General features: G+C 68.0%; 53 protein-coding genes, 1 tRNA gene, 1 pseudogene and 1 riboswitch. Of the genes and pseudogenes, 27 read left to right on the top strand and 28 right to left on the bottom strand.

The genetic code is table 11. From position 1 onward, the window contains the following. Positions 1–8 precede the first annotated feature (8 nt). The 3 genes and pseudogenes from HLH48_RS12440 to HLH48_RS12430 form a co-directional block, all read left to right on the top strand. Positions 9–488: pseudogene (locus HLH48_RS12440) on the top strand (N-acetyltransferase family protein); the annotation flags it as partial. A gap of 141 nt (positions 489–629) precedes the next feature. Further along, positions 630–1,244 (top strand): DNA oxidative demethylase AlkB, encoded by a 615-nt coding sequence (alkB, locus tag HLH48_RS12435; RefSeq protein ID WP_343065415.1) that lies wholly within the window; start codon positions 630–632, stop codon positions 1,242–1,244. A 15-nt stretch (positions 1,245–1,259) separates the two neighbouring features. Beyond that, the gene (locus tag HLH48_RS12430) at positions 1,260–2,612 is read left to right on the top strand and encodes an Hsp70 family protein (protein ID WP_373320218.1); all 1,353 of its coding nucleotides are present in this window, start codon (positions 1,260–1,262) and stop codon (positions 2,610–2,612) included. 172 nt (positions 2,613–2,784) lie between these two features. Here the strand turns inward: HLH48_RS12430 and HLH48_RS12425 are convergent, their stop codons facing one another. The 18 genes from HLH48_RS12425 to secA all read right to left on the bottom strand — a co-directional run bounded on the left by HLH48_RS12425 (position 2,785) and on the right by secA (position 22,332). After that, positions 2,785–3,525: a response regulator transcription factor gene (locus tag HLH48_RS12425; protein WP_182997835.1), complete on the bottom strand. Its 741-nt coding sequence runs from the start codon at positions 3,523–3,525 to the stop codon at positions 2,785–2,787. 134 nt (positions 3,526–3,659) lie between these two features. Then, on the bottom strand, positions 3,660–4,472 hold the full coding sequence (gene thiD / locus HLH48_RS12420) for a bifunctional hydroxymethylpyrimidine kinase/phosphomethylpyrimidine kinase (protein WP_182997889.1): 813 nt from the start codon (positions 4,470–4,472) through the stop codon (positions 3,660–3,662). Positions 4,473–4,492: 20 nt separating this feature from the next. Further along, entirely contained in the window at positions 4,493–5,851 is a 1,359-nt protein-coding gene (gene glmM, locus HLH48_RS12415) for a phosphoglucosamine mutase (RefSeq protein ID WP_182997834.1), read from the bottom strand. A gap of 7 nt (positions 5,852–5,858) precedes the next feature. Further along, on the bottom strand, positions 5,859–6,932 hold the full coding sequence (gene folP / locus HLH48_RS12410) for a dihydropteroate synthase (protein ID WP_182997888.1): 1,074 nt from the start codon (positions 6,930–6,932) through the stop codon (positions 5,859–5,861). 95 nt (positions 6,933–7,027) lie between these two features. Then, positions 7,028–8,947, bottom strand: coding sequence for an ATP-dependent zinc metalloprotease FtsH (ftsH, locus tag HLH48_RS12405; RefSeq protein WP_246387286.1), 1,920 nt, complete (start codon positions 8,945–8,947; stop codon positions 7,028–7,030). Between the two features lie 157 nt (positions 8,948–9,104). After that, positions 9,105–10,430, bottom strand: a complete 1,326-nt coding sequence (gene tilS / locus HLH48_RS12400; RefSeq protein WP_182997832.1) for a tRNA lysidine(34) synthetase TilS — start codon at positions 10,428–10,430, stop codon at positions 9,105–9,107. A gap of 136 nt (positions 10,431–10,566) precedes the next feature. Continuing rightward, positions 10,567–11,496 carry a tetratricopeptide repeat protein gene (locus tag HLH48_RS12395; protein WP_246387284.1) on the bottom strand — a complete coding sequence of 310 codons (930 nt, stop codon included), beginning with the start codon at positions 11,494–11,496 and terminating at the stop codon, positions 10,567–10,569. Between the two features lie 213 nt (positions 11,497–11,709). Then, complete coding sequence (gene pal, locus HLH48_RS12390) at positions 11,710–12,186, bottom strand: peptidoglycan-associated lipoprotein Pal (RefSeq protein ID WP_182997831.1); 477 nt, start codon at positions 12,184–12,186, stop codon at positions 11,710–11,712. A gap of 244 nt (positions 12,187–12,430) precedes the next feature. Then, positions 12,431–13,804 carry a Tol-Pal system beta propeller repeat protein TolB gene (tolB, locus tag HLH48_RS12385; protein WP_182997830.1) on the bottom strand — a complete coding sequence of 458 codons (1,374 nt, stop codon included), beginning with the start codon at positions 13,802–13,804 and terminating at the stop codon, positions 12,431–12,433. 44 nt (positions 13,805–13,848) lie between these two features. Continuing rightward, entirely contained in the window at positions 13,849–14,841 is a 993-nt protein-coding gene (locus tag HLH48_RS12380; protein WP_182997829.1) for an energy transducer TonB, read from the bottom strand. A gap of 26 nt (positions 14,842–14,867) precedes the next feature. Next, on the bottom strand, positions 14,868–15,311 hold the full coding sequence (gene tolR, locus HLH48_RS12375) for a protein TolR (protein ID WP_182997828.1): 444 nt from the start codon (positions 15,309–15,311) through the stop codon (positions 14,868–14,870). Positions 15,312–15,314: 3 nt separating this feature from the next. Then, the gene (gene tolQ, locus HLH48_RS12370; RefSeq protein WP_182997826.1) at positions 15,315–16,031 is read right to left on the bottom strand and encodes a protein TolQ; all 717 of its coding nucleotides are present in this window, start codon (positions 16,029–16,031) and stop codon (positions 15,315–15,317) included. 192 nt (positions 16,032–16,223) lie between these two features. Then, the gene (ybgC, locus tag HLH48_RS12365) at positions 16,224–16,628 is read right to left on the bottom strand and encodes a tol-pal system-associated acyl-CoA thioesterase (RefSeq protein WP_220795104.1); all 405 of its coding nucleotides are present in this window, start codon (positions 16,626–16,628) and stop codon (positions 16,224–16,226) included. After that, positions 16,625–17,671, bottom strand: coding sequence for a Holliday junction branch migration DNA helicase RuvB (ruvB, locus tag HLH48_RS12360; RefSeq protein WP_182997824.1), 1,047 nt, complete (start codon positions 17,669–17,671; stop codon positions 16,625–16,627). The genes ybgC and ruvB overlap by 4 nt, the downstream gene beginning before the upstream one ends. Continuing rightward, positions 17,668–18,279: a Holliday junction branch migration protein RuvA gene (gene ruvA, locus HLH48_RS12355; protein WP_182997822.1), complete on the bottom strand. Its 612-nt coding sequence runs from the start codon at positions 18,277–18,279 to the stop codon at positions 17,668–17,670. Before ruvA ends, ruvB begins: the two co-directional genes overlap by 4 nt. After that, positions 18,276–18,782: a crossover junction endodeoxyribonuclease RuvC gene (ruvC, locus tag HLH48_RS12350; protein WP_182997821.1), complete on the bottom strand. Its 507-nt coding sequence runs from the start codon at positions 18,780–18,782 to the stop codon at positions 18,276–18,278. Before ruvC ends, ruvA begins: the two co-directional genes overlap by 4 nt. 11 nt (positions 18,783–18,793) lie before the next feature. Next, the gene (locus HLH48_RS12345; RefSeq protein ID WP_182997819.1) at positions 18,794–19,543 is read right to left on the bottom strand and encodes a YebC/PmpR family DNA-binding transcriptional regulator; all 750 of its coding nucleotides are present in this window, start codon (positions 19,541–19,543) and stop codon (positions 18,794–18,796) included. A 56-nt stretch (positions 19,544–19,599) separates the two neighbouring features. Then, a complete protein-coding gene (gene secA, locus HLH48_RS12340) occupies positions 19,600–22,332 on the bottom strand; it encodes a preprotein translocase subunit SecA (protein ID WP_182997817.1) in 2,733 nt (910 codons plus the stop codon). Between the two features lie 220 nt (positions 22,333–22,552). On the opposite strand from secA, the gene HLH48_RS12335 reads away from it, so the two are divergent. The 13 genes from HLH48_RS12335 to HLH48_RS12275 all read left to right on the top strand — a co-directional run bounded on the left by HLH48_RS12335 (position 22,553) and on the right by HLH48_RS12275 (position 36,547). Then, positions 22,553–23,488, top strand: coding sequence for a peptidylprolyl isomerase (locus HLH48_RS12335; RefSeq protein WP_182997812.1), 936 nt, complete (start codon positions 22,553–22,555; stop codon positions 23,486–23,488). 97 nt (positions 23,489–23,585) lie between these two features. Next, positions 23,586–24,818: a bifunctional glutamate N-acetyltransferase/amino-acid acetyltransferase ArgJ gene (gene argJ / locus HLH48_RS12330; protein ID WP_182997811.1), complete on the top strand. Its 1,233-nt coding sequence runs from the start codon at positions 23,586–23,588 to the stop codon at positions 24,816–24,818. Between the two features lie 36 nt (positions 24,819–24,854). Continuing rightward, positions 24,855–25,469 carry an RDD family protein gene (locus HLH48_RS12325; RefSeq protein WP_182997810.1) on the top strand — a complete coding sequence of 205 codons (615 nt, stop codon included), beginning with the start codon at positions 24,855–24,857 and terminating at the stop codon, positions 25,467–25,469. After that, positions 25,466–26,302: a hydroxyethylthiazole kinase gene (gene thiM / locus HLH48_RS12320; RefSeq protein ID WP_182997809.1), complete on the top strand. Its 837-nt coding sequence runs from the start codon at positions 25,466–25,468 to the stop codon at positions 26,300–26,302. The genes HLH48_RS12325 and thiM overlap by 4 nt, the downstream gene beginning before the upstream one ends. A gap of 48 nt (positions 26,303–26,350) precedes the next feature. Next, on the top strand, positions 26,351–28,816 hold the full coding sequence (locus HLH48_RS12315) for a mechanosensitive ion channel family protein (protein ID WP_373320288.1): 2,466 nt from the start codon (positions 26,351–26,353) through the stop codon (positions 28,814–28,816). After that, positions 28,809–29,546: a 2OG-Fe dioxygenase family protein gene (locus HLH48_RS12310; RefSeq protein ID WP_182997808.1), complete on the top strand. Its 738-nt coding sequence runs from the start codon at positions 28,809–28,811 to the stop codon at positions 29,544–29,546. The genes HLH48_RS12315 and HLH48_RS12310 overlap by 8 nt, the downstream gene beginning before the upstream one ends. An 18-nt stretch (positions 29,547–29,564) precedes the next feature. Beyond that, a complete protein-coding gene (locus HLH48_RS12305; protein ID WP_182997807.1) occupies positions 29,565–30,941 on the top strand; it encodes an MBOAT family O-acyltransferase in 1,377 nt (458 codons plus the stop codon). Beyond that, a complete protein-coding gene (locus HLH48_RS12300) occupies positions 30,916–31,980 on the top strand; it encodes a hypothetical protein (protein ID WP_182997806.1) in 1,065 nt (354 codons plus the stop codon). Before HLH48_RS12305 ends, HLH48_RS12300 begins: the two co-directional genes overlap by 26 nt. A gap of 115 nt (positions 31,981–32,095) precedes the next feature. Further along, the gene (locus tag HLH48_RS12295; RefSeq protein WP_264813211.1) at positions 32,096–33,229 is read left to right on the top strand and encodes an MlaE family ABC transporter permease; all 1,134 of its coding nucleotides are present in this window, start codon (positions 32,096–32,098) and stop codon (positions 33,227–33,229) included. A 55-nt stretch (positions 33,230–33,284) separates the two neighbouring features. Continuing rightward, a complete protein-coding gene (locus HLH48_RS12290; RefSeq protein WP_373320289.1) occupies positions 33,285–34,040 on the top strand; it encodes an ABC transporter ATP-binding protein in 756 nt (251 codons plus the stop codon). A gap of 3 nt (positions 34,041–34,043) precedes the next feature. Further along, positions 34,044–35,018, top strand: a complete 975-nt coding sequence (locus HLH48_RS12285) for an MlaD family protein (protein ID WP_182997803.1) — start codon at positions 34,044–34,046, stop codon at positions 35,016–35,018. A gap of 182 nt (positions 35,019–35,200) precedes the next feature. After that, complete coding sequence (locus HLH48_RS12280) at positions 35,201–35,776, top strand: PqiC family protein (RefSeq protein ID WP_182997802.1); 576 nt, start codon at positions 35,201–35,203, stop codon at positions 35,774–35,776. Between the two features lie 138 nt (positions 35,777–35,914). Continuing rightward, positions 35,915–36,547, top strand: a complete 633-nt coding sequence (locus tag HLH48_RS12275) for a glutathione S-transferase family protein (protein WP_182997801.1) — start codon at positions 35,915–35,917, stop codon at positions 36,545–36,547. Between the two features lie 59 nt (positions 36,548–36,606). On the opposite strand, the gene HLH48_RS12270 is transcribed toward HLH48_RS12275, so the two are convergent. From HLH48_RS12270 to HLH48_RS12260, 3 genes are read right to left on the bottom strand one after another with little or no spacing between them, the layout of a single operon-like run. After that, positions 36,607–37,716 (bottom strand): purine nucleoside permease, encoded by a 1,110-nt coding sequence (locus HLH48_RS12270; protein ID WP_182997800.1) that lies wholly within the window; start codon positions 37,714–37,716, stop codon positions 36,607–36,609. Beyond that, the gene (locus tag HLH48_RS12265; protein ID WP_182997799.1) at positions 37,713–39,296 is read right to left on the bottom strand and encodes an adenosine deaminase; all 1,584 of its coding nucleotides are present in this window, start codon (positions 39,294–39,296) and stop codon (positions 37,713–37,715) included. The genes HLH48_RS12270 and HLH48_RS12265 overlap by 4 nt, the downstream gene beginning before the upstream one ends. A gap of 48 nt (positions 39,297–39,344) precedes the next feature. Then, positions 39,345–39,563, bottom strand: a complete 219-nt coding sequence (locus HLH48_RS12260; RefSeq protein ID WP_182997798.1) for a DUF1653 domain-containing protein — start codon at positions 39,561–39,563, stop codon at positions 39,345–39,347. A gap of 90 nt (positions 39,564–39,653) precedes the next feature. Between HLH48_RS12260 and HLH48_RS12255 the strand changes: the two genes are divergently transcribed. Then, positions 39,654–40,235: a hypothetical protein gene (locus HLH48_RS12255; protein ID WP_182997797.1), complete on the top strand. Its 582-nt coding sequence runs from the start codon at positions 39,654–39,656 to the stop codon at positions 40,233–40,235. Positions 40,236–40,333: 98 nt separating this feature from the next. Next, entirely contained in the window at positions 40,334–40,747 is a 414-nt protein-coding gene (locus HLH48_RS12250; RefSeq protein WP_264813215.1) for a winged helix-turn-helix transcriptional regulator, read from the top strand. 278 nt (positions 40,748–41,025) lie between these two features. On the opposite strand, the gene HLH48_RS12245 is transcribed toward HLH48_RS12250, so the two are convergent. Next, positions 41,026–41,099: transfer RNA gene (locus tag HLH48_RS12245), tRNA-Gly, on the bottom strand. A gap of 116 nt (positions 41,100–41,215) precedes the next feature. Further along, positions 41,216–41,296, top strand: a riboswitch (SAM riboswitch). A 123-nt stretch (positions 41,297–41,419) separates the two neighbouring features. Here HLH48_RS12245 and metZ point away from each other — a divergent pair. The 3 genes from metZ (at position 41,420) to folE (ending at position 43,759) form a co-directional block, all read left to right on the top strand. Beyond that, entirely contained in the window at positions 41,420–42,619 is a 1,200-nt protein-coding gene (metZ, locus tag HLH48_RS12240; protein ID WP_182997796.1) for an O-succinylhomoserine sulfhydrylase, read from the top strand. A gap of 80 nt (positions 42,620–42,699) precedes the next feature. Then, positions 42,700–43,110 carry a Co2+/Mg2+ efflux protein ApaG gene (gene apaG, locus HLH48_RS12235; RefSeq protein WP_373320290.1) on the top strand — a complete coding sequence of 137 codons (411 nt, stop codon included), beginning with the start codon at positions 42,700–42,702 and terminating at the stop codon, positions 43,108–43,110. A 40-nt stretch (positions 43,111–43,150) separates the two neighbouring features. After that, positions 43,151–43,759: a GTP cyclohydrolase I FolE gene (gene folE / locus HLH48_RS12230; RefSeq protein WP_220795103.1), complete on the top strand. Its 609-nt coding sequence runs from the start codon at positions 43,151–43,153 to the stop codon at positions 43,757–43,759. A 57-nt stretch (positions 43,760–43,816) separates the two neighbouring features. Here the strand turns inward: folE and HLH48_RS12225 are convergent, their stop codons facing one another. Beyond that, positions 43,817–44,434, bottom strand: coding sequence for a recombinase family protein (locus HLH48_RS12225; protein ID WP_182997883.1), 618 nt, complete (start codon positions 44,432–44,434; stop codon positions 43,817–43,819). A 195-nt stretch (positions 44,435–44,629) separates the two neighbouring features. Here HLH48_RS12225 and HLH48_RS12220 point away from each other — a divergent pair, with 195 nt between their 5' ends. The 6 genes from HLH48_RS12220 (at position 44,630) to HLH48_RS12195 (ending at position 52,017) form a co-directional block, all read left to right on the top strand. Then, positions 44,630–45,910, top strand: a complete 1,281-nt coding sequence (locus tag HLH48_RS12220) for an autotransporter strand-loop-strand O-heptosyltransferase (protein ID WP_182997793.1) — start codon at positions 44,630–44,632, stop codon at positions 45,908–45,910. An 18-nt stretch (positions 45,911–45,928) separates the two neighbouring features. Then, positions 45,929–48,268 carry a Hint domain-containing protein gene (locus HLH48_RS12215; protein ID WP_182997792.1) on the top strand — a complete coding sequence of 780 codons (2,340 nt, stop codon included), beginning with the start codon at positions 45,929–45,931 and terminating at the stop codon, positions 48,266–48,268. 79 nt (positions 48,269–48,347) lie between these two features. After that, complete coding sequence (locus tag HLH48_RS12210; protein WP_246387283.1) at positions 48,348–48,917, top strand: helix-turn-helix transcriptional regulator; 570 nt, start codon at positions 48,348–48,350, stop codon at positions 48,915–48,917. A gap of 88 nt (positions 48,918–49,005) precedes the next feature. Beyond that, positions 49,006–49,167, top strand: coding sequence for a hypothetical protein (locus HLH48_RS12205; RefSeq protein WP_182997791.1), 162 nt, complete (start codon positions 49,006–49,008; stop codon positions 49,165–49,167). Between the two features lie 212 nt (positions 49,168–49,379). Further along, on the top strand, positions 49,380–51,503 hold the full coding sequence (locus HLH48_RS12200; protein ID WP_182997790.1) for a M3 family metallopeptidase: 2,124 nt from the start codon (positions 49,380–49,382) through the stop codon (positions 51,501–51,503). Positions 51,504–51,549: 46 nt separating this feature from the next. After that, the gene (locus HLH48_RS12195; RefSeq protein ID WP_220795102.1) at positions 51,550–52,017 is read left to right on the top strand and encodes a hypothetical protein; all 468 of its coding nucleotides are present in this window, start codon (positions 51,550–51,552) and stop codon (positions 52,015–52,017) included. A gap of 41 nt (positions 52,018–52,058) precedes the next feature. Here the strand turns inward: HLH48_RS12195 and HLH48_RS12190 are convergent, their stop codons facing one another. From HLH48_RS12190 to HLH48_RS12170, 5 genes are all read right to left on the bottom strand, one after another. Continuing rightward, positions 52,059–52,994 carry a metallophosphoesterase family protein gene (locus tag HLH48_RS12190; RefSeq protein WP_182997789.1) on the bottom strand — a complete coding sequence of 312 codons (936 nt, stop codon included), beginning with the start codon at positions 52,992–52,994 and terminating at the stop codon, positions 52,059–52,061. Between the two features lie 154 nt (positions 52,995–53,148). Further along, positions 53,149–53,763 (bottom strand): POTRA domain-containing protein, encoded by a 615-nt coding sequence (locus HLH48_RS12185; protein WP_182997788.1) that lies wholly within the window; start codon positions 53,761–53,763, stop codon positions 53,149–53,151. 115 nt (positions 53,764–53,878) lie between these two features. Then, the gene (locus HLH48_RS12180; RefSeq protein WP_182997787.1) at positions 53,879–54,454 is read right to left on the bottom strand and encodes a DJ-1/PfpI family protein; all 576 of its coding nucleotides are present in this window, start codon (positions 54,452–54,454) and stop codon (positions 53,879–53,881) included. A 34-nt stretch (positions 54,455–54,488) separates the two neighbouring features. Beyond that, a complete protein-coding gene (moaB, locus tag HLH48_RS12175; protein ID WP_182997786.1) occupies positions 54,489–55,037 on the bottom strand; it encodes a molybdenum cofactor biosynthesis protein B in 549 nt (182 codons plus the stop codon). A gap of 71 nt (positions 55,038–55,108) precedes the next feature. Continuing rightward, on the bottom strand, positions 55,109–56,706 hold a 1,598-nt coding region (locus HLH48_RS12170; protein ID WP_408871449.1), incomplete at its 5' end, for an ATP-binding protein.

The following is a 56,706-nucleotide window of genomic DNA, read 5'->3' as shown; positions in this document are numbered from 1 at the left end:
CAGCCATCATGCCTCCCGCCTCGCCAATCGCCACAATCCGCGCCGCACATACCACGGACCTGCCCGCCATCACGGCGATCTACGCCCATCATGTGCTGCATGGGTGCGCCTCGTTCGAAATCGACCCGCCCTCCACCGAGGACATGACGCGGCGCATGGACGCCCTGAGGGCCAGGGACTACCCCTATCTGGTGGCCGAGCAGGACGGCGCGCTGATCGGCTACGCCTATGCCGGCCCCTACCACCCACGGGTCGCCTATCGCGATACGGTGGAAGATTCGATCTATCTGGCCCCCGAAGCCGCCGGACGCGGGGTCGGCACGGCGCTGCTGGGCGCATTGATCGCGGAATGCACAGCACGGGGCTACCGGCAGATGATGGCGCTGGTCGGCGACAGCGCGAACACCCCATCCATCCGCCTCCACCAACGCCATGGCTTCCGCACGGTCGGCACATTGCAGTCGGTCGGCTACAAACACGGGCGCTGGCTGGATGTCGTACTCCTGCAACGCGCGCTGGGCAGCGGCGACCGCACCCCCCCCCGACAGGCCCTGAATCCGAAAGACCCGGACATGCCGCGTCCCCCACCCGCTACCGCCACACTTCCCGGCCTGGACCTGCAATCCTGCATGCGCGATCGCGTGCTGGGTCCGGGCGCCATGCTGCTGGCCGGGCGCGCCCGCGCCACGGCCACCGAACTGGTCGCCCTGATCGAGGCCATCGCCAGAAGCGCCCCCTTCCGCCGCATGTCCACGCCCGGCGGACGGATGATGTCCGTCGCCATGACAAATTGCGGCGCGCTGGGCTGGGTGTCCGACTCACGAGGATATCGCTACATGTCCCGCGATCCGCTGACCGACCTGCCATGGCCCGCCATCCCTGCCGCCTTCGCCAGCCTCGCGGGCCAGGCCGCCGCCGAGGCCGGCTATCCCGACTTCATGCCCGACGCCTGCCTGATCAACCGCTACGAGCCCGGCACGCGGCTCACCCTGCATCAGGACCGCAACGAACACGATTTCAGCCAGCCGATCGTCTCGGTTTCCCTCGGACTCCCGGCACGGTTCCTCTGGGGAGGCCTTGCCCGAACCGACCCGGTACAGCGGATTCCGCTGGATCATGGCGACATCGCGGTCTGGGGCGGAGCGACCCGTCTGGCCCACCACGGCATCCATCCCCTGGCCGAGGGCACAAACGCCCTGACCGGCCGAACCCGACTGAACCTGACCTTCCGACGGGCGGCATAAGACGACGGGACGCGGATGGACATCGCAATCCGCAGCCCTTATTTACCCGCGATGCTCTCTCCCGCCACCGCGCCCCGTCCCCGTGTCGGCATCGATTTCGGCACGACCAACAGCGTTGTCGTCATCGCGACCCCGAACGGCGAGACCCACACCGTCCGCTTCGCCTTTGCGGGCCATCCCGAATCCGAGACCTGCCGCACCCTGCTCTGCCTGTGGCAGGAGGAGCAGCGCGGACGCCTGGCCGTTCATCGCGCCATCGGTGCCGCCGCCATCGACGCCTATCTGGACGATCCGGCCGAAAGCCGCCTGATCATGTCCATGAAATCCTATCTGGCGCAGACATCGTTCCGCGAGACCCGCCTGCTCGGCCGCCGCCTGACGCTGGAAAACCTGATCGGCCTCTTCGTCGCCGAATTGATACGCTCGGCCGGAATCGACCCTACCGAGACGGATGCCACGGTCGGCCGCCCGGTGCGCTTCGCCGGCGAGGCACCGGACGATGCCTTCGGCGAACAGCGCCTGCGCGACGGCTTTGCCGAGGCCGGCTTCGGCAGCATCACCGTGGCGCTGGAGCCCGAGGCCGCCGGCTGGCGCTTCGCCCGGCGCCTGGACGCGCCGGCGACGATCCTGGTTGGCGATTTCGGCGGCGGCACCAGCGATTTCTCGGTGCTGCGCTTCGACCCCGCCATCGGCCGGGCCATTCCGTTGGGCCATGCGGGCGTGGGCATCGCGGGCGATCAGTTCGATTACCGGATCATCGACAATGTCGTCTCGCCAGAACTGGGGCGCGACAGCACCTATCGCATCATGGGCGGCGCACCGCTGCCGGTGCCGATCGAATGGTACGCCAGCCTGGCGCGCTGGCACCGCCTGTCGCTGATGCGCACACCGGCAACGCTGCGCGCGATCGACGACGTGGCGCGCACCGCCTCCGCACCCGATCGCCTGCATGCGCTGGCCACCCTGGTCGCCGACCAGCAGGGCCAGGCCCTGTATCGCGCCGTCGGCGCCGCCAAGACCGAACTCTCGCAAGCGGACAGCACGACCCTGCGCTTCCACCACAAGGATATCCATATCGAACGCACGATCACGCGGGCCGCGTTCGAAGACTGGATCGCTCCCGACCTGGCAAAGTTCGACGGCGCGGTCAACACGGCGCTGGAACGCGCGGGCCTGGCCGAAGCCGATATCGACCGGGTCTTCCTGACGGGGGGCACCTCGTTCGTCCCGGCAGTGCGCGCCCTGTTCGCGGCACGGTTCGGCACCGATCGGATCGATCGCGGCGGCGAGTTCGTCTCCGTGGCCGAGGGGCTGGCCCTCATGCAGGGGGAAAGGGCACGCCGGTCCGACGTGCCCGGCCCGCGCTGAAAACCCTTCCAGACCTTTCGGTCTTTTCATCCACTCTTGATTCAGATCAAGGCCGATGCCCCCTGGCCGTGCCATAACAAAAGGGCGATGGGGGCATCGCATTATTGAATCATCACGCTACCTCGCAGGGTCTTCGGGCCCTGCTTTTTTTGCGCGGCTAGGATCCGGCCGGTCAGATGACCGCAAGGGTCGGCAGGTCATCCGATGATCGCGTCGGGACGGAAAACGGCACCCCCTCCTCCGCGTCCTCCCTCATCATATAACCCTGGCCCCATACGGTGGTAATGACGTCCTTCGCGCCGGCCTGCTGCAATTTCTTGCGCAGTTTGCAGATGAAGACGTCGATGATCTTCATTTCCGGCTCATCCATCCCGCCATAGAGATGGTCGAGGAACGCAAACTTGCTCAGAACCGTTCCCCTGCGGAGCATGAGCAGTTCCAGGATCATGTATTCCTTGCCGGTCAGATGGACCAGCCGATCCTTCACCGTCACCTCACGGCTGTCCAGCGACAGCCTGACCAGCCCGGCCTGTAGAACCGGCTGGCTGTATCCTTTCGAGCGCCGGACGATGGCCTGGATCCGGGCGGCCAGTTCCGGCGTGTCGTAGGGCCGGGTGATGTAATCGTCCGCCCCGGCGGAAAAGGCCCTCACCTTGGCATGCGCCCCTCCCATGCTGGACATGGCGACGATGGGCGTATGCAGCCGCGCGGCTCGTACCGTGCGCAGGACTTCATAGCCGTCAATATCCGGTAAAGACATTTCGAGTAATGCCAGATCGTAATCGTAGCGGCGAAGCATCTCGACCGCTTCATGCCCCGTCAGGGCATGATCGAACAGATAGCCAATGGAGCGCAATGTGTTGGAAGTACCGCGAGCCGCACTCCCATCCCCTTCGACGAGCAAGACACGCATGTTAATCAACCATTGATTGTTTATGACTACGGATACTACCTATAGGTGTATAACGAGATATAAACAATCTTTTTACGGCAGAGCCGTCCGTCAAACCCAGATGATCACGAATATGTTATATGTGGCTTCTCTCGTCAGACGACGATGGCGCCCCAGGCCGAATCGACCGTCACCGCATGGTTCAGCGGGCCCGCGCCGGCTCCATAGCCGGGTGCCTCCGCGATCGCGGCCCGCAGGTAGCGCCGCGCCCGCTCCACGGCCACACGCAGGCCAAGACCCTGTGCCAGGCCGACGGCGATCGCGCTGGCCAGCGTGCAGCCGGTTCCATGCGTGTGCCGGGTCGGCAGCCTGGTATCCGAAAACAACGCGATACCCGTCGAATCGCACAACACGTCCGTCAGGGTGTCGCCCTCCAGATGCCCCCCCTTCACCAGCACTGCCCGCGCACCCGCGCGCCGCAATGCCTCCGCCGCCCGGCACATATCGTCCACCGTGCGGATCGGATGACCGGCCAGCACCTCCGCCTCCGGCAGATTGGGCGTCAGCAGGCTCGCCAGCGGCACCAGGTTCCGCATCAACGTCTCGACCGCATCATCCCGCAGCAGGCTCGACCCGCCCTTCGCCACCATCACCGGATCCAGCACGTACGGCACGTCCGGATAGGCGCGGATCTCATCCGCCACGGCAACGATGACCTCGCTCCGGTCCAGCATGCCGCTCTTGAACGCATCCACACCGATATCGTCCAGCACGCAGCGCATCTGCGCCGTCACCATGTCGGCCGGCACCGGCAGGATTGCGCTCACGCCCAGGGTATTCTGCACGGTCAGGGCCGATACCGCCGTCATGGCGAATCCGCCCAGCGCCGTCACCGCCTTGATATCGGCCTGGATTCCCGCTCCGCCACCGGAATCGCTGCCGGCGACGACCAGCACGCGGCCTTTCATGGCGACCAAGGCGGGCGCCCCTACGCCGCTGCCTGCGCGGAACCGATCACCGCGCACATCCCGGCGACCACCCGTTCCACCAGCGCCGGATCCTCGGCTTCGGCCATCACCCGGACCAGCGGCTCCGTCCCGCTCTCGCGCAGCAGCAGCCGTCCCGCCATCCCCAGTTCGGCCTCGGCCTGGCGGCGCGCCTCCTGCACCGCCGGCGCATGCAGCGGGCTCTTGCCGGCGAAACGGACATTGCGCAGCACTTGCGGAAAGGGCGTGAACACGCGGCAGACCTCGCTGGCCGGTCGGCCTTCCTCGACCAGCACCGCCAGGACCTGCAAGGCCGCGACCAGGCCGTCGCCCGTGGTCGCGAAATCGGACAGTACCATGTGGCCCGACTGCTCGCCCCCCAGATTGGCGCCCAGTTCGCGCATGCGCTCGACGACATAGCGGTCTCCCACCGCCGTCCGCACCAGTTCCAGCCCCAGCCCGTCCAGACAACGCGCCAGCCCCATGTTCGACATCACCGTCGCCACGACCTGTTGCGAACTCAAGCGTCCCTGACGGCTCCACGACCGGGCGATCAGCGCCAGGATCTGGTCACCATCGATCAACCGCCCCTGTTCATCGGCGATCAGCAGCCGGTCGGCGTCTCCATCCAGCGCGATGCCGATATCGGCTTCCTGCGCCACCACCGCCGCGCACAGCGCCTCGGGACGGGTCGAACCGCAATTCTCGTTGATATTGACCCCGTTCGGCTCACACCCGATCCGGATCACCTCGGCCCCCAGCTCCCACAACGCGGTAGGCGCGACCCGATAGGCGGCACCATTGGCGCAGTCGATGACGATCCGCAGCCCGTCCAGCCGTCGCCCGCGCGGGAACGAGGCCTTGGCATTCTCGATATACCGTCCGGCCGCGTCGTTCAGGCGCGACGCGCGGCCGATCCGTTCGGGCGTCGCCAGACGGTCCGCCAGGTCGGCGCGCATCAGCGTCTCGATCTCGGCCTCGGTGTCGTCGGACAGCTTGAATCCGTCCGGCCCGAACAGCTTGATGCCGTTATCACCGAACGGATTATGCGAGGCCGAGATCATGACGCCGAGATCGGCCCGCAGTGAACGCGTCAGCATCGCGATCGCCGGTGTCGGCATCGGCCCGGCCAGCGTCACGTCCATCCCGGCCGACAGAAAACCGGAAACCAGCGCGCATTCGATCATATAGCCCGACAGCCGCGTATCCTTGCCCAGCAGCACCCTGTGCCGATGCGTCCCGCGCATGAAACGCAACCCGGCGGCCTGCCCCAGCTTCTGGGCGATTTCCACCGTCATCGGGTCCTGGTTGGCCATGCCGCGGATACCGTCGGTGCCGAACAGTTTTCTGGTCTTGGTCATTTCCCGGCTATCCTCGGTTTTCCGCGCGCCGCGCCTCGTGCCCGACCGGCTTATCGCAGGTCCACAATCCCTGCCAGACCCGCAATGCCTGCACCATGGCCGGAACATTATGTACACGCAGGATGGTATTGCCGAGTTCCAACCCCGGCAGGCTGCTGACGAGGGTGGCCGGATCGCGGTCCGACGCCACCGGCACGCCCGCTATTTCCCCCAGCACCCGCTTGCGCGACGTGCCCAGCAACACCCGGCACCCCAGGTTGGCCAGGATCGGCAGGCGACGCATCATCTCGATATTCTGCGCCGCGTTCTTGGCAAACCCGATTCCCGGGTCGACGATAATCCGCTCGCGCGCGATGCCGTTCGCCACGGCTTCCCCAATCCGCGCGGCCAATTCCCGCGTCACATCGACGGCCACGTCGTCATAGGCGGCGAATTGCTGCATGGTCTGCGGAGTGCCGCGCATATGCATCAGCACGACGGGGCACCCGGCATCGGCCACCACCGCCAGCGCGTACGGATCATGCAGCAGCGCCGAAATGTCATTGATCAGCGCCGCCCCCTGCCCGATCGCGGCAGCCATGGTCCGCGCGTTGCGGGTATCGACCGACAGCGCGACATCGGACTGCACCCGCAACTCCGCCAGCACGGGGGCGATCCGCGCCCATTCCGCCTCCGGCGTGATCGCCGCCGACCCTGGGCGCGTGCTCTCGCCACCGATATCCAGCACCCCAGCCCCCGCCGTAATCATCGCGATACCGGCGCGGATCGCCGCCTCGGCCCCGAAATGCCGTCCCCCGTCGCTGAAACTGTCGGGGGTGACGTTCAGGATGCCCATGATCTGCGGCCCGGCCGGCAAATCCGCCAGCGGCAGAGGCGCCGCCACACGCGCCAGCACTTCCAGCCAGTCACCCGGCACATCCGCCGCATGGACCAGCCGGGCATCACCCCTCTCGATCAGCCGCGCCAGGGTGAAGGCCGCCGGCCCACCGGCCAGCCAATGGGCCAGACCCGCATCCACCGCCCGATAGGCATCCAGCCCGAACACCAGCCCCGCCGGTTCGAGCAGCCGCACTGCGTCCATCACGCCTCCATTCCCACGTCAGGACATGGCCCCAAAACGAAAACAGACGGGGACAACCCCCGCCTGCTTTCCCTTGCCACCCGTCAATGCCCGGCTCAGCCCGGCAACGGCGCCGGATCAAGACCGCTCCCCAGCGGCGCCGGCGGCGGCGTGGGCGGAACCGAAGACCGGCGGTTCTCCGGCATCGGATCATCCACCACCACCCGCTCGATCGCCTCGCCACGCAGCACCTGGCGGATTTCCTCACCGGACAGCGTCTCATATTCCAGCAGCGCATTGGCCAGACGATGCAGGTCCTCGACATGCTCGATCAGCATCGTCCGCGCCCGGGCATAGGCGCTGTCGATCAGGCGCTTGATCTCGTCGTCGATCTCGCGAACCGTCTCTTCGGACACGTTCTTGTTCTGGGTCACGCTGTGACCGAGGAAGACTTCCTGCCCGTTATCGCCATAGGCGATCATGCCCAGCTTGTCGCTCATGCCCCATTCGGACACCATCCGGCGCGCCAGATCCGTCGCCATCTTGATATCGCCCGAGGCCCCGTTCGACACATTGTCCGCCCCGAAGATGATCTCCTCGGCGGCGCGTCCGCCCATGGCCAGCGTCAACTCGCCCAGGCATTTCGCCCGGCTCTTGGAATAGCGATCGCCCTCCGGCAGGCTCATCACCAGGCCCAGCGCGCGTCCACGCGGAATGATCGTGGCCTTGTGGACCGGGTCCGCACCCGGCGTCAGGATCGCGACCAGCGCATGCCCACCCTCGTGGAAGGCCGTCATCCGCTTCTCGTCCTCGCTCATGACCAGCGAGCGACGCTCGGCACCCATCAGCACCTTGTCCTTGGCGTTCTCGAATTCCAGCATCGCGACGGTACGCTTGCCCAGGCGGGCGGCCATCAGCGCGGCCTCGTTCACCAGATTGGCCAGGTCGGCACCCGAGAAGCCCGGCGTGCCACGGGCGATCACCTTGGGATCGACATCCGACGCCAGCGGTACCTTGCGCATATGCACGCGCAGGATCTTCTCGCGCCCCACCACATCGGGATTGGGCACGACCACCTGGCGGTCGAAGCGACCGGGACGCAGCAGGGCCGGATCCAGCACGTCGGGGCGATTGGTCGCCGCGATCAGGATCACGCCCTCGTTGCTCTCGAAGCCGTCCATCTCGACCAGCATCTGGTTCAGCGTCTGCTCGCGCTCGTCATTGCCGCCGCCCAGCCCGGCACCGCGATGCCGGCCGACCGCGTCGATCTCGTCGATGAAGATGATGCAGGGCGCGGCCTTCTTGCCCTGCTCGAACATGTCGCGTACCCGCGACGCGCCGACACCGACGAACATCTCGACGAAATCGGAACCGGAGATGGTGAAGAAGGGCACGTTCGCCTCGCCCGCGATGGCCCGCGCCAGCAGCGTCTTGCCGGTGCCCGGCGGCCCGACCAGCAACACGCCCTTGGGGATCTTGCCGCCCAGGCGCGTGAATTTCTGCGGATCGCGCAGAAAGTCCACGATTTCCTGCAACTCGCTCTTGGCCTCGTCGATGCCCGCGACGTCATCGAACGTCACCCGCCCCTGCTTTTCGGTCAGCATCTTGGCGCGCGACTTGCCGAATCCCATCGCCCGGCCGCCACCCGACTGCATCTGCCGCATAATGAAGATCCAGGCACCGAACATCAGCAGGATCGGAGCATAGTTGATCAGATAGCGCAGGAACGGATTGGAATCGCTGTCCTGTGGCTTCGCCATCACCTCGACGCCCTTTTCGGTCAGGCGCGGGATCAGTGTCGGGTCCTGGGGTGTATAGGTCTCGAACGACGTGCCATCCGTCAACGTGCCGGAGACGTTATGGTCCTGCACGACGACCGAGCGCACCCGCCCGTTATTCACGTCCCCGATAAAATCGGAATAGGCCAGTTGCTGCGCGGCATGCTGCGTGCTTCCAGGCTGGAAGACGTTGAACAGCAGCAGCAGCAGCACGATAATAATGACCCAGAGGGCCAGGTTCCGGCCAAAATTGCTCATCTTGCCCATTGTTCCATACGCTTGACGCCACCCGGATACCACCTGGTGCCGAAACACGCAGGCCAGGCCCCTTCTGACCGGCAGTCAGTCGCCTCTCTAACTCGATTTAGTCATACATAGGCCCTTCGGCCCACATTCACACCCCCATCGCGGGCCTTTAATCGCCCCCGGGGTAAAAATCCGCTGGTCCGGAGGCCCGGTGGCGCTCGCTGAAACGGGCCGCCTCGGCCGCCACTCCGCCGGGCATCGATGTCACGCGCGCGCCCGCCAGCGCCGGATCGTGGCAAATTCCCATTGCCGGAACCGCCGCCACCCGCCCGTCCCGAAACAGGGCCGGCAGGGTGCGCAGCGCACGGGCCGGCCACGGACTCGCCCGATCCGAAGGCATCCACCGTCCCGGCGGCCCCGCGGCACCCAGCGTCACGCCGCGGAGGTCGGTCCCCGTCGGCACCGAGAGCATGAATCGCCCGTCCCACAGGCCGCCCGCCACCGCCGGCACCGGAGGATGCATGGCGGCCTCCTCGCGCAGTACCAGCCAGCGCAACCCGGCGCGGCGCAGCGCGGCCCCCGCCGCCACCAGGCAGGCACCGGCCAGCGTGGCCGGGCGCGGATCGGCGCACAGCGCCGCCACCGCCCGCGACGGCGGCAGATAATCCCGCCCCGACACCGCGCGCAGCAGAAAGGCCAGCGCGCGCGGACAGGTCGGATCCTCCGTCAACGCCACCCACCCACCATCGGCGACCGTCACGCCGCACGCCAATCGCCGCGCCTGCTCGGCATCGCGTGCCATGCGGGCGCCCCCCGCCCGCCAAGCGATATCCAGAAGAGGCCTCACGGCCGGCGGATCATCGGACAGCGCGGCCCGCATGCGGGCGCGCTCGGCACGCGGATCGGCGTTCGACGGATCTTCCACCCAATCCAGCCCCGCCCGTCGCAGCGTGCCGCGCAGACAGGCGGGATCGATCTCCAGCAACGGGCGCACCAGGCGCAGGTCGCCGGTAAATGTCACGGCGGCCATCCCCGCCAGCCCGTCCGGTCCGCTGGCGGCACGACGGCGCATCAGCACGGTTTCCGCCTGGTCGCCGGCATGATGACCCAGCAGCAGATCGACGATTCCGGCCCGCCGGCACGCGGCGGCCAGCGCCGCATAGCGCGCGCGCCGCGCCCTGTCGGCGACCCCGGGCCCGGGATGCAGCCCCTCCAGCACCAGAATGTCAGCGGCGATTCCCAGCCGGGCCAGACGATCCCGCGTCAGCCATGCCTCGGCGGACGCAGTCGGCCGCAACCCATGATCGACGATCAGCGCCCGCACCGCACGACGCCAGCGCCGCGCCAGATAGGCCAGACACAGACTGTCCGCCCCCCCCGACACGGCAATCCCCACCTCGGGCATGCCCGCCCCATCGGGCAACCAGGGCCCCAGTCCCGCCATGATGGCGGCAAATCCGCCATCATCCAGCATCCCGGCGGCTAGCCGCCTCATCAAGCCGAACCTGGAGCCTGCCGGGACATACAGGCTGGCGAGCGAGAGTGCAGCGGAGCGGCCTTAATCGCCGTAAGCATCGACGCGCAGGAAGCGCGCGTCGGGTCGCCGCCAGCGCGCATTTACGGACAGGCTCTCAATGGCATGCGGCGCGGGTGCGATAAGCCGCTTCCGCGGTCTTGACGCGCGGTGCCGGTGACGGGAACTCGCTTTTCAGCTTCGCCAGGGCCTGGCACGCCGAATTCTTGTCGCCCATCGCCAGCAGCGACGCCGCCACACCCAGCAGCGCATCCGGAGCCCGGCCCGAACGCGGCGAGCGGTTGTACGTATCGTAATAGGCCACCGCCGACTGGCGATATTGCTTCTGCCCGGCCAGCGACTGCGCCAGCAGGAACTGCGCGTCGATCTGCAACGGGCCGCGCGGGCCGGCCAGCACCTGCTTGGCGGCTGCCTGGGCCCCCGCATAATCCCCATGCATCAGAGCCGCGTTGCCGTCATGCAGCACGGTTTCGGGCGTGCGCCTGGCCGCCGGGGCCGGTGCCCCGTCTTCGTCGCCTCCTCCGACCGCGGGCGCGTCCGCCGCCGCCGGCCGGGCGGCGGGGTGTCCGCCATTCTGCATGGCGAAATTCATGTCGTCGATCTGCTTCGCCAGGGTCGCATTCTGCTGCTGCACCTGGTTGGTCAGTTGGTCGAGCTGCCCGCGCATATCGCGCACCTGCTGTTCCAGAGTCATCACCCGGTCCAGCAATTGCGCGGTCAGGTCACCGCCACCGGCAACCGGCGACCCGCCATTGCCGCCCGCCGAGGGTGAAGGCGGTGGCAGCACCCCCGGCGCCTGGGGTCCGGGCATCGCAGACTGCATCTGCGAAAGCTGCTGGCGCAGATCCATGATCTGGTTCTGTAGCGCGATCCCCTCCCGACTCGTCATCTGATCGCTGTCCTGCGCCCGGACTGCCAGCGGCGACAGGCCGGCCAGCAAGGTCAGGAGCAGCACCCCCCTTGCACGCGGCGGCAGAGTGCCCCGGTTGCGAAATGACGAGAGAAGACGGAAGGCAACAGGCCGCATGATACGGATGTCTCCATGAACGCACCCGGCCGCGTCGCCCGCGGCAACGATGCAAGGTCACAAACGATCCCTGTTATGCACCCCCGCTCCGAAGGCGTGAAGGGATCACACATGACGGATCACGAGGAAGGGACGGCGATAAAACAAAAAAGCCGGCCAGGTGAACCACCTGGCCGGCTTCCTTCAACCGAACGACCGTATCGGCCGGTTCGCTCAGCGAACCGACGTGATGCTGTTACGGTTCTGGGCCCAGGATTCCTCGCTGTCGCCCGTCGCGGTCGGACGGTCCTTGCCGTAGGAGATCGTGGTGATGCGCGAGGCGGCGACGCCCTTGGCCACCAGGTAATCGCGCGCCGCGTTGGCACGCCGCTCGCCCAGGGCGATATTGTACTCTTCGGTGCCGCGATCGTCACAATTGCCGGCCAACTGCACGGTGACCTGCGGATACTTCGCCAGCCAGGCCGCCTGGCGGTCCAGCGTCGCCTGGGCTTCACTCGACAGGTTGTTCTTGTTCAGGTCGAAGAAGACGCGATCGCCGACATTAGCGACCAGATCGGCTTCACTGCCGGGCGTTACGCCAGTGCTCTGGGCGGCGGCGCCGGTTCCGGTCGTGGCGCCCTTGTTCGTATCGTCCGAGCACGCCGCGAGAAACACGGCCATGCCAAGCGCACCAAGAAGCTTCAGTCTCATTGGTTTTAGATCCTGAGATCGGTTCCCGCACGGAACCATATGATTAAGTTGCCGGTAAGCTTTTCTGGTTCCGACACTCGTTTTGTTCCGTCAACAACCCACGACGAAACTATCCGAACACTGGAGCCCACAGCCCGTTAGCGCCAGACGTGACAAACCGTCAAGATGCCCGCAACACATGCCGGGCATCTTGTTTTGGACATCGGCTGGAAAAGCACAGTAGCGCGCCAATCCGGCAATGGTTTCAACCGTTCAGCGGCGACCAGGCCGGATCGGAGGACATGCCGATCGCCGGAATCGCGCGCTCGTGGAAGCCGGTGATGTCGATGGTGCCGATCGAGGACGAGAACCCTGCCCCCCCGGCCCCCGCCGCCGTCTGGCGGCAGAAGGCCAGCACCCGCCCGTTGGGGCAGAAGGTCGGGGTATCCACGGTAAAGCCCTGGGTCAGAATCCGCTCCCCGGTGCCGTCCGGCGCCATCACGCCCAGCGAGAAGCTGCCGTTGGCGATCCGGGTAAAGGCGATCAGATCGCCGCGCGGCGACCAGACCGGCGAGCCATAGGTGCCGCTGCCATAGGAAATCCGCTTCGCGCCGCCACCCCCGGCACTCATGATATAAAGCTGCGGCGTGCCGCCGCGATCCGAGTTGAAGACGATCTGCGATCCGTCGGGGCTGTAGCACGGGCTGGTATCGATGGCGCCCGAACTGGTGAGCTGCCGCTTGGCGCGGGTGGCGAGGTCCACGGTATAGATGTCCGACCCGCCGCCGCGCGTCACGGACATGACGACCGTCCGCCCATCGGGCGCGAAGCGCGGTGCGAACGAAATCCCGTCGAAATCGCCCAGCAATTGCTGCCGCCCCGTCGCCAGGTTCAGCACATAGACGCGCGGCCGGTTGTTGGCATAGGACATGAAGGCGAGCTGCTCGCTGACCGGGCTGAAACGCGGCGTCAGGGTCAGCCACTGGCCACCGGACAGATAATGGCTGTTGGCGCCGTCCTGATCCATGATCGCCAGGCGGGTGATCTGGTGCGCGCGCGGCCCCGACCGGGCGATATAGGCGATTCGCGAGTTGAAATAACCCTTCTCGCCCAGCAGCCGCTCATAGATCACGTCGGCGATGATATGCGCGATCTTGCGCGCGTCGCCGGCACCGGCGGTATACGCCGTTCCCTGGATCTGCTGGCCGGTCAGTACGTCCCACAGCCGGAATTCGACGCGCAGCCCGCCGCCGCCCGTGGTCGCGGTGCCGCTGACCAGCGCCCGCGCGCCCAGCGATTTGTAGGTGCCGAAATCCGGCACCCCGACCGGCAGCGCGCCATTGATCGGGGCGAACAGGCCGCAATTGCCCAGATCGCCCGAGATCACGCTGCTGACCAGTTGGCCGGCATCGCCGCCCAGCACCGGAATGACGATGGGAATCGGCGCCGTGCGCGCCTGGTCCACGGTGATCTCGGCCTCGCCCGCGCCGGCGGGGGCCGCCTGGGCCAGCGCGGACAGCGGCATGGCCAGGACGCCGGCGGCAAGCCCCCCGGCCCCGAGCAGGGCCCGGCGACCGAAATGGGCCGCCAGCAGCGAGGCTTCGACATCGGATATCAGCGGAAGGTCACTGGGACGCATGGTCTTCTCCTCGAACGCACCGACAGGGCAGCAGCCGGGCTGCCTCACGGGCGGAAAACGAATTTCAGTTGCTGGGTTTGCCCCAGCATCGCCTTGGGCAGCGGCAGTTGGGCGCAGGTCGGGCTCAGCACCGCCGCGCGGGCCCGCTCGGCCAGCGCGCGATAGGACGGGTCGCCCGCCATCCGCGCCTGGGTGGCGGGCGCGAACTGGACGATGCGCGCCATGCCCGCCGCGTCCACCGTCACCACCAGATGGGCGACGAACTGCGCGTAATCCTTCGCCGCCGTATCCTCGGTATAGCAGCGGCGGACGGCATTCCCGATCGCCTTCTGCTGGGCCGCGCTCAGCGCGCTGGTGATGTCGCCGTCCGGCGCGCCGCCGCCGTCGGGCGCTCCGCCCTGCACCGGGTTCGCGCGTGCCTTCGGTGGGTGGGTCTGCTTCTGGTCGGCGCGGAAGGCATCCAGCGTCGCCAGCAGCGAGTGGGTGTCCGGGACCGCTTTCTTCGCTTCGTTCGGCTGCGTGATGTGCGAGAATTGCTGCATTTTCGGCAGGGGCGCGGGCTCGGGCTGCGGCGATGGCGGCGCGGTTTCGTGCGAGGGCACGGGCGGCGACGGCAGGGGCGGCGGCGCGGGCACGGCGTCGGGCGACGGCTGCGCGACCTTGGGCGGCACGGGGGTATCGGGCAGCTTCACCGGTGGGGTCTCGGGCGGCGGCGGCAGGGGCGGCGGCGGGGGCGGCGGAGGCGGTGCCTCCTCGTTCGGTGCCTTGACCGGTGGGGTGGGCGCCGGCGGGGCCTCCTGCGGCACGGGGGCCGGGGCGGGGGCCGGCTTGGGCGCCGGCTTGTCGGCCTTGTGCGGCGTGCCGCCGCTGTCCGAGGCGGCGAATTCCATTTCGATCGTCGGCGGAGGCGGCGGCTCGGGCGGCACCGGCACCGGCAGCCCCAGCAGCACGACCACCAGCAGCACCATGTGCGCGACGCCGGACACGACGATCGATCGCCGCATCAGGACACGTTCGGATCGACGCGGCGGAACCACGACGGCGGACTCCTACCCGATCGCGGTCAGGGCGCGCCGCCGCCCGAGGGCGGCTGCTGGGCCAGGAGGGCGACATGGGTGAAGCCGCCGGAGGTGATCCGGCCCATGACCTCCATCACGCGCCCATAATCGATATGCGAATCCCCACGGACGAAGATCCGGTGCGCCGGGTCGTTCTGCGCCGCCGCGCGCAACTGGTCGACCAACTGGTCCGACGACACCGGATTGTCGCCCAGATACAGCGCGCCATCGCTGCGGATGGATACGGTGATCGGCTTGGTGTCGGCGTTGACCGGGGCGGCATCGGTCTTCGGCAGGTCGACATTCACGCCGCTGGTCATCATCGGCGCCGTGACCATGAAGATGATCAGCAGCACCAGCATGACATCGACCAGCGGGGTGACGTTGATATCCGACATGGGGCGCCGACGCCCGCGGCGGCCGCCCCCCCCACCGAGGGAAACGCCCATGGTTCAGCCCCTTTCTTCGGACTGGCGGGACAGGATCGCGGCGAATTCGGTACCGAACGCCGCCATCCGGTCCTCGAACAGCGCCAGACTGTTGCTGATGACGTTATAGGCGATCACCGCCGGAATGGCGGTCACAAGGCCGATGGCGGTGGCGAACAGCGCCTCGGAAATACCAGGGGCGACCACGGCGAGGTTGGTGTTGTGCATCGCCGCGATCGAGCCGAACGCGTGCATGATGCCCCACACGGTGCCGAACAGGCCGATGAACGGCGCCACCGGCCCGATGGTGGCCAGGAAGATCATCCAGCGGCCCAGCCGCTCCATCTCGCGGGTGATGGTGATGGTCATCGCGCGATCGACGCGCTCCTTCACCCCGCCGCGCGCCAGGTCGATGCCGGCGATGCGCGCCGAGCGGCGCCATTCGCCCATCGCGGCGCCGAACACGGCCGCCATCGGGTGCAGCGGCTTGGCCCCGTCGGATTCGTACAGGTCGTCCAGGCTGCCGCCCGACCAGAACTTGTCCTCGAACGCCGAGGCCTCGCGATTCACCCGCCGCAGGGTCACGATCTTGTCGAAAATGATCCCCCACACGACGACGCTGCTGACCGCCAGGCCGATCATCACCAGCTTGACGACGATCGCCGCGTGCAGAAACAGACTCCACAGCGACAGGTCGGACGCCGCCGCGCCCAGATTCGCCGCGTTAACCGCTTGGTCCAAAAACGCCTCCTGCACCTTCCGCACACAGTGGCGGCACCGCGATCCCGACGCCGAGTCGGGGCAGTCCCGCACTGCTTTCCACACCGTTCCTTATAGGCTTCCGGAAGAAAGCAGAAGCACCCCTCCGGCGGGACATCCAGGCCGCGCGGAAAAATTTTCTCCCAGGACCCGAAAGCGGAAAATCGCCTCGCCCTAACCCAGCAACCCGGTCAGAAGATCATGCCATAAAGGCGGAAATCGGGCAGCCCGGCCGTCCGCCGCGCGCACGCAGGCCAGCCGGACATCCAGATGCGCGCAGTTGGTGTCCCCCAGCAGGAAATCCTGCTCCAGCCGGCAACTGGCCGACCCCAGCTCGATCAGGCGGGTCGTCACCGTCACGACATCGTCGAGCCGCAGCGGCCGCCGGTAGTCGATCGCGGCGCGATGGATGACGAAGGCCAGCCCGTATTCTTCCAGCAGCGAGAACGCCGAGCGTCCCAGCCCGCGAATCGCTTCGGTCCGCGCCCGTTCGGCGAACGCCAGATAGCGGGCATGATAGACGACACCCCCCGCGTCGGTATCCTCGTAATAGACCCGAAACGGGATGCTGTGCTTCATCCGTCCTCTCCCAGCAAAAGATCGCCCTGGTCCGGCTGGCGCGCCGGCGGTTGCAGCCCCAGATGGCGCCAGCCGCGCTCGCCCAGCATCCGCCCCCGACTGGTCCGCAGCACCAGCCCCTCCTGGATCAGATAGGGCTCGACCACGTCTTCCAGCGTATCGCGGGCCTCGGCCAGCGCCGCCGCCAGGGTTTCCACCCCGACCGGGCCGCCATGATGATAGTCCGCGATCCGCCGCAGATAGCGGCGGTCCATCGCATCCAGCCCCAGCGCGTCGACCTCCAGCCGCGACAGGGCGGCGTCGGCCATCGCCCGATCCACCGGCCCCGGCCGCGCGACCGAGGCGAAGTCGCGCACCCGCCGCAGCAGGCGGCCGGCGATGCGCGGCGTCCCGCGCGACCGGCGGGCGATTTCCTCCGCCCCCTCCGGCGTCAGGTCGAATTGCAGCTTCCGCGCCCCGCGCGAGACGATCTGCCGCAATTCCTCGGCGGTGTAGAACACCAGCCGCAGGGGAATGCCGAACCGGTCGCGCAACGGGGTGGCCAGCAGCCCGGCCCGCGTGGTGGCCGCGACCAGGGTGAAGGGCGACAGGTCGATCCGCACCGACCGCGCGGCCGGCCCCTCGCCGATGATCAGGTCGAGCTGGAAATCCTCCATCGCCGGATACAGGATTTCCTCGATCGCCGGTTGCAGGCGATGGATCTCGTCGATGAACAGCACGTCGCGCGGCTGGAGGTTGGTCAGGATCGCCGCCAGGTCGCCCGCCCGCTGGATCACCGGCCCCGAGGTGGCGCGAAACCCCACCCCAAGCTCGCGCGCCACGATCTGCGCCAGCGTGGTCTTGCCCAGCCCCGGCGGACCATGCAGCAGCACATGGTCCATCGCCTCGCCCCGCCCGCGCGCGGCGGCGATGAAGATCGCCAGGTTCTCGCGGCTGGCCTTCTGGCCGGTGAAATCCTCGAGCGTCTGCGGGCGCAGCCCGGCCTCGCCCGCGTCCTCGTCCATGCGCGCAGGGTCCACCGCGCGGGGGGGCAGGTCGCTCATCGCGCCAGCTCCCGCAGGCTTTCACGGATCACCACGTCCAGGTCGCCGTGCTGCCCGGCCTCCTTCAGCCGGGCCAGGATCCGCGCCACCACCGGCTGCGCCTCGGCCCGGCGGAAGCCCAGCCCCGCCAGCGCCAGCAGCGCGTCGCCCTCGACCCCGGCCGAAACCACCTGCACGGGCAGCGCCACGCCGGCCCCCACCGGCAGCCTGCCCGCCTTGTCGCGCAGTTCCGACAGGATCCGCTCGGCCAGCCGCGCCCCCACGCCCGACACCCGCGTCAGCCCCGCCTTGTCCGCCGCCGCGATGGTGGCCGCCAGGTCGCCGGGCGACAGCGCGGAGAGGATCGCCAGCGCCAGCTTGGCCCCCACCCCCTGCACCGTCGTCAGCAGCCGGAACCAGTCGCGCTCCGCCGCGTCGGCGAAGCCGTAGAGCAGGAAGGCATCCTCGCGCACCACGGTCTCGACCAGCACGCGCGCCGCCTCGGGCGGGCCGGGCAGCGCGGACAGGGTGCGGGTGGAGGCATGCACCAGATAGCCCACGCCGTGGACGTCGACCACGCAGCGATCGGCCTCGATCTGCCCGACCAGCCCGGTCAGTTGCGCGATCATGCGGTGCGCGTTCCCGCCGCCACGCGCAGGGCGCTGGCCCGATGATGGGCGTGGCAGATCGCCACCGCCAGCGCGTCGGAGGCATCGGGCCGCTTGATCGTCGCGGCGGGCAGCAGGCGGCGCACCATCATCTCCACCTGCTCCTTGCTGGCGGCGCCGGTGCCGACCACCGCGCGCTTCACCGCCATGGCACCGTATTCGGAAACCGCGATCCCGGCCAGCGCCGGCACCAGCAGCGCAACCCCGCGCGCATAGCCCAGCTTCAGCGTCGAGGCCCCGTTGCGGTTGACATAGGTTTCCTCCACCGCCGCCTCGGCCGGCGCGAAGCGCCGCACGAGGTCCATCAACCCGTCATGCAGGCAGCGCAGCCGCTCGGGCACCGCCGCGTCGCCGTCGGTCGCGATCACGCCGTCGGCGACATGGCACAGCCGGTTGCCCGCCACGTCGATGATCCCCCAGCCCGTGAAGCGCAGGCCCGGATCGATGCCCAGCAGCCGGACCATCGCCAACCCGGTCAGGCCGACAGCTTCTCGGCCACGTCGTCGGGCAGGTCGAAATTGGCATAGACGGCCTGCACGTCGTCGCTTTCGTCCAGCACGTCGATCAGCTTCAGCACCGTGCGCGCCTTGTCCTCGTCCAGCGTCACCACGGTTCCGGGGCGCCAGTCGAACTTCGCGCTCGCCGGCTCGCCGAAGCGCGATTCCAGCGCGTCGCGCACCGCGAACATCGATTCCACCGCGCAGGTGATCTCGTGCCCCTCGGCCGAGCTTTCGACATTCTCGGCCCCGGCCTCGATCGCCGCTTCCAGCATCTCGTCCTCGCTGGCCACGCCGGGCGGATAGGCGATCACGCCCAGGCGGGTGAACATGAAGGACACCGAATTGGTCTCGCCCAGCGACCCGCCATATTTCGAGAACGCGGCCCGCACGTCCGACGCCGTGCGGTTGCGGTTGTCGGTCAGCGCCTCGACGATCACGGCGACGCCCGCCGGGCCGTAGCCCTCGTAGCGGACCTCCACGTAATCGTCGCCGCCGCCCGCGCCCGTCGCCTTCTTGATCGCGCGCTCGACCGTGTCCTTGGGCATGTTGACCTCGCGCGCCGCCGAAATCGCGGCCCGCAGGCGCGGGTTGCTCGCCGGGTCGGGCAGGCCCGACCGGGCCGCCACGGTGATCTCGCGGATCACCTTGGCAAACTGCCGGGCCCGGCGCGCGTCCTGCGCGCCCTTGCGATGCATGATGTTCTTGAACTGGGAATGACCCGCCATCGTCCGTGCTTCTCTAACGCTTCGTCAATTCTGCGATCCGGTCCGCTTCGGCCGGCCTATGCCAGGCGCCCGTGGCAATGCTTGTATTTCCTGCCCGAGCCGCAGGGGCAAAGCGCATTGCGCGGCGTCTCGCCCCAGCTCGACGGATCGTCCGGCATGATCGCGCTGCCGCCGATCGGGGTCGCGACCGTCACGTTGGCCGCCGTCTCGCCGAACAACGCGCCGGGGCCGTGATCCGACGCCAGGCCCGGCACCTGCGGATCGGCGTGGATTTCCGCCACCCGGGCAAACGGATTGTCCAGCACCGGCGGCGCCACCTCGACCCGCGCCATGGTCGAGGTCACGCGCAGCCGCAGATCGTCGAGCATGGCGGTGAAAAGCTGGAACGCCTCGTGCTTGAACTCGTTCAGCGGGTCCTTCTGGCCGTATGCGCGCAGGCCGATGCCCTGGCGCAACTGGTCCAGCGCCAGCAGATGTTCCTTCCACGCCGAATCGAACGTGGTCAGCACCACCTGCTTTTCGATATAGCGCATGACCGAGGGGCCGAAATTGGCCGCCTTGGCCGCCTGGGCCTGCGTCGCCGCCTGCTCCAGCCGGTCGGTCACCACGTCGCCGTCCACCCCGTCCTCGCGCGCCCAGTCGGCGACCGGCAGATCCAGCCCCAGGATCTCGCGCGCATCCTCGGCCAGTTCGGCGCTCTGCCACTGTTCGGCGAACGCCTTCTCGGGGATGCGCCGGCGCACCATGTCGTGGATGATTTCGGCCCGCATTTCCTGCACCGTCGCCGACAGGTCCTCGGCCGCCATGTATTCCTTGCGCTGGGCGTAGACCTCCTTGCGCTGGTCGTTCATGACGTCGTCGTATTTCAGCGTGTTCTTGCGCATGTCGAAGTTGCGGGCCTCGACCTTCTTCTGCGCGCGCTCCAGGGCCTTGTTGATCCAGGGATGCACGATCGCCTCGCCATCCTTCAGGCCCAGGCGCTGGAGCATCCCGCCCATGCGCTCAGTCCCGAAGATGCGCATCAGGTCGTCTTCGAGCGAGATGAAGAAGCGCGAATTGCCCGGGTCGCCCTGCCGCCCGGCGCGGCCGCGCAACTGGTTGTCGATGCGCCGGCTTTCATGCCGCTCGGTGCCGATCACATACAGCCCGCCCGCCTTGCGGACGATATCGTGATATTCCGCCACCTGGGCGCGGATCTCGGCCTCGCGCCGCGCCTTTTCCTCGGGGTCGGCCACGTCCGCCAGTTCCTGGCGGATGCGCATCTCGACATTGCCGCCCAGCTTGATGTCGGTGCCGCGCCCGGCCATGTTGGTGGCGATCGTGATCGCCCCCGGCGCGCCGGCCTGGGCCACGATGGTCGCCTCCATCTCGTGGAAACGGGCATTCAGCACGTTGTGGCGAATGCCGCGCTTTTTCAGAAGCTCCGACAGATACTCGCTCTTCTCGATCGAGGTCGTGCCCACCAGCACCGGCTGCGGCGTCTTGGCGATCTCCTCGATCAGGGTGCTGACGGCGTCGTATTTCTCGCGCGCGGTCAGATAGACCTCGTCATCCTCGTCCTTGCGCGACACCGGCAGGTTGGTCGGGATCTCGACCACGTCCAGCTTGTAGATCTCGGCGAACTCGTCGGCCTCGGTCATCGCGGTGCCGGTCATGCCCGACAGTTTGGGATAGAGGCGGAAATAATTCTGGAAGGTGATCGAGGCCAGCGTCTGGTTTTCCTGCTGGACCTCGACATGCTCCTTGGCTTCCAGCGCCTGGTGCAGCCCGTCGGAATAGCGGCGGCCATCCATCATGCGGCCGGTGAACTCGTCGATGATGACCACCTTGCCGCCGCGCACGATATAGTCCACGTCGCGCGCGAACAGCGTATGGGCGCGCAGCGACTGCTGCACGTGATGGATCACCGCGATGTTGTGGATGTCGTACAGCCCGCCCTCGGACAGCACGCCCGCCTCGCGCAGCATGGTCTCGACCTGTTCCGACCCCGAATCGGTCAGGATCACGGTGCGGAACTTCTCGTCCTTCTCGAAGCTATCGGGCAGCTTGACCAGTTCGAGCACCACCTCGTCGACCGAGCGGTACAGGTCGGAACTGTCCTCGGCCGGGCCGGAGATGATGAGCGGCGTCCGCGCCTCGTCGATCAGGATCGAATCCACCTCGTCCACGATGGCGTGGTGGAAGGGGCGCTGCACCATGTCCTCGATCCGGTACTTCATGTTATCGCGCAGATAATCGAAGCCGAACTCGTTGTTGGTGCCGTAGGTGATGTCGGCCCGATAGGCCGCGCGCCGTTCCTCGTCGGCCATGTTGGGCACGATCACGCCCGTCGTCAGCCCCAGGAAGCTGTAGAGCTGGCCCATTTCCTCGGCGTCGCGGCGGGCCAGATAGTCGTTGACCGTCACCACATGCACGCCGCGACCGGCCAGCGCGCTCAGATACACCGCCAGGGTCGCCACCAGCGTCTTGCCCTCGCCGGTCCGCATTTCCGCGATTCGTCCCGCATGCAGCACCATGCCGCCGATGAGCTGCACATCGAAATGGCGCATCCCCAGCACCCGGCGCGCCGCCTCGCGCGCCACGGCGAACGCCTCGGGCAGCAGCGCGTCCAGCGTGGCGCCGTCCGCGATCCGCTCGCGGAACGCCACCGTCCTGGCCGCGAGCGCCGCATCGTCCAGCGCGCGCATCGCGGGCTCCAGCGCGTTGATCTCGGGCACGCGGCGCTGGAATGCCTTCAGGGAGCGATCGTTGGCGGTTCCAAACAGGGCACGGGCAAGACTGGCGAACATGAAGACCTTCCGGGCTGGCGCGGCCCCACACCCGGCCGGACCCCCGGACGGGCTGGACATGGAGCAAGGGCATTCTCGCGCGCGGCATCTGAGATAGGACCCCCGCCGCCACGGGTCAACCGAAGGCGGCCTGATCCATTCCCCGCCCCCAGCCTTGCAGGACCGGGCGGGCTCGGCCATGATGCCGCGACGCTTTTCTATATCTTAGGGTTCTCAACACATGCGGCCTTCCAGCCCGGCAGCCTCCTTTCTGGCGGCAGCCCTGCTCGTTCCTGCGCTTTCCGTCCCTCATGCCCGCGCGGCGGCCGCGCCCGCGCCGGCGGCCGCCCCGGCCCAGCCGGCCGCTCCGGCCAATCCGAACCCGCTCGTCGCCAGCGTGAACGGCGACGAGATCCATCTCGACGACGTGCGGCAGGCCGCGGCCGGCATGCCGCAGCAGCTCCGCCAGCTCCCGCCCAACATGATCTTCCCGATGCTGCTGAACCAGTTGATCGACCAGAAGGCGATCCAGCTCGCGGCGCACAAGGAGGGGCTGGAGAACCAGCCCGACATCAAGCGGCAGATGCAGACCGCCGCCGCCAACGCGCTGCAAAACGCCTATCTGTCGCAGAAGGTCACGCCGACGCTGACCGACGCCGCGATCCAGGCCTATTACGACCAGAACTACGCCGGCAAGAAGCCGGAGCAGGAAGTCCACGCCCGCCATATCCTGGTGGCGACGGAAGCCGAGGCGAAGGACGTGATCAAGCAGCTCAAGGCCGGTGCCGATTTCTCGGCCCTGGCCACCAAGCTGTCGACCGACAAGGCCTCGGCCAAGCAGAATGGCGGCGACCTGGGCTGGTTCAAGAAGGGCGACATGCTGCCGGCCTTCTCCGACGCCGCCTTCGCCATGAAGCCCCACACCATCAGCCAGACCCCGGTCCATACCCAGTATGGCTGGCACGTGATCGAGGTGCTGGACACCCGCACCGCCGCCGTACCCAAGCTGGACGCGGTGCGTGACGAGATCCGCCAGAAGCTGATCCAGCAGGGCGTCCGCGAAGTGGTCGAAAAGGCCGTGTCCGGCGTCAAGGTCGTGCGTTACGACCCCACCGGCAAGCCGATCGCCGACACCCCCGCCCCGGCGGCGGCGCCGGCCGCTCCGGCCAAGAAGTAACGACCCCCGCCGGCCCTGGCACGCCGGGGCCGGCCCGATACGCTGCCCGGCCCGCGACGGGTCGGGCCCTGCCGACCCAGGACGGAAGACCGGACCGATGGCCCCCCTCCCCGTTTCCCCCCTCGCCCGCCCGCTGCCGGACCTTCAGCCCGTGGCCGGGGTGCGTTTCGGCGCGGCGGCGGCCGGCATCCGCTATACCGGCCGGACCGACCTGGTGATGGCGGATTTCGCCCCCGGCACCAATGTCGCGGGCGTGTTCACCCGCAACAAATGCCCGGGCGCGCCGGTCGACTGGTGCCGCGCCGCGCTGCCCGGCGGCACGGCCCGCGCGCTGGTGGTCAATGCCGGCAATGCCAACGTCTTCACCGGCCGCGCCGGCTACGAGGCCACCCAGGCCAACGCCGCCGATGCCGCGCGCCTGGTCGGCTGCGCGGCCAGCGAGGTGTTCCTGGCCTCGACCGGCGTGATCGGCGAGATCCTGCCCTACCAGAAGATTTCCGCCGCCCTGCCGGGCCTGCACGCCACCCTGTCGGAGACCGGCTGGGCGGAGGCCGCGCGCGGCATCATGACCACCGACACCTTTCCCAAGGCGGCGGTGCGCGAGACCGCGATCGGCGGCGTGCCGGTCCGTATCCAGGGCATCGCCAAGGGCAGCGGCATGGTGGCGCCGGACATGGCGACCATGCTGTGCTTCGTCGCGACCGACGCCGCCCTGCCGCCCACGGTGCTGCAACCGCTGCTGGCCGCCGGCACCGACCGCAGCTTCAACCGCACGACGGTCGATTCCGACACCTCGACCTCGGACACGGTGCTGCTGTTCGCCACCGGTCAGGCGGGCAACCCGCCGGTGACCACGCCGGACGACCCGGCGCTGGCCGCGTTCGCCACGGCGCTGAACGAACTGCTGCTGGAACTGGCGCTGCTGGTGGTGCGCGACGGCGAGGGCGCGACCAAACTGATTTCGATCCAGGTCAGGGGGGCCGTCAGCGACCAGTCGGCCCGGACCGTGGCGATGGCGGTGGCCAATTCCCCCCTGGTCAAGACCGCGATCGCCGGCGAGGACGCCAATTGGGGCCGTGTCGTCATGGCGGTGGGCAAGAGCGGCGAGCCCGCCAACCGCGACACGCTGTCGGTCGCCATCGGCGGCGTGTGGATCGCGCGCGAGGGCGCCGTCGTTCCGGACTATGACGAAACTCCGGTCGTCGCCCATATGAAGGGCGCCGAGATCGACATCGCCATCGATCTGGGCCTGGGCGACGGTAGCGGGATGGCCTGGAGCTGCGACCTGACTCACGGCTATATCGACATCAACGGGTCCTATCGCAGTTGACCCGTCGCCGTTGACAGCCCCCCGCGGAGACCGCCCATGCCCGACGTGCCGCCGCTTTCCGATCCCTTCGGCAGCCTCCACCCCCGCTATGTCTGGGTCTATGCCGGCTTCTGGTTCAGGGTGCTGGCCTGGATCATCGACGCCGTCATCCTGAAGGTGCTGAGCTGGGGGGTGAGCCTGCTGATCGCCCCCAGCCTCACGCTTACGGTGATCAACGGCAACGCGCCCGCCAGCCGGTACGAGATCTCGGACATCGTCCGGATCAGCGACGTGGCGCGCGCCGTGCCGGCCGACTATGCCTATTCCTACGGCACGTTCCATCCGACATGGCATGGCAACGGGGTCTATGAACTGCTGCAATTCGTCCTGCCGGCGCTGTATTATATCCTGTTCGAATCCTCGCGCCTGCAAGCCACGCCGGGCAAGCGGGCGTGCCGCATGCGCGTGGCCGACCTCCAGGGCGCGCGAATCGGCATCGGCCGCGCGACCGTGCGCTATTTCGGCCATATCCTGTCGGTCCTGACGCTCGGCCTGGGCTTCCTGATGGTCACCTGGACCCGGCGCAAGCAGGCGCTGCACGACCTGCTGGCCGGTACCTGCGTCATCCGCCAGCAGGACGAAGCGCTCGTCAGCTTCACCCCGCCGACGTGACCGGCCTGTTCACCCCCGACGCGGTGGCCACGACGCTGGAACGCGTCCGGGCCGCCACGCCGCTGGTCCACAACATCACCAACATCGTGGCCGCCAACAGTACGGCCAACGCCCTGCTGGCGCTCGGCGCCTCCCCGGCCATGGTCGACGCGGAGGAGGAGGTCGAGCCCTTCGCCGCCATCGCCGCCGCCCTGGTGGTCAATATCGGCACCGTCACCGCGCCGCAGGCCGCCGCCATCGCGCGCGCGACCCGGGCCGCGCGGGCGGCGGGCACGCCGTGGATCCTCGATCCCGTCGCGGTGGGGGCGCTGGCCTTCCGCGCCCGTGTCGCGCTGGACAGCCTGGCCCATGCCCCCCGGGCCATTCGCGGCAACGCCTCGGAAATCCTGGCCCTGGCCCACCTGCATGGCGGCAATGCCGCACCGCCGCCCGCCGGACGGGGCGTGGATTCGCTGGAAACCGCCGAACAGGCTCTGTCGGCGGCGCGCGGGCTGGCGCGGGCGACCGGGGCCTGCGTCGTCATCAGCGGGGCGACCGACCACATCACCGACGGCAGGCGGGTGGCCACCGTGGCGAACGGCCACCCGATGATGACGCGCGTCACCGGCCTGGGCTGCACCGCGACCGCGCTGGCCGGCGCCTGCCTGGCGGTGGAGCCCGATGCCATGGCCGCCTGCGCGCATGCCATGGTGCTGATCGGCCTGGCGGGGGAGCGGGCGGCCCGCCACGCCGCCGGCCCGGGCAGCCTCCAGGTCGGGCTGCTGGACCAGCTCCATCATCTGACCCGCCATGCCGTGACGCACGAGGCACGGATCGCTATCATCGCCGACTGAGGGCCCGGCCCGCTCGATCCCGGCTTCTCCAGGAGGTTATACGCAGGCATGTCGGCTTTTTCCGTTCGTGGATTTCCCTCGCCCCGCGCCGGACGGCGCCCATGCCGCCTGATGCCGATCCTGCTCCTGCTTCTCGGCATGATCGTCCTGCCCCCGGCCCCCGGCCGGGCCGACGACGCCGCCCCGCCGCCCGCCATGACCGCGCAGCAGGCGCAACAGGTGCTGGGCGTGCTGAACGACCCGCAGAAGCGCGCCGAGTTCACCCGCACCCTGAGTGCGATCGCGCGCGGCCTGCCGCAGGCGGCGAATGCCCCCGCCACCGCCGGCACGGCCGGCGGTTCTGACATGGCGCTGGAACCGGACAGCATAGGCAGCGACATGGTGAGCGAACTGTCGGTCATGCGCGACGGCGTCGTCCGCCAGGTGCGCGAGTTCGCCGCCCTGTTCGCCGACCTGGCCTTCGTCGGCCACTGGTTCCGCACCGAATTGTCCGACCCGGCGTCGCGGCGTCTCCTGTTCGACGCGTTCGGCCGGGCGGCCCTGGTCATCATGGTCGCGCTGGCCGCCGAGCGCGCCCTGTCGATCGCGCTGCGCCGGCCGCTGAACGGCATCACCGCCCATGCGGTCGCGGCCGAACGCCGCCTGAGCCAGCGCGCGACGGCGGACCTGGCCGAAGACGACGCCCCCGCCCCGACCGGCGAGGACCAGGCCGAACGCTCGGTCGAGGCCACCAGGCGCCAGGACGACCGCAAGCAGGTCGACACGCTACGCATCATCCGCCGCATCCCCTTCTCGCTGCTGCATCTGCTGACCAAGCTGCTGCCCGTGGCCCTATTCCTGGGCGTGAGCTATGCGGGGGCGACCCTGGCCGGGGGCGGCAACCAGGCGGAGCTGGTGGTGCTGACGCTGGCCAACGCCTATGCCGCCGCGCGCGGCATGTACCTGCTGGTCGAGACCGTCCTGGTGCCGAAATCCCCGACCATCCGCCTGTGCGGCGCGTCCGACCGCACGGCCCGCATCGTCACGCGCTGGTGGAACGTGCTGGTCGCCATGCCGTCGATCGTCATGTGCCTGTCCACGCTGGGCAGCCTGTTCCACCTGGCGCCGCGCGGCACCGACGCGCTGATCCGCGCGCTGGTGCTGGCCGAACATCTGATGATCGCGGTATTCATCTGGCGCATCCGCCACCAGGTGGCCACGGCGCTGCATCCGCCGGCCCGCTTCCAGAAGAGCGCGTTCTGGCAGTTCGTCGGCCGGCTGACGCAATTCTGGTGGCTGCCGGCGATGGTGTTCGACCTGGCGCTGTGGCTGGTCTGGGCGACCCATATCCGCGGCGGTTATGCCTGGATCTGGCGCACGATGATCATGACCATCGTCGTCACCATCGTCTCGCGCGTGCTGGCGCTGCTGCTCTTCGGCGCGCAGAACCGGCTGTTCCACATCGATGACGATGTCGAGGCCCGCTATCCCGGCCTGCGGGCCCGGGCCGACCATTACTACCCCTATGCCCGACGCGGCCTGTCGATGCTGCTGGTCTTCGCCACGACCGTCATCCTGTTGCAGGCCTGGGGCATTCCGGCCCTGGCCTTCTTCCTGCACAGCGAGCTGGGCACGCGGATCATCGCCGCCCTGCTGTCGATCCTGGTCGCCTTCACCTTCGCCGTCGTGGTGTGGGAGGTCGCGAACGCCGCCCTGTACAACCAGATCAGCCACTATGAGAACAACGAGCAGGTCTCTCGCGCCATCAGGCTGCGCACCGTCCTGCCGATCATCCGCACCGTGCTGCTGACGGTGATCGTCATCATCGTCGCCGTCACCACCCTGTCGCAGATCGGGCTGAACGTCGCGCCGCTGCTGACCGGCGCGGGCATCCTGGGCGCCGCGATCGCCTTCGGCTCGCAAAGCCTGGTGAAGGACTTCATCACCGGCTTCTTCATGCTGGTGGAAAACGCCATGCAGGTGGGCGACTGGGTGACGGCGGGGGGCGTGTCGGGCACGGTCGAACATCTGTCCATCCGCACGCTGCGCCTGCGCTCCACCTCGGGCGACGTGCATATCATCCCCTTCTCGTCCGTCACCTCCATCGCCAACACCTCGCGCGACTACAACGTCGTGATCGTCACCTTCATGCTCGACCTCAGCGAGAGCCCGGACCGCGTGGCGTCCATCCTGGCCGATGTCGTCGCCGGCATGCGCGCCGACGAGTTGTTCGCGCCACTGATCCTGACGGACTTCTCGTTCCTCGGCGTCGACAATGCCGACGGCAACGGGGCGAAATTCATCGGCTCGTTCCGCACCACGCCGGGCAGCAAATGGAAGGTGTCGCGCGAATATTATCGCCGGCTCGGCCTGCGCATGGTCGCCGAGGGGGTGAAGTTCCCGATTCCCACCGCCATCTCGATGATGACCAATTTCGGCGCCACCCCCTTGATGATCGGACAGGCCGCGCCGATGCCGCCCGCCAATGCCAATACCGCGCCGGCAGCCCTCCAACCGGACCCGTCGCATGACTGACGCCCCCCTGCCGGCCGCCCTGGCCGAGATCGAATCTCCCCTGGCGCAGGATGGCTTCGCCTTCCTGCACGCCCCCGCCGCGCACGCCCTGCTCGCGCCCTACGGCCTGGCCGACTGGGACGGGTTCGCCGCGAGCTGGAACCGCCTGGGGCTGGACCGCTACATGGCCGATGGCGGCCGCTACCGCCGGCGGCGGCACGCCACCTACACGGTTTCGGCGCACGGCATCGCGCGCAAGAAGCACCAGCCCCATTACCAGAGCCGCGACTATAACGAGCTGAATGGCGGCGTCGAACGCTGGTTCCGCCCGATGGAAACCGCGATCGGCCACCATCCGGCCCTGCTCGCCGTGCTGCGCCTGATGCAGCGGCTGGTCACGGACCTGACGCCCCCCGACCGGCGCCCCGATGCCTGGCATGTCGAAATCCACCAGTTCCGCATCGAGGCCCGCGCCGGGGAGCCCGGCGAGCCGACGCCCGAGGGGCTGCATCGCGACGGCGTGGACTGGGTGCTGGTGCTGATGGTCCAGCGCGAGAACGTGGCCAGCGGCGAGACGACGATTCATGACCTGCACCGCCGCCCAATCGGGCACTTCACCCTGACCGAACCGCTGGACGCCGCCCTGGTCGACGACAACCGCGTCTATCACGGCGTTACCGCCGTGCGGCCGATCGACGCGGCCCGGCCCGCCTGGCGCGACGTGCTGGTCGTGACCTTCCGGCACCAATAGGGCCGCGCCCGCGCCACCATGCTGTTCAGCACCCAGGCCTTCCTGCTCGGCTTCCTGCCGCCGGTGCTCGCGCTGTTCCATCTGTGCGCCGGCAACCGCACGGCACGGCAGACGGTGCTGGTCGGGGCATCGCTGCTGTTCTACGGACTGTGGAACTGGCATTTCGTGCCGGCGCTGGTGGCGCTGACGCTGGCCAACTGGGCGCTGGGCCGCGCGTGGGCCGCCACGGGCCGCCGCGCCTGGCCGATCGCGGGGATCGTGCTGAACCTCGTGATCCTGTTCGTGTTCAAATACGCGCATTTCTTCGCCGCCAGCTTGGCCTGGGCGGCGGGCCGCCCCTCGCCGGGCTGGCGCATCCTGCTGCCGCTGGGCATCTCGTTCTTCACCTTCCAGAAGATCGCCTATCACGCCGACCTGCTGCGCGGCGCGCGCCCGGTGCGCGGCGCGCTGGACTTCCTGGAATTCGTAACCTTCTTCCCGCAACTGATCGCCGGGCCCATCGTCCGCCATTCGGAAATCGTGCCGCAGTTCGGCACCGACCCGCGCGGTCCCGACATGTGGGAAAACCTCTCGCGCGGGGCGATGCTGCTGGTGCTGGGCCTGGCCAAGAAAGCCGGGCTGGCCGACACGCTGGCCCTGGCCTGCAACCCGCTCTTCGCCCACGCGGCCCAGGGCGCGACGCCGAACCTGGCGGAAGCCTGGGTGGCGGCCCTGACCTATACGCTGGAAATCTTCTTCGATTTCTCGGGCTATTCCGACATGGCGATCGGCATGGCGCTGATGTTCGGCCTGCGGCTGCCGTTCAATTTCGACGTGCCCTACCGGGCCACCAGCATCCGCGCCTTCTGGCAGCGCTGGCACATGACCCTGTCGCGCTTCCTGCGCGATTACGTCTATATCCCGCTGGGCGGCAACCGGCGCGGCACGGCGCGCCAGATGGCCAACCTGCTGGCGACCATGATGCTGGGCGGCCTGTGGCACGGCGCGGGCTGGACCTTCGTCGCCTGGGGCGCGCTGCACGGTACCGGCCTGGCGGCCAATCATGCCTGGACCCGCGCGGGCCTGCGCCTGCCGCCACTGGCCGGCTGGGCGGCGACGATGCTGTTCGTCATCATCGGCTGGGTGCTGTTCCGCGCGCCGGACTTCGCCACCGCCGGGCGCGTGCTGGCCGGCATGGCCGGCCTGGGCGGGTGGGGCCATGCGAAGATCCCGGACGCGGCGGTGGTCTGGATCGCGATCGCGGTGGCGCTGCTCGGCCCGTCCTCGCAGCAGGCGGTGCTGCGGATGCTGCGGCCCAGCCCGCCGCTGGCGGCGGGCGCCGCGATCGCCTTCGTCTTCCTGCTGCTGCTGATCGGCGGACGGATTCCCGATGCCTTCATCTATTTCCAGTTCTGAGCCCGGACCGGACGGGCGGGCGGCCTGGCGCCGTTTCGCCCGCGCCTTCGCCGGCACGGCGGCGGCGCTGGCGGCGGGCATCTATCTGTTCGTCGCCCTGGTCGACCCTTGGGGCATGCTGCCCCTGTCGCCGCCCTGGCACCGGATCCCGATTTCCAGCAACGCGCGCTACAGCATGCCGGCCCTCGCCGTCAGCCCGCGCTTCGATTCGGCGATGGTCGGCACCTCGACCGGCCGGCTGATGCAACCGGCCGTTCTCGACGCCCCCTTCGGCGCGCGTTTCGTCAACCTGGCCATGAACAGCGCGACCCCCTGGGAGCAGGACCGCATCCTGCGCCTGTTCCTGCGCCACCATCCCTCGCCCCGCGTGGTGCTGATCGACATCGACCCGGAATGGTGCGTCGCCGACCGTCACGGCCTGTCCGAACCCAACCGGCCGATGCCGGACTGGATGTACGCGGGATCGCCCTGGCGCGGCTATACCGAGATCATGACCCTGTACGCGGTGCAGGAAGCCGCGAACCAGTTCATGTGGCTGATCGGGCACAAGCGGCAGCGTTTCGGCTCGGACGGCTATACCAGCTTCGTCCCGCCCGACGCACGCTACGACCCGCGTCGGGTCGACGAGCTGTTCCGCGGCTGGGCGTTCGACCCCAGCCCCGCCACCGGCCCCGTCCCGGCGCCCGCCTCCATGCCGCTCCTGACCCGCCTGCTCGACGCCATCCCGGCCGGCACCACGAAGATCCTGTGGTTCCCGCCCGCGGCGCGCGAACAGCAGGGCGCGCCGGGCAGCCGGGTCGCGGCGACCCGCGCCGCCTGCCGCCGCGCCGTCATTGCCCTCGCCCGCGCCACCCCGCATGCGATGGCGATCGATTTCGAAATCCCCGGCCCCATCGCCGACGACCGCACCAATTTCTGGGACCCGATCCATTACCGGCAGGCGGTGGCGCACATGGTCATGGACGACCTGGCCGCCGCCGCCGCCGGCCGGGACGTGCCCACCACGCAGGCCAGGGTCCTGGTCCCGCTGCGTCCCTGAAGCCCCCTTGCCCGACCGGCCCTATCTGATAAGGAAACAGAATATGTCCCCGGGCCCCCGCCGCCTGCCCGTTTTTTCCGCCCCGGCCACGGGAGCGCTGCGATATGGAGAGCCTGTGAACACGACCGATCACGGTCCCGAATGGTCTCTCGAGACCGGCGGCAATGCCAACGTGATCGTCCTGTCCGGCGACTGGATCGCCCAGCAGGGTCACATCCCCGACTTTCCATCCGACGGGCTGCGCCAGGCGCGGCCCGGCCAGCCCCTGGCCTTCCGCACCGACGGGCTGGGCCGCTGGGATACCGGGATGATCGGCTTCCTGTGGGCCCTGAAGCAGGGCGCGGCGCAGGCCCATCTCGATCTCGACACCGAAACCCTGCCCGACGCGGCGCGCAAGCTGCTCGACCTGCTGCCCGACCGCCCGGCGCCGCATGGCCCGCCCCCCCGCCGCCGCTTCGCCCCGCTGGCGGCGATCGGGGGATCGACGATCGACGGCCTGACCGAGATCGGCACCGTTACCGAACTGGGGATCGAGACCGCGCGCGGCGGCATGGCCAGCCTGACCGGGCGCGGCCGGATGCGCCTGACCGACCTGATGTCGAACATCCGCGATGCCGGGCCCTCGGCGCTGGTGATCGTCAGCGTGGTGAATTTCCTGGTCGGCGCGATCCTGGCCTTCGTCGGCGCGGTGCAATTGCGCAAGTTCGCCGCCGACATCTATGTCGCCAGCCTGGTCGGCATCGCCATGGTGCGCGAGATGTCGGCGGTGATGACGGCGATCATCATGGCCGGCCGCACCGGCGGCGCCTATGCCGCCCGCATCGCCACCATGCAGGGCAACGAGGAAATCGACGCCCTGACGGTCTTCGGCATTCCGGTCTCCAGCTACCTGATCCTGCCCTCGATCCTCAGCCTGACCGCCACCATGCCGTTCCTGTACCTGTACGGCAGCCTGGTCGGCATGCTGGGCGGCTTCGCGGTCGCGATCAGCATGCTGTCGGTCACCGGGGCCGGCTATCTTCACCAGACGCTCAATGCCGTGGCGCTGGACCAGTTCGCGTTCGGCTTCGTCAAGAGCATCTTCTTCGCCATCCTGATCGGGCTGACCAGTTGCCGCATCGGCCTGCGGGCCGGACGCAGCGCCGCCGATGTCGGCGTGGCCGCGACCCGCGCGGTGGTGGTGGGCATCGTCGGCGTCATCGCGCTCGACGCGATCTTCGCCATCATCGCGACGACGATCGGACTCTGACATGGCATACCCCACCCAGGGCGCCGGACGGGACGGCACGCAGGACGACACCCTGATGTCCCTCCGGGGCGTCACGCTCGCCTTCGGGCCGAAGGTGATCCAGAAGGACATTTCCTTCGACATCCGGCGCGGCAGCATCTTCGCCGTCATGGGCGGATCGGGCTGCGGCAAGAGCACCGTCCTCAAGAGCATGATCGGGCTGCTGCGCCCGGCCGCCGGCGATTACCTGGTCGACGGCGACGCATACTGGACCGCCGACGCCGCCCACCGGGAGGCGGTGAGCCGGCGTTTCGGCGTGCTGTTCCAGAGCGCGGCACTCTGGAGTTCGCTGACGGTCGGCGAAAATGTCGCCCTGCCGATGCAGATGCTCACGAAGATGGACCCGGCCACCATCCGCGACCAGGTGGAGCTGAAGCTGGGCCTGGTCGGCATGCTGCACACCATCGACCAGTATCCGTCCGAACTCAGCGGCGGCATGAAGAAGCGCGCCGGACTGGCCCGCGCCATGGCGCTGGACCCGGACATCCTGTTCTTCGACGAACCGTCCGCCGGGCTCGACCCCATCACGTCGGCCCGGCTGGACGACCTGATCCTCAACCTGCGCGACGGGCTGGGTGCCACCATCGTCATCGTCAGCCACGAACTGCCCAGCCTGTTCGCCATCGCCGATGACGGGATCTTCCTCGACGCCAAGACCAGGACCCCGATCGCCCACGGCGCGCCGTCCTGGCTGCGCGACCATTGCGACGAGCCGCAGGTCCACGCCTTCATGCACCGCGAACGCGAAACCGAGTCCGGGAGGACCGACTGACCCATGGCAAATCGAGAAACGATGGTTGGCGCCTTTGTCGTCGGAGGCGTGGCCCTGGGACTTGGGGCCCTGATCTTCTTCGGCAATTTCACTATTTTCTCGCCCACGCGGCGGGCCACGGTGGTCTTCCAGGGCTCGACGTCGGGCCTGAGCATCGGCGCCCCGGTGACGTTCCGGGGGGTGCGGGTCGGCGCGGTCGATTCCATCTCGATCACCTATGACGCCCGGACCCATGCCGCCTATATTCCGGTGTCGGTCCAGCTCCAGCCCAACAACATCTCCATCGCCGGGACCTCGGGCACCCATCGCAGCCTGAGCTTGCAGAACATGATCGACCACGGGCTGCGCGCCTCGCTGAACATGCAGAGCTTCGTGACCGGCCAGTCGGAGATCGATCTGGATTTCGACCCCTCCGCCCCCGCCGTGCTGCACCCCGACATCGTGTCCGGCAAGAGCGTCGAGATCCCGACCCGCCAGTCCGCGATCCAGAAGGTGCAGGAAACCCTCAGCCAGCTTCCGCTGAAGGAACTGGCCGACAACGCCCAGGCGGCCCTGGCCAGCATCAAGCAATTGAGCGAGCGGCTGGACCAGGACCTGCCCCCGCTGGTCGACAGCGTGAAGCAGACCTCCGACCATTCGCGCATCGCCGTCGACAGCGCGACCCACGCGATCGAGGATCTGGAGAAGCGGCTGGACACGACGCTGACATCCATCGACCGGCTGGCCATCAGCGGCACGCAGCAGCTCGACGCCCGTGGCGCCGACCTGCACCAGTTGCTGCATAACGCCAACGACACGGTGATCCAGGCGCGCGAGAGCCTGTCCGCCCTGCACGACATCACCTCGCCCCGCTCGGCCGACCGCGCGAACATCGACTCCACCCTGCGCGACCTGTCCGCCGCCGCCGCCGCCCTGCGCGGCTTCGCCAGCGATGTCGAACGCAACCCGCAACTCCTCCTGATGGGACGCCGCCCATGAAAAACCGTTCCGCACGCCGGCCCGCCGGCGATCCGACGCGCGTTTCCGGCGCTCCGGTGCTCACGGCCGTTCAGGCCGCTCCGCTCCGGTGCTCGGAAACACATGCCGGGCGTGCCGCTGCGCGGTACTCTCGCTCGGCAGCCCGGCGTGCGGAACGGTTTTTTGAGTCTCACGACCGCCGCATGCCGGCTTGGCTCGCCGGCCTTGTTCTCCCGGCCATCCTCGCCGCCTGCGCCTCGCCGCCGGTGCGCTTCTACACGCTGGGCGCGCCGGCCATCGCGACCGGCGCGGTGCCGGTCGGCAGCGTCACCCCGGCGACGCCCGTCGTCACCGTCTCCCGCGTCACCCTGCCCGACTATCTCGACGGGCAGGACATGATCGTCCGCGACGGCAATCGGATCGAGCGCAGCGCGGCTGCCCGCTGGGCCAGCCGCCTGTCGCTGGGGGCGACCGACCTCATCACCGCCCGCCTGGCGCAAGGCCGCACCGACCTGTTCGTGACCGACCAGCCGCAGGTGCTGCCCGCCACCTGGCGGCTGGCAGTGAATATCAGCCGGCTGGACATCGCGCGCGACGGCACGGCGTCGCTGGCCGCCGACTGGTCGATCATCCCGCATGACGAGCGCCAGCCCCTGCTGCACCAGCGCGCGACCCTGACCCGCCAGGGCCCCGCCGCGACCGACGAGCAGGTCGCGGCGCTGACCCAGGCGATCCTGGACGACCTGGCGGAGCGGATTACCGCAAGCTGGCCGCGCTAGAGCATCATCCAACCGGATGGACTCATTCGGTTGGATAAAGATGCTCGATAAAACAATGATCTAGAGCCATATCCGTGAACCAGTGTAAACGGATATGGCTCTAGACGCACAGACGGGCTCCCCTGCCGGAGGCCAGCCATGAAGCTGCATGATTACCCCAGCGCCCCCAACCCACGGCGCGTCCGCTTCTTCATCGCCGAGAAAGGGCTGGCGATCCCGACCGTCACGGTCGACCTGGCGCAGCGCGCGCAGTTCGCACCCGCGTTCCGCGCCCTCAACCCTTCCTGCACCGTTCCGGTGCTGGAACTGGACGACGGCACCGCGATCAGCGAGGTCCCCGTCATCTGCCGCTATCTGGAAGAGCTGCATCCCGATCCTTCGCTGATGGGCGACACGGCGGAGCGTCGCGCCGTCATCGGCATGTGGGACCGCCGGATGGAAAATGACGGCTATCTCGCCGCGATGGAGGCCGTGCGCAACAGCCTGCCGGGGCTGGCGGGGCGCGCGCTGGTCGGCCCGCACGCCTGCCAGCAGATCCCGGAACTGGCCGCGCGCGGCCGTCGGAGACTGGCCGATTTCATGGCCGACCTGACTCTGCGCCTGCGCGACACGCCCCATGTCGCGGGCGACGCGTTCTCGATCGCCGACATCACCGCGTTCGTCACGCTGGATTTCGCGCGCGCCCGGCTGAAACTGGACCTGCCGGACGAAACCACCGCCCTGGGCGCCTGGTTCGCCCGGATCGCGGCACGCCCGGCCGCCCGGGCATGACGCATTCCCCGGAGGGGGCGGCATGTCGGCCGCCCCCTCCGACCCCGCTCGCGGCGGCGCTACCGGCCCTGCGCGGGCGGCGTGCCCGGCACCTGGTCGCCATAGCGGTCCCAATGCAGCGCCAGCTCGCGCACCACGACGCTGCCGACCTGATAGGCGGCGGCCACCGCGGGCAGATAGCCTGAATAGCCGCCCTCGCTGGTCTCGGACTTCAGCAGTTCGGCGGCCGTCTCGCCCGGCGGCGGCATGTCGAAATTGCTGCCGGTGCGCAGCACCAGCACCCGGTCGGGGTCCACGCGCCCGGCCTGGGCCTGGAGCGTCAGCGCCTGCATCATGCCGATTTCCTCCTCGGCCGTGGTGGCGAAGGTGCCCTTGCCCTGCGTCCAGTAGCCGACCCAGCGCTCGGCCCACCGATTCATCCGCGCGCCGACCCAGAAGGTCTCGCTGGACAGCGTGTCGCCCAGCAGCACCGATGGCGGCTTCTGCGCCTGCGGATAGCCGACATAGCGCGCGCGGATCGCCTTCAGCGCGGGCGTATCGGGCAGGGCCAGCGAACGCGTCAGATTATAGGCCCAGCCGACCAGCGCCGGATTGAGCGTGTATTCCATGTCGCCGGACAGCGAATGCAACGGCGGCACAGGATTGTCGGTCGGCGTGCTGCCCTGCACCGGGGTGTAGCCATCCGGCCAGTCGCCCGGGATCTCCCGCGCGTCGACCGCGTGCGCCAGCCCGCCATTGACGACGCGCGGCGCCCACACCGCCCCGCCGACCGATCCGAAATTGGGGTCGATCCCGGCAATGCCAGCCAGCACGAAATAGGCCCGGCGCAGGTCGAAGCGCGGGTCCAGCACCAGCGCGGTGATGGCGGAGGCCATATGTTCCGGCCCCTCGCCGGTCGCGATGGCCAGCACATGAAGGTCGGGGCTGTAGCGCATCACCCCATGCCAGGTCCCCGGCGCCGGCAGTTCCTGCTTCAGCGGCAGCTTTTCCACCCAGGTCTGGAATTCCCCCGGCACATCGCCGGTATCCTTGCCGATCTCGAAGGTGGTGACCACCACCACGCGCACCGGGATCGGCGCCGCGCGCGCCCCGCCGCTCACCACGAGAGCCAGCAGGCAGGCCCCCGCCAGCCGGCGCGCCCTTCGTCCGCGCGTCGCGTGTATCGTCATGCCGGTCCCGGTCCTTTCGCACGCGCGGCGGTGGCGCCCTGCCCCGCCTCGCGGATCATCGTGGTTTCAAAATCATGCAGCCGGGCTTCCAGCGCCCATTGCAGCCGCGCCTTCGCACTCGCCGCCAGCAGGTCGTGGCAGGCCCCATGGGCGGGCAGCGGTCCCGGCGCCACGGACGCGCAGGCCGCGACCATGCGATACGGCGCCTCCCCGCGCCACAGGCTGTCACCGGGGAGGAAGGCATGGTCCAGCCCGGCGCGCGACAGGTCGCGCAGCGTCGCGTAATCCAGTGCATAAACCGTCGCCGCCCGCGCATATTCATGCGTCAGGTCGATCCGCGACACGCCTTCGTCATCGGTCGACAGCGCCACCGGCACCCCCGCCGCGCGATAGGCGCCGAACGGATGTCCCGCCCCGGCGATGCCCAGAATGACGTCGTTGCTGGTCAGGTTGATCTCCACCATCACCCGGCGCCGCGCCATCTCCGCCATCAGCCCGTCCGGATCGTCCTCATGCAGGATATCGACGCCATGCCCGATCCGCCGCGCCCCCGCCACCTCGACCGCCTGCCGGATATGGTCGCGCAGCCCCTCGGGCGGAACGAGACCCGGCGCCAGTTCCCCGGCATGCAGCGACAATTCCACCCCAGGATCGCGCGCGGCCAGCCAGCCGAACATACGCATATGCAACCCGTAATCGCGCATCGCCACCGCATCGTCTTCCGGCGCCACGATATTCACGCCGACGAATCGCGGGTCGGCATTCACCAGCGCATAGCCGAAATCGAGCTGCGGAAAGACCATCGCGGGCGGCATGGTGCGGATCGTCTGGTACAGGTACCGCACCGTCACGCCGCATCCCGGTGCCGCCCGCGCCGTCCCGCAGCCCAGCACGGCGCGCATCCGCGCCTCCATCGCATCGACGTCCCGCCGTGCCGCCGCCACCAGCGCCGGCAGGTCGGGCGCGAGGGCGCGATCGGCCTCGGCGAACGCCTCGCCGCGCAACGGATGCCGCACCCCCAGCCCGGCCACGGGGCCAAGCTGGGGCGAGATCATCAGTTCCAGATACAGGACATGATCGCCGGCCGCATGCGTCACCGCCTCCGCCAGCATGTCGCCGCCATGGCTTGCCTGCGCGGGCATGAAGCGCGCGAAGGTCGCGAAGAAATGGTCATGCCCCGACCGGTCCGACGCGGTCGGGACGAAATCGCGCATCGACAGCGCGTCGATCATGTCGGCCCGCGCATCCGGCCGCGCGGCCAGGTCGGCGGCCCGCACGCGCGCCCCATCCCCACCCGGATCGCAGGCGCCGGCGAGGATACGCCCCTGCGCGGGCGCCACGCACAGCCCGTCCCGCGCCGCCCAGTCCAGCATGCTCTCGGCATAGATCGCGCCGGCCAGGTGATTATGCAGGTCCGCGCCCTTGGGCATGGCGCGCAACACCTGCTCCAGCCGCGCCGGATCGCGGCGCAGCAGCGCGAAGGCGCGCGACGCCGCATCGGGCGGCGCGGGCGCGGCCATGGCCACGCCGGACAGAATCAGCCCGGCGCCCACGACGCAGACGGCAAGGAAGCGCGACATCGCGCGATCGTGGCGCGATCGATTCAAAAACGCAACAGGCCGCACCGGTCAGCCCGCCGCGTCGCCGACGCGGCTGAAACGGGGCACGCCCGCCACCTCCTCGACCCACATCGCCAGCGGCCGCACCCAGTAATCGCCACGCGACTCGCTGCGATAGGTCACCAGCCATTCCTCGGTCTCGGAATGCCGCCCGACACAGATCAGGGTATACAGGCCGCCCTTGTAATGGCGGTACAGGCCCGGCCGTGTCCTTTCGGTCTCGTTCATGCGTTACTCTCCTCACCGGGCCGCGATCCGCGGCCAGCCTCTCCCCCCGCGGCCCGCACGGACCGCACGCGAACCGACGGATCTCATCGCATGTTTCGCCTCCCCCGTCCTCCCCACGCGCTCCCGATACTGGCCGCCACCCTGGCCATCACCCTGGCGCCGGCCCCTCCGCCCGCCGCCCTCGCCGCGCCGCGCCACCGGCCCTCGGCCGAGACCGGCGACCCGGTGACCCTGGCCCAGCAGCCCGGCGGGGCGCTGGACCAGGCGGCCCGCGCGCTGAACGCGCACGACCTGGCGGCGGCGGCGCGCCGGGGTGATACGCCCGTGGTCCTGGTCGGCTCGGCTCCGCTCTCGGCCCATGCGGGCGACACCGCGCTGTTCGTGCAGTTGCAGTCGGCCGACCTGTGCGGCTCGGCCGGCTGCGCGACCTCGGTCTATCTGCGCCGCGACCGGCGCGACTGGGTCAAGGTGCTGGATTCGATCAGCGGCCCGATCGCGCTGTCGCGCCACAGCCATGGCGGCATGCGCGACCTGATCGTGGACCGCACCGATCGCTGGGTCTGGAACGGCACCACCTACCGCGACACCATGCCGGCCGCCTCCGACACCGGCCTGCGCCAGTCGATCGAACGCTTCCAGGCGCGACGTCGCACGGAGCCGCCGCCACGATAGGCCACCACCATCCGTCTCCCTGTGGTTTTCAATGCGAACAAGGTCTATAAAAAAGACCTTTGACGGCGAGAAGGCCAGGGCTTTTGGAACAGGATGACGTGGACGTAAGCGCTTCGGCAGGCGGGGAGATGTTCAGCCATTCCTCCCTCGAACACCAGCCGGGATGGTCGCGCGACCCGAATTGCCCGGTGCGTGACGTTCTGGACCGCATCGGCGACAAATGGTCGACGCTCATCCTGGTCACATTGGCGAACGGCCCGCACCGCTTCAGCGCGATGCAACGCGCGATCCCGGACATCTCCAAGCGCATGCTGGCGCAGACCTTCCGCGACCTGGAGCGCGACGGCCTGATTGCGCGCGCGGTATTCCCGACCAAGCCACCCAGCGTCGAATATCGCCTGACCCCGTTGGGCGAGACGATTCTGGAGCCTCTGGCCGCCCTTGTCCGCTGGGCCGATCGCAGCCACGCGGCGATCACCCACGCCCGCCTGACATACGACCGAACGTCATAGGGGATTCACCAGCGCCGAGGCGGATGATGCCCTGGTGATTGCCGGCCATTTTGCGGTGGTCAGCTTGCCTCGAACCCGTCCAGTAGCCGACTGATGACCTTGCGCTGGCGTTCATCAAGGGTTGGCCTGCGCACTTCCCTCCACGCGCGCCAGCGCAGGATCGGCGATGGCGGCGCGCGATGCGCCCGGAAGCGATCACCGACAACCAGTGACTACCTTAAAACGCACGGAAATCCGGGGGGGTTCCAATTTCCGGCAGGCACCACCGGACAGGATTCTGGAGCGGGTGAAGGGAATCGAACCCTCGTATGCAGCTTGGGAAGCTGCCGTTCTACCATTGAACTACACCCGCGTCGCGGTTGAGCCTATACCGCACCGCCCGGCCCGATGCAATCCATGCGCAGGCATCCATGGTTGACGACCGGCCCCGCGATCCGCGATAACCCTGTCGTCCGACGGCCTGCTGGGCCTGAAGGCCCTCGGGATTTGGATCGGCCGGCTTGCGACGAGGTTAAACAGACGCGCTAAAGAGGCCTGACACCGCCAAGACTCCGCGGGCGTCATGGTTTCCACGGTCGGATTTCCGCGCCAGGACGCGGGGCCGCGGGACCGGTTCGTCACCCGGATGCTCCCAGCCTCGGCCTCCTGACGGTTTTGTTCCGGGACCTGACGATGAGCACTGATTCCACCCACGCCTACCGCCCCGCCACCCGCCTGCTGCACGCGGGGCTGGAGCGCACCCCCTTCGGCGAGACCAGCGAGGCCATGTTCCTCACCTCCGGCTTCGTCTACGACGACGCCGAGCAGGCCGAGGCCACCTTCACCGGCGACGTGACCCATTATCAGTACAGCCGTTTCGGCAACCCCACCGTCGCGGCGCTGGAAGCCCGCCTGGCGGACCTGGAGGGCGCCGAGGCCTGTATCGCGACCTCGACGGGCATGGGCGCGGTGTCCTCGGCCCTGCTGTCGCATGTGAAGGCCGGCGACCGGGTGGTGGCGTCGCGCGCGCTGTTCGGCTCCTGCCACTGGATCGTCGCCAACCTGCTGCCCCGCTACGGCGTCGAAACCGAATTCGTCGACGGGCACGACCTGGACGCCTGGGCCGCCGCCCTCTCCCGCCCCACGGCGGCAGTGCTGCTGGAAAGCCCGTCGAACCCGATGCTCGAAATCCTCGACATCAGGGCGATCGCCGACCTGGCCCACGCGGTGGGCGCGCTGGTGGTGGTCGATAACGTCTTCGCCACCCCGCTCTATCAGCAGCCGTTGGCGCTGGGCGCCGACGTGGTGGTCTATTCCTGCACCAAGCATATCGACGGCCAGGGCCGCGTGCTGGGCGGCGCGGTGCTGGGCCGCCGCGACTGGATCACCGATACGCTGCAACCCTTCACCCGCAACACCGGCAACGCCCTGTCGCCCTTCAATGCGTGGGTGATGCTGAAGGGGCTGGAAACGCTGTCCCTGCGCGTGCGCGCGATGACCGAAAACGCCGCCGCCGTCGCCGACCACCTGGCCGCCGCCGAAGGCGTGACCCGCGTCTTCTACCCCGGCCGCCCCGACCATCCGCAATACGAGCTGGCCCGCCGCCAGATGAGCGACGCCTCGACGCTGGTGGCGTTCGAGGTCGCGGGCGGCAAGGAGGGCGCGTTCGCCTTCATGAACGCGCTGCGGCTGATCGCGATTTCCAACAATCTGGGCGACGCGCGCTCGATGGTCACCCACCCGGCCACCACCACGCACATGAAGATCGGGCCCGAGGAACGGGCGCGCCTGGGCATCAGCGACGGCGCGATCCGCTTTTCGGTCGGGCTGGAAGATGTCGCCGACCTGAAGGACGACCTCGATCGCGGCCTCACGGCCCTGCGGTCGCGCTGAACCGGTGGAGCCGCGCCATGGCCATTGACAGACCGCCGCCGGGAATGCCGCCCGATCCCGATGCCGCGCTGGCGGAGGTCATGGACGGCGCCCCCTGCTACGAGGCGACGACGAACGCGATCCGCGTGGTCGTACAGATCTTCTGGCTGGACGACCAGTCGGTGCCCGATGAGCATCGCTTCGCCTGGGTCTATCGCATCCGGATCGAGAATCTGGGCGACGAGACGGTGCAGTTGCTGCGCCGGACGTGGGAGATCATGGACGCCGCCGGGCGGACCGAGCATGTCCACGGCGATGGTGTGGTGGGCGAACAGCCGGTCCTGGAGCCCGGTCAGGTGTTCGAATACACGTCGGGCACCGGCTTGCAGACCCCGACCGGCTTCATGCGCGGCCGCTATCACATGATCGCGGCCCGCACCCGCCAGCCGTTCGACGTCCAGATCCCGCCCTTCAGTCTGGACTGCCCGTACCATCCCGCCATCATCCATTAGCGCGCACGCACTGCCCCGCAGACAGGATTTCATGACCAACATGCCCAAAGCCCCCCTGCCCCGCCCCTCTCGCGAGGAGGCGGAAGACGCGATCCGTACCCTGCTGCGCTGGGCGGGCGAGGACCCGTCGCGCGAGGGCCTGCGGGACACGCCCGGCAGGGTCGTGCGCTCCTATGATGAATTCTTCCAGGGCTACGGCGAGGACCCGTCGGCCATCCTGTCGCGCACCTTCGCCGAAGTCGATGATTATGACGAGATCGTGCTGCTGCGCGACATCCGTTTCGAAAGCCATTGCGAACACCATATGGTGCCGATCATCGGCGTCGCCCATGTCGCCTACCTGCCCAGCCGGCGGGTGGTCGGCATCTCGAAACTCGCCCGCGTGGTCGACGCCTTTTCCCGCCGCCTGCAAATCCAGGAACGCCTGACGGCGCAGATCGCGAATACGATCAACGACGTGCTGCAACCGCACGGCGTGGCGGTGATCCTGGAAGCCGGGCACCAATGCATGACCACCCGCGGCGTCCACCGCCCCGGCGTATCGATGGTCACCAGCCGCATGCTGGGGGTCTTCCGCACCAATTCCGACACGAGGCGCGAACTGATGTCCATGCTCAACCGTCCCTCGGTCGCCTCCGCCTATACGTAGCGGCCACGCGGCGCGCATACGCGCCGGCAAGTCCGAGCCGTCGGCGAAGCGAACGGTTCAATCAAGGCTTGCCAGCGCCTTCCTGCTCCGATGACTGTCCGCTCCGGTGGTGATCCGCGATACGGTGGCCGCGCTAACCCCGAAGGCCTCGGCGAGGACTTTCAATGTCTCACCCGCCTGGCGCCGGCGGACGATTTCCAGACGCTGGGCATCCGATATCACGGGCGGCCTCCCCATCCTGACACCCAGCCCGACCGCCCGCGCCCGCCCTTCCGCCGTCCGCGTCCGAATCAGGTCGCGCTCCACATCCGCAAGGCCGCCCAGCACCGCCAGCATCAATCGCCCCGTGCTCGTCGTGGTATCGGCCCACGGTTCGGCAATGGAATAGAACTGCGCATCTTTCTGGATAATCGCCTTGACGATGGCGAACAGGTCGAACGTGCTGCGGGCCAGCCGGTCGATCCGGGTCACGACGACGGTGTCGCCATGATGCAGGCTCCGTAGCAATCGATGGAGCTGAACGCGCGCCGCATCTGCCCCACTCGCCTTTTCCTGGAACGTTCTTTCGCAACCGAATGCCCCGAGGGCCTGGATCTGAGTATCCAAGGTCTGCCCGACCGTACTCACCCGCGCATAACCGATCTTTCGCGCCACAGGTCCGCCACCGTATTTCATGATGACAGACACATTATCGCGCCCGGGATTATGCGCAATTCCTGATTTGCGCAAACACGGCTTTTACCCCGCCTACGTCCACGACTATGTATTCGCCACGACGAGAACGCAAGAAAAATCGTCACTGGAAAGAAAACATTTTCAACAAGAAAATTTTCGTAAATCAGGATTTTTTGGTCGTCAGGGTTTCACTCTATGAACATGGTCGGTGATCCTTCTGTATTTCAGCCCCCTTTGCTCTGTTCTCCCTCGCAGCGGATGACAACATCCATCTATATTCCCGCCCCATCCAAACTCACCCAGGCCGGCCCGGAAGGCATTCGTTACGACTACAATGATGGCGCGAGGGTGCATCTGCCCGTGCGCACGGGTCGGCTCTGGAACGTGACCTTGCGCGATATCGATACGGGAACGATTGTCTATCAGGCTTCGGTGGAAGGAGGCACCGTTACATCCACAAAGAAATATTTCGTTCGCTTTTCTATCGAAGTTACAGACCTGTCCGCCGAGGAAAACGGACGGATCATTTTCAGGCATGACTACGATACGTCCGAAGAGCACATTGTCGTCATACAGCTCCCTGTGAATACGTTGGGCGATGTCCTTGCATGGCTGCCCTATGTCGCGAAGTTCGCCCGTACGCATGCGGCGCAAGTCGCGTGTATCCTGTCGCCTGCTTACATCCCGCTTTTCAAGGCGGAATACCCGGAAATCTCATTCTACAGCACCGCGCAGGCAATCGAAGGACAGTTACTCGATCGTGCTTACGCAACCTATAATATCGGCTTGTTTTTCACCGATACCGGATGTGAACGGCAACCGACGGATTTCCGTCTCGTCGGCTTGCACAAGACGGCATCCTACATTCTTGGCGTCGATCCAGCGGAAGAACGCCCCCGACTCGCAATCGAAAGCGATGCACGGCCTATTAAAGAACCGTATGTCTGTATCGCGGTTCAAAGTTCGGCGCAATGCAAGTATTGGAACAATCCGACAGGCTGGCACGATATCGTTACGCACCTAAAAGATCTCGGCTATCGGGTCGTATGCATAGACCAGAAGCCCGTGAATGGCGGCGGGATCGTCTGGAACCACCTGCCCCACGGCGTCGAGGACCAGACCGGCAATCGGCCCTTGGCCGAAAGAGCATCGTGGCTGAAGCACGCAGAATTCTTCATCGGCACCAGTTCCGGCCTCGCGTGGCTCGCCTGGGCCGCCGGGTGCGATGTCGTTATGATATCGGGTTTCACCCACCCGACAAACGAGTTTTACACACCGTGGCGTATCATCAATTGGCACGTGTGTAACTCATGCTGGAATGATCCACGGCATCAGTTCGACCACAATGACTTCCTCTGGTGCCCGCGACACGCGGGAACGCCGAGGCAGTTCGAATGCTCGCGGTTCATTTCAGCGGAACACGTTATCCGCACGATCGGCAAACTGATCGAATCCCGACTTTCCGATTCAGTCTGAAACAGGAGAAATCCAAATATGGCTACATCCGGCACGCCTGCCGACCCGACCGTTCTTTCGGGCACATGGTCGGCGATCCTGCAACAGGGGCAGACCGTCTATACCAGCGGCGGAACTCTGGTCACCGGTCCGGTGGTCCTGGCCGACGCCGCCACGGCGCCTCCTGGCCCGCCCGGTCCGCCGGGCCCTCCGGGGGGGCCAGGAGGACCGCCGGGAGGGCCACCCGCTCCGCCCGGCCAGCAAGGCGCAACGCTGATCGTGGAAAGCGGCGCGGTGGTGTCCGGGCTCACGACCGGCAGCGGCGCGGCACCGACCATCACCGTCATGGGCGGCGGAACACTGGAGAGTTCCATCGTCACGAACGCAACGCTCTCCGTATCGTCCGGCGGCATCACCAGCGGCAACGATCTGGACGGAACGCAGGGATACTACTTCGCCGGCGCATCATCGGTGAACGACGTCATCTATAACGATGTCACCGCCACAACGCCTCCCGGCCCGGGTGGTCCCGCCGGTCCAGGTGGCCCCGCCGGTCCCACCAACGGCAATGGAATCCATGTCTATTCCGGAGCGACGATCGTCAATCCCACCGTGCAGAACGGCGGCAGCCTGACGATCGACGCCGGAGCATCCGAAAACGCTTCCGCGGCAATACTCCGTACGCCCGCAAACCCGACCGTTCTTTCGGGCACATGGTCGGCGATCCTGCAACAGGGGCAGACCGTCTATACCAGCGGCGGAACCCTGGTCACCGGTCCGGTGGTCCTGGCCGACGCCGCCACGGCGCCGCCTGGCCCGCCCGGTCCTCCGGGCCCTCCAGGGGGGCCAGGAGGACCGCCGGGAGGGCCACCCGCTCCGCCCGGCCAGCAAGGCGCAACGCTGATCGTGGAAAGCGGCGCGGTCGTGTCCGGGCTCGCGACCGGCAGCGGCGCGGCGCCGACCATCACCGTCATGGGCGGCGGAACACTGGAGAGTTCCATCGTCACGAACGCAACGCTCTCCGTATCGTCCGGCGGCATCACCAGCGGCAACGATCTGGACGGAACGCAGGGATACTACTTCGCCGGCGCATCATCGGTGAACGACGTCATCTATAACGATGTCACCGCCACAACGCCTCCCGGCCCGGGTGGTCCCGCCGGTCCAGGTGGCCCCGCCGGCCCGGGTGGCCCGGGTGGCCCGGGTGGCCCGGGTGGCCCCGCCGGTCCCACCAACGGCAATGGAATCCATGTCTATTCCGGAGCAACGATCGTCAATCCCACAGTGCAGAATGGCGGAAGCCTGACGATCGACGCCGGAGCATCCGAAACTGTCTGTTTCCTCGCGGGCAGCATGATCCGCACTCCATCGAGGGATGTCGCTGTCGAGGACATCGGAATCGGCGACGAAATCATCACGTTTGACTGGCGTCAAAACGCGGAAATCACACGTCCCGTCATATGGGTCGGCAAGGCGCGCTGCACTGTCCGCCCGCATCTGCCCGATGACGCGGCCGGCTGGCCGGTCCGCATCCGCAAGGACGCGTTCGCCGACGGCGTTCCCTACAAGGACATGCTGATCACAGCGGAACATTGCCTGTTTTTCGACGGCGGCTTCGTGCCCGCCCGCATGCTCGTCAACGGGGGGTCGATCTTCTACGACAAGTCTGCCCGGTCCTACATGTATTATCATATCGAGACGGAGCAGCATGCCGTCGTCACGGCCGACGGCATGCTCACCGAATCCTATCTCGACACCGGCAATCGCGATACCTTCCGGCAGAACGGCAAGGTCGTTTCCCTCGTCTCCCCGCGCGAATTGTCATGGAACGACGCCGGCGCTCCGCTCCGTGTCGACCGGGCGTTCGTCGAACCTCTCTTCCGCCGGATCGACTCCCGATGCAACACGATGGGCATCGCTGCCAACACCATTCCGCCCGCCCTCACGGACGATATGGATCTCCATCTCGCCCTCGATAGCGGCGCCATCATCCGTCCGGCGCGCACGAACGGCAATTATACGATTTTCCTGATCCCGACCGGTGTGGAAAGCGTACGCATCGTCTCCCGTGCCAGTCGCCCCTGTGACGTCATCGGTCCCTTCGTCGACGACCGCCGCGTCCTCGGCATTGCGATCGGCGAGATCTCTCTTTTCGAAGACAATACGATGAACGCGATCACGCATCATCTCGACCCCACCCACCTTGATGGATGGCACATTCTGGAATGGCCCGACACGCGGTGGACAGACGGCAACGCCGTCCTGGCACTGGGCAGGCGCCCCCCCAACGGGGTGGCCCTGCTTGCCCTGCAAATCAAGGCGGCCGGTCCCTACCTGGCAAACATGACGGTCGGGACAGAGTGCCTCGCCAGGGCCTGACACCGCGCCCGTAACACGCTGCCTCCCGCCGCATGGTTGCCCATGCGGCGGGAGGCCCCAATTCGGAATACGCAACGTCATGGCACCCCGCATTCTTCTCCAACCCGGCCAGATCTGGACGCCTGAAGACAATGCCGCCCCCTCTCGGCTGATCCTCGATTTCCCCGCGCGCATGCTTTGCTACCGGCTCGTACCACGCGACGCCTCCCAGGATGACCCGAATGGGAAACAGGACGAGTACGTCGTCTTCCAGTCCCAGTTCCGCCGCTGGATCCGCGAAACCGGCGCCACGCTCGGCGGCCATGCCCAGGGCGTGGCAGCGCCCAGCATCGAACTGGCCAAGAAGGTCGCGGCCCTGCGCAAGGCCTACGGCATGAACCAGACAGAACTCGCCGATACGCTCGGCGTCAGCCGGTCCGCGATCGCGGCCATGGAAACGGGCCGCGCCGGCAATGCCTGTAAACTCCTGCCAAAGCTCGCGGCGGTCTTCCAGGTACCCCGCGAACTGTTTCTCGGCGGCATGTTGGACCAGAGCATCACGATAGCCCTTTCAGCCGACGAGCACGACCTCGTCGCACTCTATCGCCGGCTGACGACCGAGCAAAAACTCAACGTCCAGAAATATGCCGAACGGCGCGCCCATGCATGACCGGCGTTCCGAAAAGGTCCGCGTGGCGTCCCGAGGCGGAAGAGGCGCCTGACGCGCGCCCATCGAACGCAATCATGGTGTTTCCCCGATGCAGAGCCAGCCAAGTGACCGCCTGTTCGGGAACTGGATCAAGAACAAACTTCAAGAGCGGTTTTCCCACGTGATCGATGAACCCCTTCCGGAAACGATCCGGCGGGAACTGGTCCGGCTGGAAAACGAACCCGCCGGAAAAGCCGACGACACATCCTGACAACGCGCCGCCACACTCCGGCGCCTCGTCCCCCGAAGGCCCTGCCCGCGCCGGTCCATATTATGCGACAGGCTATGGCACGGAGCATGGACAAGCGGCCGCCCCCGCCTGTTTCCACATCGATCGGCGCTCCCTATAAGGGAGTACCGGCCGGATCATCCGGCATCGCCGGGGCGCCACGGGCCGCCCTTCGGCTTCCAAGGGTTTACCGCATGACACGCCTGTTCCACCTCCGCACATTGATCGCCTCGACCGCTTTCGTCGGCATGGCCGCCGGCGCAATGGCGGCTCCCAACCCGTTCGCCGCCCCCAGCACCCTTCCGCTCCAGGCCCCGCGCTTCGACATCATCCATGACGGCGATTACAAGCCGGCCTTCCTCCAGGCCATGGCGATCCAGAAGGGCGAAATCCGCCGGATCGCCGACAACCGCGCCGCGCCGACCTTCGACAACACGATCGTGGCGATGGAACGCTCGGGCCGCATGCTCGATCGCGTGAGCCTCACCTTCTACGGCGTCTACCAGGCCAACACCGACGACACGCTGGACAAAACGCAGAGCGAAATCGCTCCGCTGCTCTCGCAACATCAGGATTCGATCTATCTCGATCCGAAGCTCTTCAGGCGTGTCGAAACCCTGTACAACGAGCGCGCGCATCTGAACCTGACCGCCGAACAGATGCAGGTGCTCACACTCTATTACCAGCAATTCGTCCATGCCGGCGCCAGGCTCTCGCCCGCCGACCAGACGAAGCTGCGCGCCCTGAACACGCAGATCTCCACGCTGGAGACGGCCTTCCAGCAGAAGCTGCTGGCCGCCACCCGCGACGGCGCACTGGTGGTCGACCGCAAGGAGGCGCTGGCCGGCCTCGATGACAACGCGATCACCGCGCTCGCGAAGAACGCCGCCGACCGCAAGCTGGCCGGCAAATGGGTGATCCCGCTGCAAAACACCACGCAGCAGCCCGACTTGCAGGACATGACCGACCGCGCCACGCGCCAGGCCCTGTTCCAGCAAAGCTGGACGCGCGCCGAAAAGGGCGACGCCAACGACACCCGCGCGACGATCGCGACCCTGGCGCAGGCGCGGGCGCAGAAGGCGGCCCTGTTCGGCTATCCCGATTTCGCATCCTACGTGCTGTACGACCAGATGGCCGACACCCCGGCCGCCGTGCGGCATTTCATCGCGGAACTGGCCCCGGCGACCCGCGCGCAGCAGGACCGCGAGGCCGCCCGCATCCAGGACACGATCCGCAAGGACGGCCAGTCCTTCACGTTGCAGCCGTGGGACTGGATGCATTATGCCGAGCAGGTGCGTAAACAGGACTATGCGCTCGACGAAAACCAGGTAAAGCCGTATTTCGAACTCAATACCGTCCTGCGCGACGGCGTGTTCTTCGCCGCGACCCAGCTCTACGGCATCACCTTCAAGCCGCGCCACGACATTCCGGTCTACAATCCCGACATGATGGTGTTCGAAGTCCTGGACAAGGACGGCTCGACACTCGGCTTGATGTATTTCGATTATTTCAAACGCGACAACAAGAACGGCGGCGCCTGGATGTCGAACTTCGTCGGCCAGTCCAAACTGCTGGGGACGAAGCCGGTCATCTATAACGTCGCGAACTTCTCCAAGCCGGCGGCCGGCCAGCCCGAGCTGATCACGTTCGAAGACGTGGTCACGATGTTCCACGAATTCGGCCATGCGCTGCATGGGCTGTTCGCCGACCAGACCTACCCGATCGTGTCGGGCACGCAGGTCGCGCGCGACTTCGTCGAATTCCCCTCGCAGTTCAACGAGCACTGGGCGCTCGACCCCACCGTGTTCGCCCATTACGCGCGCCATTACCAGACGGGCGCCGCCATGCCGCAGGCGCTGGTGGACAAGATCAAGAAGGCCGCGACCTTCAATCGCGGCTATAACATGGGCGAGCTGATCGCGGCGGCGCAGCTCGACATGGCCTGGCACAGCCTCCCCGCCAGCGCCCCCCGGCAGGATGTGGACGCGTTCGAAAAGGCCGCCCTGGACAAGACCGGCCTCGATACCGCCCTGGTCCCCACCCGCTACCGCACCAGCTACTTCCTGCATATCTGGTCGAACGGCTATTCCGCCGGCTATTATGCCTATCTGTGGACGCAGATGCTGGCCGACGATTCCTTCGCCTGGTTCCGCGAGCATGGCGGCCTGACGCGCGAAAACGGCCAGCGCTTCCGCGATCTGGTCCTGTCGCGCGGCCACACGCAGGATTACGGCCCGATGTTCCGCTCGTTCTACGGCAAGGACCCCGATATCGGCCCGATGCTGCGCCACCGGGTCCTGGGCACCGACCCGAACTGACACCGGGCCGAAACGCACGCCGGGGACAATCCGGCGTGCAGGCCAGATGGCGGATCGCGTGATGCACCTGACATTCGTCAAGCGCGGCGGCAGATACGATGATCTGACCATCGTGCGCGGCGACGGCGCGTCGGAGACGATCGCCTGCCCCAAACAGGGCATCATCCCCCATGACATGGTGCATTATGCGGTGGAAAGCGTGCTCGCGCATCGCGGCTTCCTCTCGCTGGTGCAAGAGGGACAGGCGGCGGGATTCGCCACCGGCGGCAAGGAAAGCGAGGACGCGGTCGAACGGCTGGTCGAAACCTTCCAGGCCGAAATGTGGGGCGGCCGCGTCCCGGCCACGGACCTCATCGCCGCGTACGAACACGCCTGCGCGGCCCGCGGGCACGGGATCGCGGCCATTTCATCCCACGACGTCGCGGCGATCCGCGATCGCCTCGATGATCTGACCCATCAATGGGCCGCCCTGCCGCAGAACGGCGCCCTGACCCTCCGCTTCCCCGAAGCCTGAGCGAAAACCGCCCGATCGCAAGCGCCCTTCCGCCCGCCTCCTCACGTATTCTGCGGGTCGATCGTGCGGAATCCATATGTTTCGTACCGCGCCGTCACCGCCCCGTCGGCGACGTCCACGACCATGAATCCCTCCGGCGTGCCGTAGCGCGTGCCGTGCCACCAATTGCCGGAAACCGCGCCGCCGGTGATGTACGGCACGCCATGCCATACGATATGTTCCAGGATATGCGTATGTCCCTGGAATACGCCGATAACGTTGTAGCGGTCGAACAGGGAAATCACTTCGTACGCGTTGATGACGCTCAGCGCATGATGTTTGGGCGGCGTCGCGGGCGGGGCCGCGTAATCCTCGACGGCGGTGACGAGCGGAATATGCGTCACCACGATAATCGGCGTGCCCGCGGGCTGCGCGGCCAGGTCATTGGCCAGCCACGCGATCTGCGGGGCATCGATGCGCCCCTCATACATGCGATCCGCCGTGATCCCGATGGAATCGAGCACGACCACATGCACGCCCTTATGGTCGAACGCGTAATAGAGACGCCCGAAATTATCCTCGAAATACTTCTTGCCATACATCGGGTCGCTCGGTTCCACGCCGCTCTTCGTATAGACGCCGAAACAATCGTGATTGCCGATCGTATGATGCACCGGCAGCGTCAGATCGTCGGCCGTGCGCTTGTAGAGGTCCAGCAGCATCGTGGCGCGCGGGGCACCGACGCCCAGCGCGTCGAACACATGGTCGCCGCCCTGGATGGCGAAATCCGCCGGGATCCCGCGCGCCTTGACGAAGGCCGCGTGACAGCCGGCCCGGGCGTTCAGTTCCGGCTGAAGATGCGTGTCGGTGATGAACAGGAAGGTGAACGGCTCATGCGCGCGCATCGGCGGCCGGTTCGGCACCCCGGCCCGCGCGGTGCCGGCCAGCGCAAGGCCACCCGTCAGGGAAAGAAAGGCACGCCGTTTTATTTCAATCATGAAATGGATACTCCGGGTCCGTATGAACGATCCCCGCAGTTTCGCATTCCTGCACGCCGAACGAAGCCGCGAACCGCCCTTGTCATAAAGGTTTCATACGGTGAACGATCCGCCCGCCGGCAACGGCGCGGGGCCCGGCCCCGCGCCCGTCCCGTTATTTCTCGGTGATCTGGTAGGTCAGGACGACATGGTTGTCGCCGGCCGGCTGCGACGGCACGACGCCGATCGCCGCGCTGACATTGTGCTTCTTGTACGCCTGCTGCACCGCCTGCTGGTCGGCCGCCATCGCCGCCTGGTCGATCGTCGATCCGGGCCGCAGCCTGGTCGCGGCGGTCAGGTCGGCGTCGGACAGCTTCTTGTTGCCCTGGAAGACGATCCTGTCGACCACCAGCGCGACCTGCCGGGCCGCCTGCGGCGCCTGCTCCTCGATCATCCATTCGACATTGACGGCTGAACCGGCGAATTTCAGCTTCTCGCCGAATTTCAGGCCGACATTCTTCTTCTGATAGACGCCCATGACGTCCTGCACGCCGGCATCGATCTGGTTGCGGGTCACGGTGTCGCCCTGGTGAAACGGCAGGGCAGCCAGGATCTCGTCGGTCGAGACCTGCTTGTTGCCGGAAATGACCAGGGATTTCAGCTTCAGCGGCTGGTTCGCCGGCGGCGGCCCGGCGGCGAACGCCTCCTGCCCGGGGACCGAGGCGGCGGCAAAACCGGTGGCGATCGCGACGGCCAGCGCCGAGCGGGCCAGAAGATGACGGGTGCGCAAGACGGAATTCTCCCATGCCTGATCGGGCGGCCCGAACGCCGCCCCTGCCCGCCCATGATGCACAGCTATCGGCCCATGCCAATGCCGGCCAGGCGACAAGCCCCGCCCCGGCCGATCAGATCGTCACGGTCACGCCCAGCAGCGCGATAAAGCGCGCCAGCCAGCGCGGATGGGCCGGCCAGGCCGGGGCGCTGACCAGCCATCCATCGGTCACCGCGTCATCGATCGCGATATCGGCATAGATCCCGCCGGCCAGTTCGATCTCCGGACGGCACGCCGGATAGGCCGACACGGTGCGCCCCTCGATCACCCGGGCGGCGGCCAGCAACTGGCCGGCATGGCAGATCGCGGCGACCGGCCGGCCGACAAAGGCGCGGACCAGGTCGATCACCCGCGGGTCCAGCCGCAGATATTCCGGCGCCCGGCCCCCCGGAATCACCAGCCCGGCATAATCGGCGGCATTCACATCCGCGAAATCCGCCGTCAGCGTGAATCGATGGCCCGGCTTCTCGCTATAGGTCTGCGCGCCCTCGAAATCATGGATCGCGGTCAGCACATACTCGCCCGCCTTCTTGCCCGGGCAGACGGCATCGACGGTAAAGCCCAGCATCGACAATGCCTGGTACGGGACCATGATCTCGTAATCCTCGACATAATCGCCCGCCAGCAGCAGCAATTTCCCGGCACTCATGGTCGTTCCCCCCGTCTCTCGGCGTGCCCGTCGTTCAATGATGCGACGGCGGCAGATGCTCGCGCAGGCGCGGCATCAGTTCCACGAAATTGCAGGGCCGATGCCGGCTGTCGAGCTGCCAGACCAGGATGTCGTCCCACCCGTCGCGCACCGCGCCGGTCGAGCCGGGCAGGGCGAACAGATACGTCCCCCCCGCCACTCCGGCCAGGGCGCGCGACTGGATCGTGGAGGTGCCGATCTTCTGGTAGGACAGCATGCGGAACAGCTCGCCGAAGCCTTCGATGCGCTTGTCCAGCACCTGCTCATAGGCCTCGGGCGTCACGTCGCGGCCGGTGACCCCGGTTCCCCCGGTCGTGATGATCACGTCGATCTCCGGGTCGGCGATCCATTCGTTCAGGCAGCCGGTGATGTGATCGACATCGTCCGGCTCGATGCTGCGCGCCGCCAGTTGATGGCCGGCGGCGGCGATCCGCTCGGCCAGCAGCGCGCCGGAGGTATCGGTCTCCAGCGTGCGCGAGTCCGAGACGGTCATCACCGCGATGCGGACAGGCAGGAAGGGGCGCGTGAGGTCCAGCTTTGACATGGCCGCATGTTCTCCGTCGCCCGAATGCGCGTCAACGCCTTTTCCGCGCGCCCGATGCCGGGCGGCGCGGGTCAGCCGGCCGGCTCGACCGCCAGCCGCCGCGCGCCCAGCCCGGTGAACAGTTCCGTCCGGCAGGTCAGGATCAGGATCTGCAACCGGCCGGCGGCCTCGGTCAGGATGTCGAACATCCGGTCCAGCCGCCCCGAATCGGCATAGGTCAGGGCATCGTCCAGCACCAGCATCGCCGGCCGCCCCCGTGCCCGCATCAGGTCGGCCAGCCCCAGCCGCGCCAGCACCGCGATCTGCTCGCGCGTGCCGTCCGACAGGTTGACGAACGGCTCGTCGAGCCGCCGCGACAGGGCCGAAATGCTGAAATCGGGCTCCACCGTCGCCACGGCGCGTGGAAACAGCGCGCCCAGCGCCGGCTGGATCGCCCGGGCCAGCGGCGCCAGATAACGCCCGGTCGCCGCCCGCTCCGCCGCCGCCACGGCGTCGCGCAGACATTGCAGGATCGCGACCTCGCGGCGGCAGGCGGCCTCCTCGGCGGCATGGGCGGCGCGCAGCCGCTCCTGCGCCGCGATCCGCTCGTCCAGCCCGTCCCCCTCCGCCGCGCGAATGCGGGCCTCGCGCGCCGCCATCTCCTGGCGCAACGCCGCCAGCCGGGCATGGCCGTCCTGGATCGTGCGTTCCAGCCGCCGGATCGCGGCATCGGCCAGCGCCTCGGTCCCATCGGGCCGCGTCTCCTCGATGCGGCGCAGCGCCTGTTCCGCCGCCTCGGCGGCCGCGTGGGCCGCCGCCAGCCGGGCCGCCAGCGCGTCGTCCGGCTCCGCCGCCCGCGCGGCCGCGAGATCACGCGCCAACTGGGCCGCGCCATCGCGCGCCGCGTGCCATTCGGCGCGCAGCCGGGCGAGGTCCTCCGCCGCCCGGCGCATCGTCTCGTCGGGGGCGAGCATCGCCCGATGCGCGGCCCCGTACCGGTCCTCGGCCGCCGCCATCGCCTGGCGCGCCGCATCCAGCGCCGCGTCCGGGTCGCCGTCCGCCTCCGCCATGCCGGCCTCGCCGGCCCGCGCAAGGCGCGCATCCAGCTCCGCCACCCGCCGCCCGGCCGCCTCGATCGCCGTCGCCGGCGACTGGCCGGCGGCGGCCAGCAGGCCGCCCAGCACCGTCCGCGCCGCCTGAAAGGCCAGGTCGGCCTGCCGCCGCCCGGCCAGCGCCGCCTCGGTCGCCGCGACATCCGCGCAGCCGGCGGCCGCCAGCGCGCGACGCAGCGCGTCTTCCGCCCCCGCCAGGTCCGCGCGCACCCTGTCGCGCCCCTGGCTCGCCGGCGCGATGCGGATGGTACCGACCCCCTCGATCCGCAACACGGCATTGTCCGTCACCACGACCCGGCCGCTGTTCAGCGTTTGCCCGTCCAGCACCAGCCGCCCGTGCGCGCCGTCGGCCAAGGCGATATCCAGCGTCGTCGCCTGGGCCTGGCTGGCGGCCCGCGCCGCATCCAGCGCCCGCTCCGCCTGCCGGACCGCCCCCATCCGCGCGTCATCGATCGTGCAGGCCTCCAGCTCCGCCGACGCCCGCGTCACCGCCCGCGCCGCCTGGTCCAGCCGGTCCAGCGCCGCCGCCGCCGCGCGCCGCTCGTCCGCCAGCCGCGCCCGCTCCACCCGGCCGGCCG

Source organism: Gluconacetobacter sacchari (assembly GCF_014174255.1).
In the GTDB taxonomy this organism is placed as follows: Bacteria; Pseudomonadota; Alphaproteobacteria; order Acetobacterales; family Acetobacteraceae; genus Gluconacetobacter; species Gluconacetobacter sacchari.
This window is presented reverse-complemented; position numbering and strand designations above follow the sequence as displayed.

Excerpts from the sequence above, each read along its gene's own strand:
- glmM (WP_182997834.1), bottom strand. The coding sequence starts at position 5,851 with ATGACCAAGACCAGAAAACTGTTCGGCACCGACGGTATCCGCGGCATG.
- HLH48_RS12335 (WP_182997812.1), top strand. The coding sequence starts at position 22,553 with ATGCGGCCTTCCAGCCCGGCAGCCTCCTTTCTGGCGGCAGCCCTGCTC.
- folE (WP_220795103.1), top strand. The coding sequence starts at position 43,151 with ATGCCCAAAGCCCCCCTGCCCCGCCCCTCTCGCGAGGAGGCGGAAGAC.
- HLH48_RS12200 (WP_182997790.1), top strand. The coding sequence starts at position 49,380 with ATGACACGCCTGTTCCACCTCCGCACATTGATCGCCTCGACCGCTTTC.
- HLH48_RS12395 (WP_246387284.1), bottom strand. The coding sequence starts at position 11,496 with ATGCGGCCTGTTGCCTTCCGTCTTCTCTCGTCATTTCGCAACCGGGGC.
- HLH48_RS12300 (WP_182997806.1), top strand. The coding sequence starts at position 30,916 with ATGCCTTCATCTATTTCCAGTTCTGAGCCCGGACCGGACGGGCGGGCG.
- HLH48_RS12310 (WP_182997808.1), top strand. The coding sequence starts at position 28,809 with ATGACTGACGCCCCCCTGCCGGCCGCCCTGGCCGAGATCGAATCTCCC.
- HLH48_RS12265 (WP_182997799.1), bottom strand. The coding sequence starts at position 39,296 with ATGTCGCGCTTCCTTGCCGTCTGCGTCGTGGGCGCCGGGCTGATTCTG.
- alkB (WP_343065415.1), top strand. The coding sequence starts at position 630 with ATGCGCGATCGCGTGCTGGGTCCGGGCGCCATGCTGCTGGCCGGGCGC.
- moaB (WP_182997786.1), bottom strand. The coding sequence starts at position 55,037 with ATGTCAAAGCTGGACCTCACGCGCCCCTTCCTGCCTGTCCGCATCGCG.
- HLH48_RS12305 (WP_182997807.1), top strand. The coding sequence starts at position 29,565 with ATGCTGTTCAGCACCCAGGCCTTCCTGCTCGGCTTCCTGCCGCCGGTG.
- tolB (WP_182997830.1), bottom strand. The coding sequence starts at position 13,804 with ATGCGTCCCAGTGACCTTCCGCTGATATCCGATGTCGAAGCCTCGCTG.
- HLH48_RS12210 (WP_246387283.1), top strand. The coding sequence starts at position 48,348 with ATGGCACCCCGCATTCTTCTCCAACCCGGCCAGATCTGGACGCCTGAA.
- ruvC (WP_182997821.1), bottom strand. The coding sequence starts at position 18,782 with ATGGTCCGGCTGCTGGGCATCGATCCGGGCCTGCGCTTCACGGGCTGG.
- HLH48_RS12190 (WP_182997789.1), bottom strand. The coding sequence starts at position 52,994 with ATGATTGAAATAAAACGGCGTGCCTTTCTTTCCCTGACGGGTGGCCTT.
- thiD (WP_182997889.1), bottom strand. The coding sequence starts at position 4,472 with ATGAAAGGCCGCGTGCTGGTCGTCGCCGGCAGCGATTCCGGTGGCGGA.
- ruvA (WP_182997822.1), bottom strand. The coding sequence starts at position 18,279 with ATGATCGCGCAACTGACCGGGCTGGTCGGGCAGATCGAGGCCGATCGC.
- apaG (WP_373320290.1), top strand. The coding sequence starts at position 42,700 with ATGGACGGCGCCCCCTGCTACGAGGCGACGACGAACGCGATCCGCGTG.
- HLH48_RS12315 (WP_373320288.1), top strand. The coding sequence starts at position 26,351 with ATGTCGGCTTTTTCCGTTCGTGGATTTCCCTCGCCCCGCGCCGGACGG.
- HLH48_RS12280 (WP_182997802.1), top strand. The coding sequence starts at position 35,201 with ATGCCGGCTTGGCTCGCCGGCCTTGTTCTCCCGGCCATCCTCGCCGCC.
- HLH48_RS12270 (WP_182997800.1), bottom strand. The coding sequence starts at position 37,716 with ATGACGATACACGCGACGCGCGGACGAAGGGCGCGCCGGCTGGCGGGG.
- HLH48_RS12290 (WP_373320289.1), top strand. The coding sequence starts at position 33,285 with ATGTCCCTCCGGGGCGTCACGCTCGCCTTCGGGCCGAAGGTGATCCAG.
- HLH48_RS12275 (WP_182997801.1), top strand. The coding sequence starts at position 35,915 with ATGAAGCTGCATGATTACCCCAGCGCCCCCAACCCACGGCGCGTCCGC.
- HLH48_RS12345 (WP_182997819.1), bottom strand. The coding sequence starts at position 19,543 with ATGGCGGGTCATTCCCAGTTCAAGAACATCATGCATCGCAAGGGCGCG.
- pal (WP_182997831.1), bottom strand. The coding sequence starts at position 12,186 with ATGAGACTGAAGCTTCTTGGTGCGCTTGGCATGGCCGTGTTTCTCGCG.
- HLH48_RS12430 (WP_373320218.1), top strand. The coding sequence starts at position 1,260 with ATGGACATCGCAATCCGCAGCCCTTATTTACCCGCGATGCTCTCTCCC.
- ruvB (WP_182997824.1), bottom strand. The coding sequence starts at position 17,671 with ATGAGCGACCTGCCCCCCCGCGCGGTGGACCCTGCGCGCATGGACGAG.
- HLH48_RS12180 (WP_182997787.1), bottom strand. The coding sequence starts at position 54,454 with ATGAGTGCCGGGAAATTGCTGCTGCTGGCGGGCGATTATGTCGAGGAT.
- HLH48_RS12225 (WP_182997883.1), bottom strand. The coding sequence starts at position 44,434 with ATGAAATACGGTGGCGGACCTGTGGCGCGAAAGATCGGTTATGCGCGG.
- HLH48_RS12195 (WP_220795102.1), top strand. The coding sequence starts at position 51,550 with ATGGCGGATCGCGTGATGCACCTGACATTCGTCAAGCGCGGCGGCAGA.
- tolR (WP_182997828.1), bottom strand. The coding sequence starts at position 15,311 with ATGGGCGTTTCCCTCGGTGGGGGGGGCGGCCGCCGCGGGCGTCGGCGC.
- HLH48_RS12285 (WP_182997803.1), top strand. The coding sequence starts at position 34,044 with ATGGCAAATCGAGAAACGATGGTTGGCGCCTTTGTCGTCGGAGGCGTG.
- HLH48_RS12215 (WP_182997792.1), top strand. The coding sequence starts at position 45,929 with ATGGCTACATCCGGCACGCCTGCCGACCCGACCGTTCTTTCGGGCACA.
- ftsH (WP_246387286.1), bottom strand. The coding sequence starts at position 8,947 with ATGAGCAATTTTGGCCGGAACCTGGCCCTCTGGGTCATTATTATCGTG.
- HLH48_RS12205 (WP_182997791.1), top strand. The coding sequence starts at position 49,006 with ATGCAGAGCCAGCCAAGTGACCGCCTGTTCGGGAACTGGATCAAGAAC.
- tilS (WP_182997832.1), bottom strand. The coding sequence starts at position 10,430 with ATGAGGCGGCTAGCCGCCGGGATGCTGGATGATGGCGGATTTGCCGCC.
- folP (WP_182997888.1), bottom strand. The coding sequence starts at position 6,932 with ATGGACGCAGTGCGGCTGCTCGAACCGGCGGGGCTGGTGTTCGGGCTG.
- HLH48_RS12260 (WP_182997798.1), bottom strand. The coding sequence starts at position 39,563 with ATGAACGAGACCGAAAGGACACGGCCGGGCCTGTACCGCCATTACAAG.
- secA (WP_182997817.1), bottom strand. The coding sequence starts at position 22,332 with ATGTTCGCCAGTCTTGCCCGTGCCCTGTTTGGAACCGCCAACGATCGC.
- HLH48_RS12325 (WP_182997810.1), top strand. The coding sequence starts at position 24,855 with ATGCCCGACGTGCCGCCGCTTTCCGATCCCTTCGGCAGCCTCCACCCC.
- metZ (WP_182997796.1), top strand. The coding sequence starts at position 41,420 with ATGAGCACTGATTCCACCCACGCCTACCGCCCCGCCACCCGCCTGCTG.
- HLH48_RS12425 (WP_182997835.1), bottom strand. The coding sequence starts at position 3,525 with ATGCGTGTCTTGCTCGTCGAAGGGGATGGGAGTGCGGCTCGCGGTACT.
- HLH48_RS12255 (WP_182997797.1), top strand. The coding sequence starts at position 39,654 with ATGTTTCGCCTCCCCCGTCCTCCCCACGCGCTCCCGATACTGGCCGCC.
- argJ (WP_182997811.1), top strand. The coding sequence starts at position 23,586 with ATGGCCCCCCTCCCCGTTTCCCCCCTCGCCCGCCCGCTGCCGGACCTT.
- HLH48_RS12220 (WP_182997793.1), top strand. The coding sequence starts at position 44,630 with ATGAACATGGTCGGTGATCCTTCTGTATTTCAGCCCCCTTTGCTCTGT.
- ybgC (WP_220795104.1), bottom strand. The coding sequence starts at position 16,628 with ATGAAGCACAGCATCCCGTTTCGGGTCTATTACGAGGATACCGACGCG.